This is a genomic window from Myxococcales bacterium (assembly GCA_016712525.1).
In the GTDB taxonomy this organism is placed as follows: domain Bacteria; phylum Myxococcota_A; class Polyangia; order Polyangiales; family Polyangiaceae; genus JAAFHV01.
Window position 1 is genome coordinate 1,603,233 of the sequence record JADJQX010000008.1, and the last position, 57,671, is coordinate 1,660,903.

Genomic DNA, 57,671 nt, shown 5'->3' on the forward strand with positions numbered 1-57,671 from the left:
CTCGCACCTCACGCCCGATGACTTGGAAGGCCGCTTCCCTAAGGTTGCGCCGAGCTACGCCGAGTTGACCGTCTCGCGTCGCCAGCAAGGCAGCGAACGCCGCGATGACGTCACTCTCGCGCACTGGTTCAGCGGACGCCCGCTTGACCCAGGGGCAGACGAGATCTGGGACCGCGCGAACAACCTCTCGACGACCTCGCTGCGCCTCGTGCGCTGGGACACGACCACGGAGCTCGAGGAGCGCCTGCTCGCAACGCTGGTCGAGGAGCTGAAGCTCGCGTCGCGTGACGACCAGAACGGGTTCGAGCAGACCCTCGGCGCAACGCTCTACGAGAAGAACAACGTCACGTACTTCAGCGCGGGCACCGGCGACCGCGTCGGAGCCGCCGCGAAGGCCGAGACCTGGCAGGTGCTGTCACCCGTCCGCGCAGGACTTCCGGGCGTCGATCGCGTGAATCGCATGATCCAAGAGGTGTTCCGCAGCCGCACGCGTGAGTGGGCGGACGCTGAGTTCTTCAGGCGCAAGATCCCGCCGCCGATGGGGCCGCAGGGGCTCCTCTACGGCGACAAGGTGATCAGCATCGTCAACGGCGCTCGGCGCTACTGCTGGCCGAAGCCAGAGGAGAACCCGTATGTCGCGAACGGCGACGTCGGCATCCTAACGGGCGACTACAAGAGCTACGGCAAACAGTTCATTCCGAAGAACCTGGTCGTCGAGTTCGTCACGCACCAGGGGATCGGCATCAAGTACTTCCCGAGTGAGTTCGGTGACGAGAAGGTTCCGCCGCTGGAACTCGCCTACGCGCTTACCGTCCACAAGACGCAGGGCAGCGAGTTCGGCCTGACGTTCGTGATCCTCCCGAACCCGTGCCGCGTGCTCTCCCGCGAGCTGCTGTACACCGCGCTTACTCGGCAGAAGGACAAGATCATCCTGCTGCATCAAGGCGAAGCGCGGGACCTGCTGAAGTTCGCTGACGCAAGCGAGTCTGAGACGGCTCGACGCTGCACGAACCTGTTTGCGGACCCGAATCTCATCGAGGTGGAGAAGCGGTTCCTCGAAGAGCGCCTGATCCACCGCACGGCGCGTGGCGATCGGGTGCGCTCGAAGTCCGAGGTCATTCTCGCGGACAAGCTCCACGAGCGCGGCATCGACTACCAGTACGAGCAGCCGTTCGTCGCCGCCGACGGCGACCACCGGCTGCCGGACTTCACGATCGACGACGCCGCGTCCGGCCTGAAGATCATCTGGGAGCACCTCGGCATGCTCACTGTGCCGGAGTATCGCGATCGCTGGGAGCGCAAGCGGAAGTGGTACGAGGAGCGCGGTGTACTGCCCGGTCCCGACGGCGGACCGAACGGCCGCCTCGTGGTGAGCGAGGATCTCCCCAACGGTGGCATCGACTCCAAGGCACTGGACGATCAGATTCGCGACGTTTTCGACCTCTGACGCGCGCGCTGTCCCCGACGCGCCTCCCGGGCTGCTTTGCCCCCGTGGAGGCAGCGCATGGCAGACGTCATCACGTGCCCTTCGGGGCTCCAGGGCCGCGTCCGCGCCATGAAGGTGCGGGAGGAGCGCGTCCTCGCGGACCGCAAGCTCGCCAAGAGCGGCGGCCAGGTCGACGAGCTGCTCGCAGCCTGCTGGGAGGAGACCCTCGACCCCGGGCCCTACGCGCTCGCCGAGGGTGCCAAGCTCGATCTCGGGGTAACCGTTGAGGAATGGGCGCGCGCGTGCCGCTCGACAGGGCCCCGTGCGGCATGCTTGACGATGCGCCTGCGAGCTACGACGGTTTCCAGCGGTCGGGAAGCAGGTCGTCGACCTTCTGGCGCGGTCGGCCGATGCGCAACAGCACGTCGGTCAGGTACGCGACGGGGTTCTTGCCATTGGCCTCGCACGAAGCGACGAGCGAGTAGAGGCGGTCCGCTTCGGAAGATTCCGTGGCTCCCTGCGCTTCTTCGGCTCCCAGGCATCGAGGCGGCGGACCGAGCGAAGGTCGACGCCGTCCACGAGCATCGCGAGCGAAGGCCCGTCGAGCGTGACGCTGCTCGCTCCGGCCGGCACGCAAGAACTATCTCTTGCAGCGACGGTATCCCGCCCCGAGGAGCTCGGCAACCCTTCCCCTCACCAGAGCGTAAGTAAATCAAGGCACTTTTCAGGGGTGTCGGCTGGGCTCGCGGGGATGGCGTTTCGCGACCTTCCGGGGTCGCGGCGGCCGCGCCGAGGCGGTCTCGGTCCTGGCACGGAGGTTGCCGAACCCCACCAAGCGCCATGCCGGCGCAGCGCGGCCTTCGGGCGCCCCTTGCGCACGTTCTACTCGGCTGCCTCGACGCTACCGGCCTGCGAGCCGTCGCTCAGTGGTCATGCTCGTGATGCAGGTCGGGCGCGTGGTCGTGCTCGTGCTCGAGCGCGACATGGGAATGCACGTGGCTGTGCTCGCCCGTCACCGTTCCCTCGTGCACGTGCTCGTGGTGCCCGTCGTCGTGCACGTGGGCGTGCTCGTGCGTGAGCGGCGCGTGTCGATGCCGGTGCGCGTGGCGCTCGGTCGCGTGCAGGTAGACGCCCAATCCGAAGAGTCCGGCGCCGAGCACCATGAACGGCGTTGGAAGGGTGCGAGCGACGACGCTCGCCAGCGCCGCGCCGATGAACGGAGCGACCGCGAAAATCGAGCCGGTACGACCGGCTCCCATCAAGCGTTGCGCCCGAAGGTAGAGGACCAGGCTCGCTCCGTAGCCGAGCGCGCCGCAACCGATGAGCCCGAGGCTCGCTCCGATGGTCGGCCATCGCGCGCGCGTCCACGCGGCGACCAGCGCGGTGACACACGCGCCCATCGTGGCCTTCCCTCCGACGACGGAGAGCGGTCTCGTGTCGGCGAGAGCCCGGGTGAGCGTGCTGTCGGCTGCCCACGCAAGCGTTGCCAATCCGACGGCAATGACCCCACGCGCATCTACGCCTGCCTCGCCGAACGTTCCGACCGTCAAGCTCATCCCACCGACGAGCATTGCCGCCAGGGCCCAGGCGACGCGCCGTCCTACTGGCTCGCGGTAGACGAACCGCGCGAGCAGCACCGTGAACACGGCCTCCAAGTTCAGCAGCAGCGTGCCCGTGGTCGCGCCCGTGCGGACGATACCCCAAGCGAGCGCGACCGGCGCGACACCCGCGCCGAGGACAGCGACGAGGAACACCCGCGGGAGCTGAGCTCGCCGAAGCGGCGCTTCCTTTCCGTGCTGCGGCGAGAGCAGCGACGCCGCTCCCGCGAAGGCTGCGGCCCCGGCGTAAAGAAGGGTGGCGACCGTGAACGGCGAGCTTCCGGCGCCCAATCGAGACAACATCGGAGCGGTCGCGCCGAACGCGACGGCGGCGAGGAGCGCGAGCGCGGTGCCCGTTCGCGCGGCGCTCACGGTGACGGAACCGATTCGGGGAGCCGAGGCATGACGTGAAGGCAAACCTACCGCTTTTGTGACGGATCGGGCGCACGATAGGCGTCGCGCCGGCCTGGAGGGCGCCGTCGGCGACCGGTTGGCAGTCTCTGCTACTCGAGAAACCGCCGACAGCTTGGGAGTTTTCAAACAGCTGCTACATGATGAGGAAAGTCCCGCTAGCAGCTGCTATATCCCTATCACCTGGCCCAACGGGCGCGAGTCGCGACGCAAGCGCCGGCCGACGAACGCGCGGGCGTCGAAAGGAATTTTTGCCCATGTCCACTAGCCACGACCTCGACCGCCGCGCAGCGCTCACCGCGATCGCCGCCAGCGGCGCCATGTTGCTGACCTCTTGTCGCGCCGAGGCCGAGCCCGCGCGATCTGCTCAGCCTGCCCAGCCTGCTCAGCCTGCTCAGCCTGCCGGGCTACCGCCGTCCGCTACTGCCAAGACATCGGCCCCGCGGCCGCTGTCTGCCCCCCGACCGCACGTCGTCGAGCCGCTCCCCTTCGACCCCACCAAGCTCCGTGGACTCTCCGAGCGCCTCTTGGTCTCCCATCACGACAACAACTACGCGGGCGCGGTGAAGAACCTCAACCGGGTCGAAGAGGAAATCGCGCGCGCGCCGAGAGACGCCCCCCCCTTCGTGGTGGGGGCTCTCCACGAACGCGCGCTCTCGTTCCGTGGCTCGACGACCATGCACGAGCTCTATTTCGCCAATCTGGGAGGAGACGGCGCGACGAGTGCAGCGGTCGACGGCGCGCTCGTGACAGCCTTCGGTTCACGGGCAGTCTGGGAAGAATCCTTCCGCTCTGCGGCGCTCTCCCTCGGCGGCGGAAGCGGGTGGGTCACCCTGTCTCTCGACCTTCATCGCGACGCGCTCGTCGTTGTATGGAGCGGCAACCACACTCAGAACCTCGCCTTCGGCGCGCCGTTGCTGGTCCTCGACATGTACGAGCACGCCTACCAGATGGACTACGGAGCGGGCGCGGCGCGGTACGTCGACGCGTTTTTCGCCAACCTCCGCTGGGACGTGGTTGCCGAGCGCCTGACCCGGGCGCGATACGCCGCGGCGGCGATACGCGGCGAAATCCGATGACCCTTCCCCCTGGTCGGTCCGCGGCCTCGGTGGGCGCGTCGCCCGAGGCCACGGACGGCCCCGCCGAAGGTTGTTCGACGCGAGACCTGACGCTCTACTTCCTGCGTTTGGGTGCCACCGGCTTCGGCGGCCCCGCGGCGCTCGTCGGAAGGATGCACGCGGACCTCGTCGTGCAACGGCGGTGGATTCGCGAGCGCGACTACGAAGAGGGCCTCGCGTTGTCGCAGTTGGCACCGGGGCCGCTCGCCGCTCAGCTCGCCATCTATCTGGGCTGGGTGCGCGCCGGCGTAGCAGGCGCCGCTGCGACGAGCGTCGCGTTCATCGCGCCGTCGTTCGTGATGGTGGTCGCGCTGGCTGCGCTCTACGTACGATTCGGAGGTCTGTCCTGGATGCAGGGCGCGTTCTACGGAGTCGGGGCCTCGGTGATCGGGCTGATGGCGCGCAGCACGGCGGCGCTCGCCGACAAGACCCTCAAGCGAGATCGCCTCCTTTGGGGCGTGATGAGCGTGAACGCGCTGAGCACGGCAGTGTTCGCGAAAGAGTCGATGTTGCTCGTGGTCGCCGGAGGGTTGCTCGTCCTCACGCTACGCGAACGGGAGAGAGCACGAGGACGAGCGCGAGAAGGCACGACACCTCCCTCCACGTTGCTCCCCGTTCCCGCCTTGTTGGTCTCGGGGCTGCATGGGGCCGCTGGGGGAACGACCCTCTTGAAGGTCCTGACCTACTTTTCCACGGCCGGCCTCTTCGTCTTCGGAAGCGGGCTCGCGATTGTTCCGTTCCTGCACGGAGGAGTCGTGGACGAGGCCGGATGGCTGAGCGAGCGGCAATTCATGGACGCGGTCGCCGTCGCCATGTTGACGCCCGGACCGGTGGTCATCACGGTCGGCTTCATCGGTTATCTGGTCGCGGGGCTCGCGGGAGCCACGCTCGCGGCGATCGGCGTGTTCGTGCCTTGCTTTCTGGTCGTGGTGTTGGCGGCGCCTCACTATCGTCGTCTCGTCGCCAGCCCTCGCGTGAAGGCCTTCGTACAAGGCGTTACCTCGGGCGCGGTGGGGGCCGTCGCCGGCTCGGTCTTCGTGCTCGCGCGGCGAGCGCTGGTGGACGTCCCCACCGTGCTCATCGCACTCGCCACCCTGGCCTTGGTGGTCCGCGTCAAGAAGGTCCCCGAGCCCGCGGTCATCGCGCTCGCAGCGGCGCTGGGAATGGCCCTGTCCCACTTCAAGGCGAGCTGAGCCGCTCGCCTCCATCTTCTTCGGTCGCGCAGCTACCTTCCGAGTCGCTCGACCTTGAAGTCGTCGAAGAGCACGCGAGAGTCGGCTTTCGACCAAAGACCGAGGCGACCGCGAAGCGGCGCGTCGAGGCTCTTCTTCAAACGTACGATTCCATCCACGGACACCTCGACCGACGTGCCACGCGAGACGATCGACAGCTCGTGCCACACCTTGCTGGGCGTGGGGACGTCGCGAACCGTGTCGAGGATCGTGCGCCGGCCTCGCACGACCTTTGCCCACAGCAGGTTGTCCTCCAGCGCATTCGCCCGCGCGACGGAGTAGCTTCCGTCCGCCCCCACGCCGAGCGCGATCCCGGCCGCTTGATCGATCGTGCCGCCCAACGGGAAAAAGCGCACCGAGACGCGAACGTCGCCGTCGATCGGCAGGCCCTTCCAGAGGGCGAGCGGGAAGAAAGCGAAGGTCTTCACTCCGTCGAGGAATTCGGCGTACCGATCTCCATAGAGCCGCTTGGCCTGCTCCGAGAGTGTCGCCGACGGTACCCCGTCGCGCCAACGACTCCCGTCTACGAAGAACCCGCGCGCGCCGGCCTGCTCCCCGACCGCCCAATCTCCGACCACCGCCTCGAAGTCGGACGACGGGCCGCCCGCGCGGTCGGCATCGAACGTTGTCCCTTCCGAAGGCGGCCCGGCATCGCTCGCCCGGCTCGATGACTCCGGCCCTTCGATACGTGCAGCGGAAGCGCCCACGGGCACGACGGACGGAGCTGGAGGTGGCTGGAGCGGAGACGTGGAGCGCTCGCAGCCGCCACAGAACAGAGCTGACGCGAGGGTCAGTGATATTCCGAACACGATTTTCATCGACGGTGCCTCCTGCGCGTGATCCAAATCCCCGACAGAACGATGGCGCACGGCAATATCCCGTACGCGAGTAAGAGCGTGGCGGTGCGAGCTCGGCCCTCGACGACGAGCGGGTAGCCAGGGTAGAGCGGAGTCGAGTAGTCGGGTTGCGGCTGTCTGGCCGCATCGAACAGCAACGTGACGAGCTCCTTACGACTCGTGGAGCGCGTCTCGCGGGTGGTTCCGGCCACCGACACTCGAATCGTCCCGTACCTATCCTCCCGGCCAGCCGGGCCGGAAGCCGCGCGCTCGTCGAGTGGAAAGTGAACCTCCAGGTCCGGTCGAGCCAGGCGAAGCTTCGCGAGGACGTCGGCCTCCAGTTGACGCCTTCTCGAGTCGTCCAGATCCATCTCGATCTCGAGCGCGACGGGCCCGTCGAGAGCGCGGAGTCGCCTCACGACATCCGGAGGCAAAGATGACCGTCGCTCCTCGCTCCAATCGTACCCCCGGGAGTGGTCGGAGATGCGAGGCAAGGTCACCGCGCCGACGAAGAGGACGACGAGGGACACGCCGAAGCGCCGCCATGTCGGGAGGTCGAAGCGAGCCCCGGCGATACCGACGCCGACCGCGCAGGCTATGGCCCCGAGCAACCAGCCGGCATGCCCGAGTGGAAGCACTCCCCTCGAGAACGCGAGAACGTGGCGTTCAATCGACCAAGAGGCCGCTCCGCCGACCCACGCGAGAGCTGCGAAGCCGTCCGAGGCATCCAGCGCCCAAGCCGAAACGGAGCACGCGACGCTGGCACCTACGGCTTGCGTCTGGGTACGCGTCCAGGCCGCCGCGGCATTCGAAATGGCGACGACGAGCACCAAATGGAGCACTTCACCGAGAACCGCGACACCGACCTCGATCGGATCGACGTGTCCGCCGACGATCCGAAAGGCGCAGAGCATCACGAGCGGAGCGAGAAGAACCAGGCTCGCCGCAGCGAAGGAGGCGAACCACTTCCGCAGGACCACTCGTTCGATCGAGCCGACGGACAAGCACAATGCGCCGAACGTTCCGCGCTCCTTCTCGATCGACAAGGGCCTCGCGGCCACGAGCGGCACCAAGAGCGCGATGGCCAGATGGAGCCCGCCGAGCGTGGGCCGCACGACCCCGACCAGGGGATCGACCTCCTTCGCCTGGAGGTGCGAGGCGAGCGCTGTCCGGGAAACCTGGGAGTAGAGGTCGAGCGCGAGCAGGAAGCCATGTCCGACGAGCAGCGCGGCCAGTCCGACGACTAGCCAGGTCGAACGCGCACGAAGCGCGATTTCGAGCTCGCGTTTCAACGTGCTTCTCCGCTGGTCGACGAGAGAAGCGCCACGAACGCCTCCTCGAGGGAGCGGGTGCGCTGGTCATCGTCCCGAAGGAACGCGCCGAGGGCGCCCTCGCCGAGGGCTCGTCCGCCGGAAAGGAAGAGCACGCGCTGGGCTACTCGTTCAGCGACGGCGAGATCGTGCACGGTCGCGACGACCGCCGAGCCATGGGCCGCAACGAGACGAACCGCCTCCAGCACGGATCGCAGCGCCAGCGGATCGAATGGGGCAAAGGGCTCGTCGAGAACGACGACGGGCCGCTCCAAGGCGAGGACCGAGAACAGTGCGACACGCTGCCTCTCGCCTCGAGAGAGCGCGGAGCGTAAGTAAATCAAGGCACTTTTCAGGGGTGTCGGCTGGGCTCGCGGGGATGGCGTTTCGCGACCTTCCGGGGTCGCGGCGGCCGCGCCGAGGCGGTCTCGGCCCTGGCACGGAGGTTGCCGAACCCCACCAAGCGCCATGCCGGCGCAGCGCGGCCTTCGGGCGCCCCTTGCGCCCGTTCTACTCGGCTGCCTCGACGCTACCGGCACCTCGACGGAGGACTCGACTTGCCCAGTACGGAGGCCCTCGAGCGGGCGTGCGCTTCGGCACGTCGGTGGGCTCGCCAATGCCCCGCAGGTACCGAGCGACGCTGGTCGGATCGGTGACGAGCGCGAGCAGCTTCATCCTTCCGCTGCAGCACGGGCAGGTCAAAACGTCGAACCCAAAGGTCCGTTTAAGAAGCTCCGCCCACGGACGATAGCCGCCTCGGCGCGGTCTCTCGGGCACGTCCACCGTGGGTATTGAGTAACCGCCGGCTTCGGCGCCAGACGAGCCCGAACCTTACTCGCCGACGCGAGCACCCCCGCATACCGAACGGTGTGCAAGCGCGGCGCGGGTACCGACGCCGCGAGACGGCTGAGCAGCGAGAGTGGATCCATGTCCACCGCCACCGTGCCGTCCGAAAAAGGCTTCTTCAGCGTGATCCGGACGAGGCCGTCAGGCCCTCGGGTCACGCGTTCCTGCGCGACCGCGGGGCGCAACACGTACTTCAGCAGTGCCTCCCGGCCAGCTTCGTCGCGCCCACCGGCCCGCGTCGCCGCGTGGAGGGTGAAACCATCGAGCGCGACACACAGCGGGCGCTCGAACACCATGGGTCGGCACTCGAAGAGCAGCGCGCCTCGGCGCCACTCCGGACCGGCAGGCGGCGTAGTGCCCGAGACCGCCGACGCCGCGAGCACGGCCCTCCCGTCGCCCTCATCCTCGGAATCGCTGTCCTCGACGAGAAGGCCCCGACGACGAAGCCACTTCACCATCCGGTCGCGCGTGCGCTCCAGCACCGCCCCCACGTCCCGCGTCGACAGGTGCCGAGCGGCACGGAAGTCGAGCTCGTCGCCCTTGTCCCGATACGCGCCGTCGAGGAATACCGCGTGCACGTGCGGGTTCAGCTTCAGATCGGAAGACGTGCGCTGAACCGCGACCACCGCTCCGCTCTGTCCGCGTGGAGGTCCACCACCTCGTTCGCGGTAGAAGCCGAGCACGGTCTTCACGAAGATCCGCGTCAGCGCCGACATCAGCCGGCCGTCGTACCCAAGGCGCTTTCGCCACGCAAACGGCACCGTGAGCACCCACTGCCGCAGATCCACGGGTGGCAGCACGTCCTCGATGAGATGCGCCGCGGTGGCGCTCATCTTCCGACCAAGGCACGACGGGCAGAAGCCTCGTCCCTTGCAGCTGAATGCCACGAGCCGCGTCTCGTCGCAGCTCCCGCACGTGAGCCGTGCGAACCCATGGCATAGAAGGCCGCACTCCAGATATCCCTCGAGCTCCTTCTTCACGAACTTGGGCAACGCGATCGCGAGTGCCCCGTCCTCCACCGCGCCATACAGCGTGTTCAAGTTCTCCTGCACCACATGGTAGAGCGTGCTCCTCTCCGGTCTTCGACGCTCGTAGACCCGAGAAGCCACGTCGGCCGCTCAGCAAGCCCAAGGCCCACGCGTCCTCCCTTGGAATCTCGCGGGCTTGCGCTCGCCGCGCCCTGTCCCGGACGTCTTCTCGTGTGTCCCGGACACCTAACCATCAGGCGCGGTGGGAGCGTAAGCGAGTCAGGCCGCTCGTCCTGTGCCTCGATTATCCCGGGTTTCGCGTCGAGGCCACCACGATCACCGACGCGTGGCTGGTGGTGCTCGAGTCCGACAATGGCGTCGCGCGGGTGCGTTGGCGGAGGGCCATCACCGGTGAAGACCGCTACCTCGCGATCGGTCAGGGCCGCACCACACTCGACGTACTCGGCGACCGCGCGCTTCTCACCCAGGACACAGGCCTCCGTACGGATGGAAGGAGGGTGCTCTTTTCTTCGTAAGATCAACGGGTTGGGGGTTCTGCTCGGATTCTGCGTCCCGGGGGGAGCGGCGTGACGCTCGGGGGGCGAGCTCGTCGCCCTTCGGCGCGCTGCACGCGGGGGAGTGGCTCGACCTGGACCTGCTGCGCGAGCGCGCCACGGCGAAGCGGCTCGACGTCACGTTCGCGCCGAAGGTCCACGGAAGCCTACGGGACGCCCCTCGACGGACCAGGTATTTCGTCGAAATCATGGCCGTTTTCGTCGCCCTTCGTGCGCGGCGCGCCCACAGGTGGGAGAGCAGTGCCCGAGGTGAGGCGGTCACGCCGATCCATTTCGTCCAGTTCCTGGACCGCACGCGCTGGACTAACCTAGGGCCTCGAAAGTGAGGTTTCCGACGATGCGCGACCGCTTCCAAGCGATGATCGAACGACTTCGCCACGACCCGAGGGTGGTCTTGGACGAGGCCTACCTGGGCCCACCCGCGCCCCCCGAGACGCTCCTTCGCGCCGACTCGGCCTTCGGGGCGCCCTTGGCGCCGGCGATTCGGGACTTCTACGCCGAGACGAACGGCGTGTGCGTGCGCTGGAGCGTGGCAGGTGTCCCGGGGCCCGAGGCGGATCCCGACGCCTCCACCCCCGACTGGAACGAGCGCGGCCTCGCGAGCCAAGGTGGGGCGATCGTCCTCTGGCCGCTGGAGAAGGTCCTCGACACGGACTGGACCGAGATCCTGCACTTTTCCTGGATGAGCGACGCGGAGGAGGGGCCCACGCTCGACGGGGTACCTTCCAGGCTCGCCTCGCACGCGCGCTCGCTCCGCCCTTTCGATCTCTTCAGCGACGTGCAGAAGGCGGCGTGGGTCCTCTCTCCGGGCTCGGGAGATCCTCCGGTCGTGTTGCTCGAGGACTACTCGAACAGCGGCGACTCGCGGGTGCTCCGCTTCGGTGACTACCTCGAGCTCTTGCTCAAGTACCACGGGCAGTACCCGAGCCGAGCCGCGTTCCTCCTCGACTACCCGAGCCGAGGCACACGCGTCGACGCGCCGCGCTCCTACTGGGAGACGCTCGCGGAGATCGACCTCGCGGCGCGCGCGCTGACGAACGGTGAGGTCGCCGCGACCTTCACGGCACACATGGGCCCCAAGGCCCCGAGGAGGCCCTCGTGAGCGCGACGAGCCGGCACCGCATCACGCTCGCCGTCGCGGGCTTCCGCGCGCTCGCGGAGCGCCTTCGAGGCTCGCCGTGGCTCGTCGCAGCGACGTTCGGCCCACCCGCCGACGAAGCGCGTATCCGCGCAGCGGAGCGGGCCCGAGGCCTGCCGTTCCCCGACGACCTCCGGCACCTCCTCGCGATCTGCGACGGGTTCACGGTGCGAGCCTTCCCGTTCGCCGACTTCGAGGGCGACGACTACCTCGCCGACCTCGACATCTCCGGCGACCACGTCATCCAGCACGAGGTCGTCTCGACCGATCGCCTCGTCGCGATCGGGTCGGGGCTCGGTCCCCATCGCCCGGATCCCGATGCCGAGACGCGCGTCGTGATCGTCGACGTCCCCCAGCCGGAGCTCGTGCTCGGGGTGATCGGGGGTGCCGACGCGCCGACGGTCCACGAGGTGTCCCACGGCCTCCCCGAGGTCGCGCCCGACCTCGGGGCCTACCTCCTCCGCGCGCTGCGGAGGGCCGAAGCGGTCACGGCCCACCTCGCGCCCGAGCTCCGAGCCTCGGGGTCCGAGCCTTTGCGCGGCGAGGCGGTCGTCGCGTCGCCTCCCGCGGACGAGGTCACGTCCGAGGAGCCCGTCTTCGAAGACGCGGAGGTCCTCGCGTTTCCGCCGGGGACGGCGCGCGGAAGCCTGCCCGACGTCGACGACGAGACCTTCGCACTCGTCGTCCGGCGGGTCCCGAAGGAGCTCCACGTGGGCGAGCTCGATCGTCGACCACGCCTCACGAGCCTCGCGCTGCGTCTGGACGTCGGCATCGCGGTGGCCGACGCCCTCGACGACGTGGCGCGCCGGACGTTCGAGCGGATCACCCACCTCGAGATCGAGGCCGACACCATCGAGGAGCTCGACTTCTTGCGGGCGTTCCCCGGCCTCGAGAGCCTCTTGCTCCGTGCGCGCGGAGACGCGCCGCTCGCGGGCGATTTCACCGGATGCGCCGCAAAGCAGATCACCCTCGACGGGCCGTTCCCCGCCGAGCTCGTGTTGCCCGCCGGGCGGCGCGTGGCCCTCGAGCTGCGAGGGCGGGGCCCCTTCGCGCTGCCCCGCCTGGTCAACCCGCAGGACCTCTTCCGACTCGACCTCCCGCCGTGCCCGCTCCGCGACGGGGCGACGCTCGACCTCGCCCCTATGACGAGGCTGTCCGTCCTCGTCGCCACCGGAGTCCCGCTCGCCGCGCACCCGAGGCTCGAGTCGACGTCGCTCACGACCCTCTACGCCGAGGGCACGGGCCTGCGATCGTTCGACGCGTCTCGTCTGCCGGCGCTCGAGCGCGTCTTCCTCGGGGACAACCCGTTCACGGCCTTCGACTGGATCGCGTCGGTGCCCGAAGACTGCCAAGTCTCCCTGGATCTCCCCGCCAACGAACGGAAGAAGCTCGCGAAGCGCTTCCGCGGGGTACGGATCGAAGGTACGCCGTCCGCAGGGGGGTGACAGCCGGTCGAGCGTTCGGCACGAGCCCTTCGACGTCCGCGCCGGTCGCCGAGACACGAGCCGAGGAGCGCGCAGAGAACCCCACGGGCTGCTAGCGGGCTCGGCGCCCGTACGCCGCGGGGGTGGTCCCGTGGAACGCGCGGAACGCGCGATGGAAGTGGGGCTCGTCGTCGAACCCGACGAGCTCCGCGATCGCGGCGACCGAGAGGTCGGGCCTCGCCCACGTGAGCCGAGCCGCCTCGTTGAGGCGGAGCGCGCGGCGGTACGCGACGGGCGTAATACCGAACCGTTTCGCGAACTTGCGAGAGAAGCTCACCCCGGAGGAGAGGCCGGCCACCTCGGCCAAGTGCTTCACGTAGAGAGCGCTCGCGAAGGTCTTGTCGATCGTTCGTTTCGCCCGGACGAGCGGACACACCGGCGAGACCGTCACGTTGGCGGTCACGAAGCGGAGCACCTCGGCACGCGCCTCTTCGGGGCGAGCCTCGGAGGCCGCGAAGGCTCGGCAGAGCGCGACGAGCGCGGGGGTGGGAGCCGGAGCCCTTACGAACGCGACGTCCTCGTCCTCACCGACGAGCGCGACCTCGTCCGGGTAGACGATGAAGCCGACCTGGAGCCCGCTCTGCGGGTCCGGCGCGCGAAAGGCGAGATCGTACGACTCGGCGGGGCTGATGACGTGGAGGCTCCCGGGCTCGTAGAGGCGACGGCCCGCGCGGCTCCCCGACTGCTCCCACGCGCCACGGAGCTGCAGGCCGAGCTCGAGACCCGTCGCGAGCCCCGACTTGGTCTTGGGTGCGCGGTTCCGATACTCGTAGACCCAGGCGATGGCGCCCGGGCCGAGGGTGGTGCGGTCGTAGCGTGTCTCTTCTTGGCCCACGCGCTCTCGTACGGGGGGGTCGCGCGAGACCTCCCCGCGCCGGCCGTGGGACCTCCCCCTTTCGCGGCGGAGCCGCGAATTTGGGGGAGGTGTCGGGCGCGCAGCCCGGAGGGCGAGCACCCGACGGTGGGGGCATCCCTGCTTCGGTCCGGGTCAGCCCTCGGCGGGCTTCGGGGTCTTGGGGGTGCTCGCGGGGAGCGCGGGCTTGTCGACCTTGGGGGCCTCGCCGGTGAGGGCCTTGAGGAACGTGACGATCGAGGCGACGTCCGCGTCGTTCAGGTCTTTGCCGAGCTGGTAGGTGCCCATGAGCTTGACCACCTCGGGGAGCGTGGCGATCGAGCCGTCGTGGAGGTAGGGGCCGGTCTTCTCGACGTTGCGGAGGCTCGGCACCTTGAAGACGTGTTTGTCGGCCTCTTGTTTGGTCACGTCGAAGCGGCCGTTGTCTTTGACGTCGGGGTAGGGCTTGGCGAAGCCGAGCTTCTTGTACTCGGTGCCGCCGAAGGTGGGGCCGCCGTGGCAGGTGTTGCAGCCGACGGAGAGGAACTTCTGGAAGCCGGCTTTCTCTTCTTCGGTGAGGGCCTTCGTGTCGCCCTTGATGAACGCGTCGACCTTGGAGGGGCTCGTGAGGGTGCGCTCGAACGCGCCGATCGCCTTGGCGACGTTGGCGGTGGTGATCGCGTCCTTGTCGGTCGGGAAGGCCTTCTTGAAGGCTTCGGCGTACTCGGGCATCGAGGCGAGGACGGTGACGATGGTGCCCTCGTTCGCGAGCGCCATCTCGATGGGGTTCGTGATGGGCTTCAGCGCCTGCTCTTCGACGTCGGCGGCGCGGCCGTCCCAGAATTGGGCGATGTGGCCCGCGGCGTTGAACGAGGGCGGCGAGTTGCGGCCGCCGCGCTGGCCTTTGTGGCCGGGCGAGGTCTTCTCGCCGTCGGTGCCGTATTTGGCGAGATCGTGGCACGAGGCGCACGAGATCTTCTGGTTCTTCGAGAGGCGCGTCTCGAAGTAGAGCATCTTGCCGAGGGCGATCTTCTCGGGCGTGATCGGGTTCTTCGGGCTCTCGAAGCGCGAGGGGTACCCGGCGAACGCCGTGAGCAGCGCAGGATCGATCGTGATGCCCGCGGGGGCGGCCGAAGCGACGACGCCGGTGCTCTTCGGCGCGGGCGGCGGATCCGTGCGTTTGTTGCTGTCCTCGCACGCGGCGAGAACGAGAGCCATGCCCAATCCGAGAACCAGGTTCGATGCGCGCATAGAACGCTTCGTACCTGAATACGGGCCCCCGAGGCAATGCTCGGACAGCCGAGATCGACCGCTAAAAATGCGCGTTGCCCCCCACGGACGAGCCATGAGGGGCAACCGAGACGAGCTTTGGACCGAAGGGCCGAGCTCAGTACGCGCCGAGCGCGGGGCCCGTGCGGTTCTTCGCACGGATGACGCCGCCCTCACCGCCCTCGCCTTCGATGGCTTTGGCGAGGTTGTCGATGTTGATGTTGGCCCCGAGGTAGACGCGCATGTCTTGGTTGCGGTCGAAGAAGGGGTTCCCGTAGGTGCCGTCGGCGCGGAGGATGTTGCGGCTCATGAAGTAGCCGACCTCGGCCGTGAGCCAGTGCGTGGCCTCGTAGTCGAGCCAGAACGAGAAGTAGGTGGCGGTACGCACCGTGGACGGGTCGGACAGGCGACCGGCCGTGTAGGTGGCCGAGCCCGGGCCCTGGATGGTGTCCTTGTCGAACGTGTAGACGAACTGGTGCGACATGTTGAACCACGCCGCCGGGCTGAAGGGCCCGAACGAGGTGGCGATGATCGCCGACCAAGAGAGAATGTCAGACGCGTTCGCGACGCCGGTGAGTTGATCACCGCAACCGAACCCGCCGCCGCACTGGCGCTGGTAGGGGGCGTCGCCGCGGATGCCCGACGTGGTGTTCGTGTAGAACGGGTGCGAGTAGGCACCAAACGCGAGGATGTCGAGCTCGCCGTCCTTCGTGATGAAGTGCTCGAAGGCCTTGGCGAGCTGGAGCGTGAGGGCCGGCGTCACGATCATCGTGCGGGCGCGCGACTCGGGCGAGGTGGGCGCCGTGAGCCCGATGGCGATCTGCGGCTTGATGCCCGCGAAGGCCGGAATGCCACGGTAGAAGAGCTGGAGGCCCGTGTCGCCGAAGCGGATCTCGTTCCGGGTCTGCGTGCTGTCCGAGTTCGTCCACTCGTAGTTGATGGTAGTACGGCCGCGGAGCTGCCAGTCTTTGTTGATGGTGTAACGCGGGAGGATGAACGCCGCCGTCTCGAACGTCGGGTTTCGGTACTGGTTCTGGTCTTGGACGACCGTCGCCGTGTTCAGGCTGTTCATCAAGAAGACCTGCGTGCCGGCGAACGGGCGCGGCTTCGGCTTCTTCTCGGGCTCCTTCTTGGCCTCGGCGGGGGCGTCTTTCTTGGGGGCGCCGGTGCCGAGCGAGATGCCTCCCGAGGCCGAAGCAGGGGCCGCGTTGTCGGCCGGGGGCTGCTGCGCGTCGGGGGCGGTCGTGGGCGCGGCGCCCGAGGCGGCCGGAGGCGTCGTGGGGGAAGCGGGCTGCGTGTCCTGGGCGAACGCGTTGCTGGATGCGGCCGACAGGGCGACCACGAGACCCAACGCGCCAAACTTCGTTCCTCTCTTCATCGCTCCCACTTCCCTCTGCTGAACCCGCCGCACGAGACGACCGAAACCGTCGGTCTTCGCACGAGCCCGAAAGCCACTGCAAGCCTCGTGCTCACCCACCAGAACTTGCAACCAACCGAAACCACTAAGTATTTTGGAAGAGGCCCGGGCACGGTCAGTTCGTTAACGATCGACCCGTGCGCGAGAGGACCAGGCTTCTAGCGCCGGGCGCGGAGGGCCGCAAGGAAACATTCCGTCGGGAGACGGGGGCTCGGGGCCCCTGTGGTATCGGTCGTTTCGTGGGCCGCCGAGGGAGGTCGTGGGCATGTGCTGCGCTCGTGGCCGCGCTCGGGTGTTTCTCCCGGGTCGCGTCGGCCGGAGGCCCGCTCGGTCCCCAGGGGTCGGCCATCACGACGAGCGACTACACGGTGGACCTCTTCCAGGGGCCGCTCACGGCGTCGAACCGCGTGACGGGGCTCGCGGGGGCCGTCGCGCCGCTCGCCGAGGGCATCGACATGCACGCCTTCAACGCGGCAGCCCCGGCCGTGCGGGCGCTGCACTCGTCGAGCGTGACCGAATTCGACGTGAGCGCGGGCCTCACCTTCCCGGGTGCGCTGAAGGGGCTCGACTTCGACAACAACGGGAAGCGAGGCTTCACGTACGAAAACTTCTTCTTCCTGACGCTCGCCGGGCAGGTCCAAGAGGGGCCGTTCGGCTTCGGCGCCACGGTGGACCTCCAGCAGTACGACCTCGGAGGCACGACGGGCGCCGAGAACGTGGCGAGCGTGGCCTTTCGCATGATCCAAGCGAGGCTCATCGGCGCGTGGCACGTGACCGACGCGCTCACGATCGGCGGGGGCATTCGAGGGGTGCTCTTCAGCCTGAGGGACGCGGCCCTGTCGCGCATCGGGATCGAGAGCTTCACCGACCTGCGCGGGGTGCTCGGCATGGCGGGCGTGGGGCCGGAGGTGGGGGCGATGTACGCGCCGCTCGGGCTGCCGCTCCGCCTCGGGGTCTCGGCGCGCGCTCCGGTCACGGGGCGCATCATCCCGGGCGAAACGGCGGCGATCGACGCGAGCGGTGACCGGAAGCTCGGGCTCCTCTACCTGCCGAACCGCGTCGACATGCCGTGGCAGCTCGAGTGGGGCGTGGCGTTCCAGCTCGGGCCGCGCCCGTTGAACGCGCGGTGGCTCGACTCGACACGCGAGCCACGGGAGAACATCGAGGCGCAGCGGCGGTCGCCGGACGAGGCGCGCTCGACGCTCGTGAACCGGCTCGCGCGGCAGAGGAACGCGCGTTTGGCCCGCGAGAAGCTGCTCGTGTCGGTGTCGTTCACGGTGACGGGCCCGGCCGATCGTGCGGTGGGGCTCGAGTCGTTCTTGGCGGGTGTCGTCGAGCGCTCGGGGGAGAAGGTGTCGTTCACGCCGCGCGTCGGCGTGGAGGCCGAGCCCTTCCCCATGCGGCTCCAGTTTCGCGCGGGGGCGTACCTCGAGCCCACGCGGTTCCGGACGGGCGCGCCGCGTATGCACGGGACGCTCGGCATGGACCTCCGGACGATCACGTGGGACGTCTTCGGCATCTTCGACGAGCCGATGCCGTTCAAGGTGGGTGGCTCGCTCGACATCGCGAGGGAGTACTTCGGTTGGGGCGTGACCGCCGGGATCTGGCGCTGAAGGGCGGGCGGCGGGAGGGGCTCAGGGGAGCTTCGGGACCTCGAGCTTCGTGAGGGAGCGCGGCTCGCGCGTGAGGAGCGTGAGGCCCCCGTGCTCGAGCACCGCCCCGTCGAAGCCAGGGAACGTGAGCGCCCGAAGGACGGGGCTGGAGAACGGGATGGCCTCGGAGGAGCCTTCCTCGAGGTCGAGCACGTCGACGAACCCCTGAGAGGCGCCGAACACATGGCGGCCGTCGCCCCCCACGCCGAGCGCGCGCGTGGGGCGTGCGAGGGGGAGACGTTTCACCGTGCGCGCGGGGACATCGACGGCGCTCGCCTCGCGAATCCCAAGGAAAACCGAGGACTTGCCCCCTTCGTTGCCCACGTGATCGAACACGTCGTCGGAGAGGGGGGCGAAGGACTGAGCGAGCGTGCGTGGGTCGGTGAAGGCGACGTGGAAGCGAACGGGGCTCGCGAGGACCTCGGCGGGGAGCGGGGCGGCGTCGGGGCTCGCGCCGTAGCGATCGGCCAGCGCGACGATGCTGCCTCCGATCGCGCGGGGCAACACGCCGCCCTGAAGCAGGCTCTCGACACGGCACGACGCGGGCTCGACGACGGTGAGGTGCGCCGTGAGACCGGGAGACGCGACGCCGACGAAGGCTCGCCCATTCGCGACGGCGACGGAGGTAGCTACGAGCTCCGAGGGAGGTGTCGGACCGCGACGCGCGAGGGCGCACTCGACCGAGCCGTCGGTCCCGTCGAGGACGAGGATCCGCGTCGCGGTGACCACGACGAGCCTTCCCGAAGGTGGCACCTCGACGACGGCCTGGATGCGCTCCGCGGGCGACGCGAAGCGCCCGGCCCACGCGCCTGTCGCGCCGTCGACGAGGGCCACCTCGAAGGACGTCTTCACGACCACGCGCGACGCCGTGCGAAAGACCTCGGGCGGGCGACCGTCGGAGCGCGTGCTCACGTCGCGGCGAAACACGACCCGCGAGGCCGCGAGGTCGTAGGCGACCAGGGTGGAGATCTCCGTGCCGCCGACGATGACCGACAGGGCGTCGAGACCGAGGCCCGAGCCGGCCGGCCAGAACGTGGCGGCGTGAGGCTCGGGGATCGCGTCGATCGCCTTGATTTCACGGGTCGCGAGCTCGACGAGGGCGAGCGTATGGAGCGCGGCGGAGGCCTCGGGGGAGGTGGCGAAACGCCCGGTCGCGTCGGACGAGGACGAGGCGAGCACCGTGGTCGAGGGCCCCGGTGGGCGTTCGGGGGTCGTGACCTTCTTGGGCTCTTCCTCCTTCACGGCGGGGCACGCCGTGAGCAGCGCTGCCAAGAGAGGAACGAGGAGCGCCCTCACGAGCCGTCTCCCGCGTCGGCGTCGATGGATGCGTCGAGGCCCGCGTCGGACGGGGGCTCGGCGTCCAGGCCCGCATCGGGCGGGACCTCGGCGTCGGGCGCGACCCCGGCCTCGGGTCGATCGCGGTCGCACGTGAAGGGGACGAGGGTCGCGCCGACCGCACGGTACACGCGTCCGTCGGTCGGATACCGGACCACACCGATACCTCCGGAGAGCCCCCCCGAGCCTCCCGAGGCGCCCGCCCCTCCTGAGCCATCGGTCCACCCCGAGCCGGGGACACGCTGTGCGCCCGGTGATCGTGCATAGAGGAGCACCGCAGGGAGATCGTCGTCGGCCGAGACGAGGGCGACGTGAACGCCATCGGGGGACGCGGTCGTGCCGAGCGGGGCGGCCTCGCCCGGCGCGAGCGTGACGAGGAACGGGTCGTTGAATGCGGCGAGCGAGAGATCGCAGGGGAGGCTCGCCGGCGAGACGGCGCCCGAGGGCAGCGGCGCGCGCAGGGTGCGAACACGAACGGTGACCGGGGTGGTGCCGGGGTTGAAGACGAACGTGGGCGAATCGAAGCCTTGGACGCATCCGCTCTCGGCGGCCGCGTCGTCGGCGCAGACCACGTTCGGGGCGCTGGTCGCGAGGCAGAAGGGCACGGCCGTGACGAGAGCGAGCGCCTCGGCCACACGGCGGGACGAAGGTTCTCGCCCCTCGGGCTCGTGCATGGCCCGGCCGAAGACCACGTACCCGACCGGGAGGACGAGGAGCGCGACGAGGTCGGTCGGGTCGACCATGTTCGTGGCGTGGGCGAAGGCGAGGAGACGCTCGTACAGGGCCGAAGCCCACGGGCTCGTCTTGATGGCGGCGAACACCACGCCCAAGACGAGCGACACACGCGCGAGGCCGCCACGCGAGCGCGCGCGCACGAGCACCGCGAGCACCACCTGCGCGACGAGGAGACCGGCGAAATCACTCGCCTTGCCGGTGACGAGCTCGGGGAGGAGCCCCGCGCCCTTGGCCACGTGGTCGTTGACGACCAAGACGACCAGGGCCGAGAGCCACAGCGGATGAAGGAGGGCGCGCGAGGGGCGGAGCATGGGGCCGTGCGGAGGTAGCAACTCTGGGGCCAGCCGAAAAACCTCGCGGGCGCGACAGTGGCGCCCCGAGGGAGGTGCGACAAGCGAGACACGTTGGAGCGCCGCTCGCCCGGCCGGGGCGCGACGCGAGGCCCCTCGCCGCGAGGACCGTACCGCCCCGTACCGGGGCGCTGTACCGGTACACCCCGGGGGGACCAAACGACGCGACATTTGTGAATGATTTCAAGGCAATGAGCTCTGGCACGAGGCGCGCAATGGGGGTCTCCCATGAAGACGCTGCACACCGCTCTCCTCGCTCTCTCGTTCACCACTCTCTCCGCCGTCGTCGGGTGCTCGGCCCCGACCGACGCGACCTCCTCGGACGTGGGCCCGGCCCCCGTCGTGACGAAGACCAAGCGCCACACCGTCGTCGTCGGCGAGGATCACGAGATCGTTGCCCGCCGCGAGTCGCTCCGCGTGAAGAAGGCGTTCGGCGTGAAGGCGCTCGGGTCGGAGACGCCCGCGGGCCCGGCCACGTTCGTCCGCTCGAGCGGCACGGTGGTCGCGAACCCGCGCGTCGACGGCGCGCTCACGATCGCCTTGGCTCGCGGCGTCGGCGGCGCTCCTGCGGCGGTGGCGGCGGGCGGTGTGGTCTCGTCGGATCCGAGCGTCGCGACGGCGACGGTCTCGGGCGCGGAGCTCTCGGTCTCGCTCACGGGAAAGCTCGGGAACACGTACCTCACGACGTTCGATGCGGCGGGCAACGCGACGGCGAAGGTCATGATCCTCTCGGCCGTCGCTCAGCCTGGCACGGCCATCGTCGACGACGAGGCGCTCGAGCCCGAGGCGCTCCAGGTCGGCGACTACGGTGTCCCCGAGCAGCTCGCGACCGACTTCGGCGCCCGCACGAACGACCAGGCGCTCGCCGCCCTCTACGCCGCCACGCCGGGATCGAACCAGCGCGTCGGCGCGATGACCTTCGCCTCGCAGGACGCGTACCGGGCCTTTGCGAAGGCCGCCATCGACGCGGTCGGCATGGGCCCGAGCGGCGTGCGCGCCATCTACTTCCCCAAGAAAGACCTGCTCGTCACGACGGTGCACGGCGACATGACCGGCACGGGCACGCCCGGTGGCTCGTACGAGGTCTCGATCGGCGCGGCGGTGTCGCAGGCGGACTTCGCGAGCTACGTCGACTTCGGTGGCGTGCTCACCTCGAGCCCGCTCCACGACGCGAACGCGGTCGAGACGGGCGCGCTGTCGTTCACGTCGGGGGGCGCGAGCCTCGGCGCGACCGCCCCCGTCACGTTGGGTGTCGTGCTCGCCGACGGGCGCCGCGTGATGGCCTCGGAGGCGGCGTTCGGCGAGGCCCAAAAGAAGGCCGTGCGGCACATCGTCGCCTATCCGCAGCCCGGCGAGCCCCTCGGCGAGGCGCTCACCTGCGAGACGTCGAAGTCGGCCGGCGCGATCGACTGGAGCGCGCTCTACTCGACGGCCGAGACCAAGCTCGTGGCCGACGCGAAGTGGAACGGCGGCAAGCCCAGCATCGCGCTCGACCTCACCCCGCAGGTGCGCGTGGGTGGCCAGATCGGGTTCGCCGGGAGCTTCGAAGGGACGTGCGAGAAGACGATGTTCGAGGTCCCCGTCGCCGAGTGGGGCATCCCGCTCTTCGGCAACGTGGCGGTGAACGCGCCGGTGAAGGTCGAATTCAAGGTGAAGGCCGACGGCTCGGTGACCGTGATGACGCCGCGGGTGGAGCTCGGGAGCGCCGCCGACACCTCGAAGCCTGGAAAAATCGGCTTCTCGTACGCGGTGGGGGGAAAGTTCACGGTCGACCGGGACCTCGCGATGAAGACCTCGTACACGTCGCTCGGGGCGGTCGAGGGCTCGGCGCAGGGCAACGCGCATGTCGAGGTGGAGGCAGGCATCGCCGCGGCGTTGGGGCTCGAGGCGCAGGTGAAGGCCTGGATTTTCAAGGCGAGCGTGCGGGCGGACCTGGGCGACGTGACCTTCGGCGTGAAGGACGAGGCCGACCTCACCGTGTACCCCGCGAGCATGACGTACGACGCGTCGAACACGTTCGAGCTGGGCCTCTTCCCTCGCCTCGCGCCGACGCTGCACGTGGACACCTCGTTCTTCCACAAGTCGTTCAACCTGTTCTCGGTCGACCTGGGAGACATCTCCTTCTACGACGAGCGCTCGACGCCGAAGGGCCAGAAGCTCTTTTCCAAGGAGACCGTGACCCAGACGAAGACGCAGGACGGCACGCCCGTCGCCTACGTGCAGGCGAGCGACCACATCGAGATCCGAGACATGGGAGACATCGCGAGCGTCGAGTCGGTCGTGACGAGCATCATGGGCGGTGAGTACCGGCGGTTCGTCGACCCGCAGATCACGGCGGGCATCTCGGGGGCGCGGATCAACATGACCGGCATCGACACGAACAAGCTGGCGCGAGCCTACCAGGCCAATGGCCAAGGGACCTTGCTCGGGGAGTCGGACCTGGACGTCCACATGACGAACGGGAAGACCGTGCGGGTGTTCCTGGGCACGGGGATGTGAGCGAGGGGCGGGAGGGAGGGGAGCGTCGAGGGCGTCGCGGGAGCACCGCGGCGCCCTCCGCCGTTTCGAAGGGCCGTCCGGCCTTCGGGTGGTCTCGCGGGAGAGCCGACCGACGTTCGCGCTAAGTCCTTGATATCGCTCGGACGGGCCGGGAAGTCCCTGACGGGGAAGAGCCGACCGACGTTCGCGCTAAGTCCTTGATATCGCTCGGGCGGGCCGGGAAGAGTCGACCGACGTTCGCGCTAAGTCTCTGAAATCGCTCGATTGTGATCGCTCGTCGGCTCAGGCCCGGCGGACCGCCTGGATGACCACGTGCTCGAGGGGCGCGTCCTTCGAGAAGGGGCCGCTCGCGCCGGTGGGCACGGCGACGATCGCGTCGACCACGCCCATGCCGTCGGTGACCTCGCCGAAGACGGCGTACCCGTAGCCGGCTTGGGTCTTGGCGGTGTGATCGAGGAACGCGTTGTCGGCGACGTTGACGAAGAACTGGGCCGTGGCCGAGTGCGGATCGCTCGTGCGGGCCATGGCCACGGTGCCGCGGAGGTTCTTGCGGCCGTTGTGGGCCTCGTTCTCGACGGGGGCGCGCACGGGCTTCTTCTCGAGGGCCGTGTCGTAGCCGCCGCCCTGCGCCATGAACCCCGGGATCACGCGGTGGAACACGGTGCCCGTGTAGTGGCCCGCGTCGACGTACGCGAGGAAGCTCGCGACCGTGGCCGGGGCCTTCGCGGGGTCGAGGAGGAGGGTGAAGCTGCCGAGGCTCGTGTCGACGACGACGGTGGTCATGGGACTACGTTACCCCGGTTCGAGCTGCAGCGAGCGGAGAGCCACGCGACGACGTCGGCCTCGACCCGGGCGTGCTCGGGCTCGTGCAGCAGGTCGTGGACATAGCCGGGGTAGAGCGTGAGGGTCTTGTCGGTCGAGAGGGCCGAAGCGTGGAGGCGCTTCGATCCTCCGGGCTCGGTGACCTCGTCGGCCGTTCCGTGCATGACGAGCAAGGGGACGCGCAGGTGTGCGCCGGCGTCGCGGAGATCGGCGATGGCCGAGACGAGCTCGGACGCCGTACGAGCGGGCGCAGGGCTCGTGTAGACGAGAGGGTCGGCCTTGCACGCGGCGACGACACGTGGGTCTCGCGAGAACTTGTCGAGGTCGAGCGAGAAGACCCCGGCTTCGGGGAAGAGCGCCGCGGTGAGGTGCGTGGAGCCCTTGAGCACGAGCCCGGTGCGCTCGGTCGACAGGGCAGGTGCGCTGAGCACGAGGCCCGCGATGCCGCGGCGCCCCGATCGAGCGACCTCGGGGAGCCGAAACGCCGCGTAGGTGGTGACGATCGCGCCCCCCATGCTGTGGCCGAAGAGAAAGACTCGCCTGTCGGCCTCGCGCGCGTGCACGGCGTCGACGAACGCTTCGGTGTCGTCCACGTAGTCGCCGAAGGCGTGGGCGTACGCGCGCATTCCGGCCGATCGGCCATGTCCGCGGAGGTCGACCGCGTGGACGGAGAAGCCTGCCTCGGCGGCGCGCCTGGCGAGCGCGTCGTAGCGCTCGCCGTGATCGAGGAGGCCGTGGACGAGCGCGAGGGCGCCCCGTGGCGTCGACCGGGGACGCCAGACGCGCACGAAGAGGGGCGTGCCGTCTTTCGCCTCGATGAAGTACGTGTCGGTGACGACCGTGGCCGAGTCTTGGAGGTGGGGGGCGGCACGCAGGGGGAGCGTGGGCGGGCCGCAGCCAACGAGGGCGAGCGCAGCGACGAGACCCGCGAGCACGAGGATTCGGGGCGTCATGCTCCGAGGCTATCGACCTTCCGCCCCATTGGCATGGGTCGAACGCCCCACGGAGGTGCTGCCCCTGACAGGCCTGTCGCGCCGGTGTGACGGCCTCGCTGCACCTGGGGCAAAAAACGCCGAGGAGCGAGGGCTCGCGGGCTGGCCCGGGGCGTGCTTAGACGGTCGCCATGACTTTCTCTTCAAACGTACGGCGCGCTTGGCTCGCCGCGGTCGCGGTGGGGCTCGGCTCCGCGGCTACGGCCTGTTACGAGGACCCCGGGGTGGTCTACGGCGAGATCAGCCGGAGCAACCAGTTCCGGTACGTGTGCGACGGATCCGCGGCCGTGGGCGACTGCACGACCACCGCCATCGAGTTCCCGAGGGCGATCGCGCAGGGCGGCCTCTTCCGGCTCGCGATCGACGGGTCGAGCTCGAACGAAGTGACGTCGCTCCGGCCCATCTCGGACGAGGTCGTGGGCTCGCGGCCGAACGGTCAGTGGGTGTGCGGGACCGAAGGCACGGCGGGTTTCGTGGCGTTCGACCGCGACGGCGATGTGGTCGACTACGTGCACATTCCGGTCGAGGCGCCGACGAGCTTGGGTGTCGAGGAGTATACGTCGGCGACCGGCTCTTCGACGTCGCGGGGGAAGGGCGTACCGGTGCAGCGGGTGTCGGTGCCCGAGGGGAAAGAGCTCGTCGTGGCCGTGGTGCCGACGGGCAAGAGCGGGTTGCCCCTCGCGGGCGCGCTCACGTACGCCTGGACGACCGGGGCCGAGGGCGTCGCGACGGTGACGGCGCTGGGGAGCCCGGCGAACCCGAGCGCCTTCGTGCGCATCGCGGGGCAGAAACAGGGCACGACTCGCCTGCGCGTCGAGGGCGCGGGCCTCACCACCGAGATCGAAGTGAGGGTTCCATGAAGAAGCGCATTTTTGCAGCCTTGGGTGTTGCCGCGCTGTCGCTCCTCGCGTGTGCGCCGTCGTACTCGCACCTCGAGGAGGTGGGCGACAACGAGTACAACGCGCGAAGGTTCGACGGGTCACAGCCGCTCCAGGTCGGCGTGGGTTGGTCGGCGCGGCTCCGCGCGCTCGACACGAGCGACGAGCCGCATCGGTTCGACATCCGCGCGACCGACGAGAGCCGCCTCGTGGTCGCGCCGGTCTCGACGACGAAGGACACGGACTACGAGGCCGAGGGGGGTGTGAGGTTCGCGTTCTTGCCGCGGAAGGTGGGCCGGGCGGATATCGAGGTGGTGGTCGATGGGCAGGTGGCCGAGGTGATTTCGCTCACGGTGTCGCCGCAGCGATAGGGGGCGGCGGGGGCGGCGAGAGATCCGACCGACGTTGGCGCTAAGTGAAAAGATCCAACCGACGTTGGCGCTAAGTCGTTGAAAATACATTGACCCCGACCTCTTGAGCCAAGCGCCACGTCCCCAACGGAAAGAACACGTCTCGCACACCGCTCCGTAGCGCGCGAAACGCCTCGCGATACGCCCCCAAGAACGCGGCCCGCACCTTCGCCGCCATGGTCGCCATCTCGACGTTTCCGCCCGCCGCGAATGACGGGTTCCGCGCCCCGACCTTCTCGAACGACGACGCACGCGTCGTGTGCGGCACCGCGAAAATCCACTCCATCGAGCGCACGAACTTCCCGGCTTTTCGTGCGATGCGCCGCGCCTCGTCGACCGCCGCTTCCACCGCCGCTACGATTCGTGCACGCGCGCCCTCGTGCCCCGCGTTCGCTTCGAGCGAGCGCGGCACCGTGATCGCTATCTCCGCCGACGCCGGCCACCGCTTGTTTTCCGCGTCGAAGTACACCGCGGGCCGCTCGACGCGGATGGTCCGCGTGCCGATGTCGGTCGCGGCGAGCGTCACACCGGGCCAATCCTCCGGCCGCGCGACAAGCCCCGCGGCCACCGCGTTCGAGAGGGTGTAGCCGATCTTCTGCAGCACGGCGTCGTCGCCGTAGAGCGCTACGACGCTGGCACCTTCGCGCGAGAAGACCTCCTCCGGCCATCCGCGCAGCACCTTGATCGCGTTCGCCATGAGGCGATTTCGCTGAGACAGAAATTTTGGGAGCTCGCCGCGGGTGTCGGTGAGCACCTCGTGCATGTGATTCGAGAGGACCTGAACCGCGTGGATCTCGATGCCAAATTCGGCCGCGAGCAGGGCGGTGGCGTACCAGTAGACTGCGAGCAAGACGCGCCGCTTGTCGGGGTTCATGAGGAAGTGGCGGCGCGTGGTCCTGCGCGTGACGAGGTAGGTGGTGCCGGGGGCGATGCGTCGAGGGGTAGACATGGCGTCCCCCCTTGCAGTCCTCGCGCCAATGCGAAGCAGTTGAAATCATTGATAGAGAACGCCGTTGGACCTGGCCCGGGCCACTTTTCGGGGTGGCCTGGCCACTCACGCAGCTCATGCGTTGCACCGGGCTGCGTTCCCAATCTAGAGTCGCTGTCAGTCGAAGTCGTTTCGCAGACTTAGCGCCAACGTCGGTCGGGTCTCCTACGGTCGGGTCTCCTAGGCGGGTCTCAACGTCGGTCGGGTCTCCTGGGCGGGTCTCATCTCGTCGGTCGGGTCGCGGGGTGGTCGGGTCTCCAGTCTCGTCGCAGACTTAGCGCCAACGTCGGTCGGATCCGACCCGGCGAGTCCGACCGACGACTCGGGGCGGAAGACTCGGCGAGGGCGGCGCGCGAGGCGGTCATCCGGGCGGAGATCTCGCCCCGGCCAGTCTCATCGCACACTTAACTTAGCGCCGAGCCCCCCTCAGCCTCTTGTCGACCTCGGCCACCGACGCGTCGAGCCAGGACTCGCGCGTCGCGAACGTCTCGGGAGCCTGCCAATCGAGCCGAATGGGCGCTCCCTCGAGCGGAGGCTTGCCCTTGAACCCTTCGTGCGAGAGCGCGAGCCGAAAGAGCCCGAGCACACGACCGTCGGGCCCGCGCATGGGGAATTCGTGCCTTACGGAGGTGAAGCCATGCATAGGCTGTTTGCCGACGATAGGCCCCATTCCGTACTCCGCCCAGATCACCGAGAGGGCGTCGCAACTGGACGTGCACTCGGGCCCCGTGACGAGACCGACGGGCGCCTCGGTCACGCGCTCGGCGGGACGGGGCCCGCGCAGCCCTTCGCAGCCCTCTCCGGTGCACAAGAACGGATACGTGAGCCACCCGTCGCCCCGCTTCGCGGCCTCGAGGTAGCGCTTCGTGAGCGGGCCGTCGCCGTAGAGGAACTGGCGAGCCTCGTCTTCTGCGAAGTCCGCCGAGACCCGCACGGTCACGAGCTCGTGTTGCCACGGCCGCTTCGCGAACCAGCTCAAGAACACGAAGGGGTTATTGCCCCCATGGTTCTCGTGCACGTCGAGCACGACGCGCTTGGCCCCCGCGAGATCGCGCACGAGGCCGTCGTGGTCGACACGCACCCAGCGGAGCTGCGCGGACGAGTCGCGTGCAGGATACATAAACGAGACGAAGCGCACGATGCGTGTGCCTTGCGCAGCGCGGTTCTCGGCTTTGGGGCGGTACGTGCAATAGTTCACCCCGAGGGACGCGAGCTCGTACCCGGCATACGGGACCTTCACGTCTTGTGTGCAGCCGATGCTGCCCATGGCCGGGCTGTCGTCGATCCCGGGGAGGCTCTCCTCGCGCTCGTACCGAAAGGGCCGCCGGAAGGGGAGCGTGAGCTCACCCGCGTTGGCGAAGACGAGCTTGCGCGTGTCCCCCTCTTTCACCGTCGTCCAAGGCGCGATCTGCATGACGATGGCGTGCGCCGTCTCCGAGAGCCGCGCGTCGGGGTTCAAGGCATTCGTTTCGAACGGGTGATCGGTGAGCCATGCCTCGACGGGCGCGCCGTCAACCGTGACGAGCTCGTCGCCGACGTGGACCTTGGCCTCCAGGGCAGGGTCCTTCACCTCCTCGACGCGCACGCGCACCCGACCCGAAGCCTCGCGCTCGGTGTGGAGGGCGAGCCCGAGCCCGAGGCGAGAGGGTCGTACATCGCTCGGGGGTGACAGGTTGCAGTGGCGATCCCCGAGCGCTTTCTGGAGATGCGTGAGCGCGACCATGGCCTCGGCCTCGGTCTCCGCGGTAGCGGCCTCCGAACGAAGACGATCGAGAGAACGCTCGAAGGCAGCCCCCTGCCCTTCGGCGAACACGTGGTACCGACGAACCTTGCCGACGAGCGCGTCGAAGAGGGGGAGGTAGGCCCCCTTCCCTCGGAGGACATCTGGTCCTTCGGAGGGTTTCGTCGACGCCCCGGACGTGGCAAGCCCAGCGGGTCGTGGCCCCTTGGGGGCTCGCGCGGACGCAGGACCACCGGAGCCGGGCGCGCAAGAGGCCAGGACGACCAACGACGAGAGGAGGGAGAGGGCGATCGTTCGCATCGTTTTCCTGCCTTTCACGACCGGGAGACGCGAAGGTTCCGCGGGTCGTTGCGAATCCCACGTGGCCGAGCCACATCGCGGGCTGACCTGGCCACCGGCACCGGATTTCCAACACTTGGCGCCAACGTCGGTCGGTTCTCCGGGTTTCCAAGTGGCCGAGCCACATCGCGCGCTGACCTGGCCACCGGCACCGGATTTCCAACACTTGGCGCCAACGTCGGTCGGCTCTCCGGGGGTTCTCTCACCACCTTTCGCGTACTTGCGGTCAACGTCGGTCGGTTCTCCCCGCGCGGTCGGTTCTCCCCGCGGCACCTGGTACGGTGCGGCCATGAGCGAACGAGCCTACCGTGCGGCACGATCCTGGGTCCTCATGGTCGCCGGGGTCCTCGCCCTGCACGCATGCTCCCGCGCGCCGATCGAGGTTCCCCACGTCGAGCCCCCGAGGGACGCGAGCGTCGCCCCCGACGAGGCGCGGCCCGCCCTGACCGCCGACGCCAGCGCCGATCGCGAGGTCCCTCGAGCGCCCCACATCCCCGCCGTGCTCCCCAAGGGAGTCGCCGCGTGGACCGAGCCCGCCGCGATCGCCCTCCTCGCGACGGACTGCCGCGCAGAGACTTCTCCGCGCGGAGATGGCGCGAGCGCCGATCCCCTCTCGTGCACCCTGCCCTTCGACCAGTCGTGCTCGTACGACCCGTGTTTCTCGAAGGGGGAAGACTGCCGGGCCGAGTGCGGCCGATCCTGCCAAACCTGCGACCAGGCCTGCGTGACGGACTGCGGCGGCTGCAAAGCCAACTGCAAAGACGATGCGTGCATCAAGGCGTGCGCCGCGAAGACGGGCGCGTGCCGCCAAGCGTGCCTGCTCACGCGTGACACGTGCTCGAGCGCCGGCTGCACCGAGAAGGAAAAGGCCTGCGACGCCCTCGAGAAGCGCAAGTGGCGCGCCCGCGGCTGCTCGTGCAAAGCCATTCACCCTTGCATCCAGGCGTGCTTCGAGGCGAAGTCGCGCTGCCAAGATCGGTGCTCGAAGAGCAAAGACGACTCGTGCTGGGAGAAGTGCGAGAGCCCCAAGTGCAAAGAGGCGTGCTCGGCGCGCTTCGGTGGGTGCGACGTCGACTACTGCGCGACGAGCCCCCTCGAGCCGTTCCAAGACGCGCGGTAGGCCGTGGGCTCCGGCCGTTTGCGGAGCCACGACTTCGACATCACCAACTCCAGACGCCTGGAGCGCCAACTCCAGGCACCGACTCCAGGCACCCGCCGCCGACCGTGTGGATCCGCGGGCGCGCGCCGACGTTCGGGGCTCGACAGCACCGAGCTCTGCCGAAGGAGCTGGTTGACGAGCATGATTTTATTGTGGTTTCCCTGGCCTCATGAAGACCACCGTCGCGATCGCGCTCGCCCTCGTGCTCCCTCTCACGTCGGGCTGCAAGCTCCTCAAGAAGCGCGCGCCGGACGATGGTGCGGGGAGCGGCGAAGAGTCGAGCGGCGAGGCGAAGACGAAGGCGAAGCCCAAGAGCGGGTGCGCGCTCCCGGAGGGCGGGCGGGTGACGTCGGCGGTGACGATCACGAAGGGGTGCACGGTCGCGGTGGAGGACCACATCACCGTGGACGATGGCGGCACGCTCACGATCGAAGCGGGCGCGAAGCTCGAGATGGCGACGCACACGTACATCTCCGTCGAGAAGGGCAAGCTCGTCGTGCGCGGGACCGAGAAGGAGCCCGTGGTGCTGACGTCGGCGAACGGCACGAAAGCCCCCGGCGATTGGACGGGGATCTTCTTGAGCGCCGACATCGCCGCGGGCACGGAGATCACCAACGCGCGCATCGAGTACGCGGGCGCGAAGGAGAACTTCGGGCTCGGCGCCATATCCATCGCGGGCCAGAAGGCGCCGAAGCGCGTCTCGATCAGCGGCACCACCTTCGACAAGAACCTCCAGTCGGCGATCCACGTGGCCGACGGCGAGGCGCCGTTCGCGAAGCTCGAGAAGAACGTCATGCGGGGCAGCACACGCTCCCTCTCGGCGCCTCCTTCGGCGCTCGGCGGCGTCGGCGCGGGCAACACGTTCTCGGACCCGCTCGAGACCGGGGGCAAGCTGCTCGAGAGCACGAGCTGGCCCGCGTTCGGGGCGCCGGTCTTCGTGAAGGAGCACCTCGACGTCGGCAAAGACAGCGCCGAGGTCGTGCTCACACTGGCGCCCGGCTCGGTCCTCAAGTTCGCGCAGAGCACGTACCTCTCCGTGGGTGAGCACAGCGCGGCGAGCCTCGTCGCGCCCGGGGTGCGCTTCACGAGCGCGAGCACCTCTCCCCGCGCGGGGGACTGGCCCGGCATCTTCCTCTACAAGACGACGAAGTCCGTCGACCTCACGGGCGCGACGATCGAGTTCGCAGGCCAGAACGAGCACTTCGCCACGGCGGCGATCACCTATTATTCCGCCAACGGAAAAGACATTCGAGGCCTCAAGGCGAGCGGGCTCGTCATCAAAGATTGTCTGCAGGCCGGGATGTCGACCGCCGACCACGACTGCGGGCCCTACGCCGCGCAGCTCAAAGTGACCGGCGTGCCCGCCTGCCGCAAGGAGTGACCCTCTCCGGCGCGCCGCCCGATTCGACCTCGTTCAAAAGCTCCCCGATCGCACGCCTCCTCGGCCTCGGTAGTCGAAGCTCGCTTCGTCTTCGTTCGCGACGCCCGCGAGCTTCCAGAGCGCGGCGAGGTCGTCGGAGCGGTCGCTCGGCGGGGAGAGGGTCTCGAGCTCGTGTTTGTGCGCCTCGAGCGCGCGCGTCGCCATGACGCCGGCGAGCGTGGCCGTGTCGGGTGTGGGGCGCGAGGCGAGGAGCGCGGCGGTCCCTTTTTGCACGATCGGGTCGGGGTGGGCGAGGAGCTTCACCAGGGCCGGTACGTTCTCGTCGGCGCGGCTATTGGCGACCACGTTGAGCAGGGGCGCGTACTGCCCATCGAAGAGGCGGCGCTGGTTCCACTCGGTCGAGAGGAGCTCCGTCGGGGCGACCACGTAGAGGACCGAAGCCACCACGAGCGCGTCGAGCTTTCGGTGCAAAAGCCACCCGATGGTGCGCTTTTTCCGAATCATGACGACCACGAGGCCAAAGCCCGTCGCCACCAGGGTCGTCCCCAAGATTCCCAAGATGCGCAGCGAGGTGAGCCCGGAGAGGTCGATGTAGAGCTGGATACGGCGGAACGTCCCGAGCGCCAACATCACGTTCTGGGCGGCCCACACGTAAGCGAGGGTGCGCACCGTCTTGCCCCGCGGATCGAAGTGGAACGCGCCGCGGAAGATGGCCCCGAGCAGCGCGGTCGAGAGGACGAGCGCGAACGTGAGCCACGCCGTCCCACGGTGGGCGTACTCGGTATACCCGAGCCCCGCCGGCGGCCGACCCACCCACAAGGAGAGGGCATCGACGGCGTTCTCGAGTAAGAAGATGGCATTGACGGCCACGAGGGTGTTCCGCGCGAGGCCCAGGGCGTTGTCGCTCACGAGGCTCGTGTCGTCGACCGCCGCATGCGACCTTCGCCCGAGCGTCGACTGCCACGCCCTGCGGAGCGCCGGCCGGAGCGTGACGGCCCCGCACGCCGCCGCCACGAGCCAGAAGAGCGGACGCACCGGCGAGGGGAGCGAGATGCTGCCGAGCGCGCGGACGGCCCACGCCTCGAGCACCGGATTGGCAAATACGAAGACGGACGCAAAGACGAGGAACGCGGCGACCGGCAAGACGACAGTGCTCCAGGCGAAGGGCGCGCGGGCCGCCCCTTCACGTGACGGAGCGGAGAGGCGCATCCCTCCCCGCGCGACGGAGGCGACCCGCCCCGGCATGGCCCACACCGAAGCCGCCATGGACGCCACCGCATCGGCGACGGTCGCGTGCCTCATGCGCACGAGCACGGCGAGCGCACCGACGAGCGCGGCGGCGAGCACCGAGCCAAGACCCCCGCCCGACCACGCGAGGTGCCCTGCGACCAGGGCCAAGAGACCGAGCACCACGGCGATCCGCGGCGAGATTCGGCGCTCGCGAGCCGACGCGACCACGAGCGCGCCCGCGAGCCCGAAGAACGCGGCCTGCGAGAGGCCCAGACCTCCGAACGTGTAGAGCAGCAGGTCGGCCCCCACGACGAAGGCGACGAGCGCCAGGAGCTCACGAGGCCGCGCGGGGGCCGTAGGGCGAGGCGCACGCGGCGCAGGGATCTCACCGCGGTAGGCCGTGCGCTGCCACACGACGGCATCGGGAGCGACCCCCACCCCGCGAGGAGCGCTCGCCGAGCCGAGCAGAGACGGCTCGAGAGGACGGGGCTCACGCATCGTATCGGCGCCCTCGGCCGCACCCTTGGCCGAGACCGTGGTGGCGAAGGGCGAGCCCGGAGGAAACGGCGCGTACCTGGGAGACGAGGGAGGAGCGTTCATGCTCCCTCTTGGACACCCGAGGGAGCGATCTTCTGCGACCGCTCACCCCCGTGCCGCGACCGTTCGCCCCCGAATCGGCGCCCGAGACCGAGCGGCGCCGCCAACTCCAGGCGCCTGGAACGCCAACTCCAGGCACCGACTCCAGGCAGTGACCGCCCGACTAGTTGCAACTCCAGGCACCGACTCCAGGCACGCGCCCCCTGGTTTTTGTGCCTCCTCGTGCGACAGGGCGGGGCGAGCTGCGTACCCCAGGCGATGAACTTTCCTCGGCAGGGCGCTGAGGCTCGGAGCAACTCTTGCGCATGCGGGCCCACGAAACGCACACCGGCGCTCCGGGCGGCGCTCACGATCGACCTGCACGACACGGACCGCCCCGAGGACATCTTTGCGTGCGTCACCTGGCTCGAGGCGCGCGGGCTGCGCGCGACGTTCTTCGTGCCGACGCGCATGCTCGAGGAGGCGCGCTTCACTCGGGCGATCGACGCGATCGACGGTGGCCCTCACGAGCTCGGCACGCACGCGCACCGTCGCGATCTGACCGAGGTCTGTGCCCTCGGCGCGCCGCGCCCTACGCCCTCGCAGCTCGACTTCCTCGACCGTGGCGTCGCCCTCTACGAAGCCAGGTTCCGGCGCTCTCCCCGCGCGTTCCGATCGCCGGCGTGGTGCTACGTGAGCGACGCCGCGGCCAGCCGCCTCTCGCGCCTCGGGTACACGGTCGACTCGAGCGCCACGCCCCAACGCGCCGGCATCCTGAGCTCGCAGCCCTTCCGAAGCCCGTGGCTCTTCACGCCACGCTCCCCGCACCCGAGGACGCCAACCCTCTTCGAAGTGCCTACGTCGTGCCTCCTCTTCCCGCTGAGCCGAACGGCGCTCTACCTCCTGCGCACGTGGGGGATCTTGGCTTTCATGGAGCTCTTCGTACGCGAGGCCGAGCTGTTCCCCGAGCGACCCGTCGTGCTCCAGCTCCACCCGAACGACCTCTCCCCGAACGCGCCGGACGAGCCCATCCACTTCGCGTGGACGGACGTGCTCCCCCTGCCCCAGCGCGGCTTTCACGCGCGCTACTGGCTCATGGACACCGATCGCGAGCGCGCCGTCGCGAGGGCCGCGCGGGTGCTCGAGGAGCTCACGTCCCGCGGGTTCGTGTGGCACACGCTCTCGGAGATCCGCGGGCTCTGCCTCGACGGGTCGCGGGCCACGTAGGCGGGGTCGATGCGGCCTCGCCACGGCTGCACACGCTGCGCGCCCGGGCCGACGAACGGGACGATTCGCGCGCGCCCGCGTGGGCACGGCCGAGCTTGGGTGAGGGTACGACGGCCGCCGCGATCATGATGCGTGTACCACCACGGAGCACGGGCACTAAGCCATCGGCGCACTCGGTCGTTGACGTGCACGTGCGGCTTGTTGTCTGCTCAGGCACGACGATGGGCGTCTCTCGGCTCGCACGGAGCGGGCGAGCGCCCGCGCGGGAGGGTGCTCGTGGGCAGGAGAACGGGGACGGAGACGGCGATCGCGCTCTTGACGTGTTTCACGGAGCGGCCCACGTGGAAGCAGGCCGACCTCGCGCGGCGGCTCGTGCTCACGCCAGGCGCGGTGCGGAGGCGGCTCGTGGAGCTGCAAGAGGCGGGCATTCCTCTCGAGCGCGAGGACGATCCGCCGCACGTGTACTGGAGCGTGCCGAAGAAGGGCTTTTTGCCGGGTACGGTGAGGCTCGAGCCGAGCGACGCCCACGACCTCGTGAGGCTCCTCGCGCGCCTCCCGCGGAGCGCCATGCGCGCGCGACTCATGCAGCGTGTGCTCGACGGTTATGTCGGTCTGCGCCCCGCCCCGAAAGACAGCGTGGTGGTGCCGCTCGACGTGGGCCTCGCCGACGAGACGTGGCTCGCCTTGGTGGAAGATGCGGCGGCGCGCGGGGAGGTGCTCGAGATGCGGTACCTCTCGGCGAGCCGCGGGGTGATGGAGACGCGGCAGGTCTCTCCGCAGCGCGTGGTGGTCGACGCGCACACGAGGTTCATGGCTGTGTGCCACAAGAGCGGCACGCTCAAGTGGTTCCGCGTCGATCGCATCACGAACGCGAAGCTCCTCGGGCCGACCGGGGCGCGCGCGGCCGATCCGGCCCAGGTAGACGCGGCCATCGCCACGAGCGTGAACGGCTTTCGCACCGGAGAGGACGCGACCGACGTGGCCTTCTTCGTACGTGATCCCGAGGCCCGCTGGGTGATTGGCAATTTGCCGAGCCCGCTCGTGGCCGAGGCCACCGTGGGAGGCATTCGTGTGACGGGCCGCACGGCCGCGGTGGTGCAGGTCGCGCGCTTCGTGGTGGGGCTCGGCGGCGCGGCGAGCTGCGAGTCTCACGAGCTCCGCGCGGTGGTGCGCGATCTGGCCGAGGGAGCGCTCGCGGCGGCTCTGGGAGGCACTGAACGTGTGTCGAGCCGCACGAATAGGAGCGTCGCGCAGGTTACGAAGTGACGGGTCCGAGGGCGCCACGAGACGCCCTCGCCGAGAGGGAGAGCCCATGAGCCTGTGGAGCGCATCGATCGATACCCTGCCCTTGCCCACGCGCATGGCCAACGTGGCCGCGCGCATGGGGCTCACCACGGTAGGAGATTTGGCGAGGCAACACCCCGCCGCGCTCTTGCTCGAGAAGAACCTCGGGCGCACCACCGTGGCCGACACACGCGCCGTGCTCGAGCGCGCTCTCGGCATGCGCTGGGAAGATGCCGCCGGCGAGCTCGCCTCCCCGGACGACGACGACACCCCCGCGTCGGTGAGCTTGGACCCGGCCATGCTCGGGTGGGAGGGGCTCGCGGTGCTCTTGCCGGCGGACTTGCAGGCACGCGCACCGAACGAGGCTCCCCTGCCCCCGCGTTTGATCTCGTTCGCCGAGGCGCGTGGGATTCGCACGGTGGGCGAGCTCGTGCGGGTGCCGCGCGCCGAGCTCTTGGCCGCGCCGAACCTCGGGCGGCGCACCGTGACCGACGCGACGGCCGGTTTGATTCGCCTTCGCGAGGCGTACACCGAGACGGGCGCGGTGATCGACACGGAGTGGAAGCGTCTGCTCGTCGCGGCCATCGGCAAGCTCGCCCTCCGAGAGCGCATGGTGCTCACGCAGCGTGCGGGCCTCGTCGGTCCCGTGCCGACGCTCGCGGAGCTCGGGGAGAGCCTCGGGGTCTCGCGAGAGCGTGTGCGGCAGCTCGAGGCGAGCGCGATCACCGAGCTGCGCGCGCACGCCCCGTGGACGACGCGCCTCGCCGCGGCGATCGCGGAGCGCCTCCCGGGGCTGCTCCTTCGGCTCGACGCCCCAGGTGAGCAAGGGGCGCCGCTCGTGGCCGACATCGAGGCCGATCTGGCGCCGTTTCGGTTCTTGCTCGAGCACGTGCTCGGGGATTCGGCAGGCTACGTGGTCGACCTCTTCGGGGCTCCGTGCCTCTCGCGCGTGGGCGCGGCCGAGCTCGAGGCGAAGGTCGCGCGGCTCGAGCGTGTGTGCCAGGCGCTGGTGTTTCCCCTCGAGCGGCGCGACCTCGAGGTGCGCCTCGCGGCGGCGGCGGACCTGACGGAGGAAGACGTGGGCGCGCTGCTCGGCTTCGTACGAGGGGAGCTGCGTATGGAAGGCGAGCGCGTCACGGGATACGTGGAGCGCAAAGCAGACGCCGTGGTCGCGTTTCTGCGCGCCGCGCGCGGGCCGCAGCGTGTGGCGGACGTGGCGGCCGCGTGCGGACGGGGAAATTGGCCCGAGGACCTCGTCTGGATCGATCGCGGGCTCGTGACATTGCCCGAGCTCGTCCCCGACTTCTACGTGTGGAGGAGGCGCCTCGGCCCCCTCACCGCGCGTCTCATGGCCGAGCACGGGAGCGCGCGCCAGTGGACGACGACAGAGCTCCTCCCCCACCTCGCGCTCGTGGCCGACCTGCCCGAGTGGATGAGCCCGTACGCGCTCGGCTCGCTGCTGCGCGACACGAAGGAGGTGCGCTACCTCGGGCGGAACGTGGTGTCGCTGGCCGAGAACGAGGCCATCTCGCGAGAGCACATCGACGAGACCATCGAGGACGAGCTCACGAAGGCCGGGGCCCCTCTCGCCGAAAGCGAGCTCCGCGCCCGGGTGAGCGCGCGCCGCGGGGTAAACGACCTCGCGTGGAACATGATGCGCACGCGCGCGCCGTTCGTGCTCCTAGAAGACGGGCGCATGGGCCTCGCGCCCCGCGACGTGCCCGGAGGAGAGGCCGCGATCGCACAGGCGACGCAGGCCATCGCCACATGGCTCGAGCAGCGCGACGAGGGCGCGGGGGTGGCCGACACGAAGCTCTTCATGGCCTCGCTCGGCGAGCCCATCGCCTCGTGGGACGCGCGCCTCGTACGCTCGGTGCTGCGCCACGACGGGCGTTTCAGGCTCGCGCAGGGAGGTGGCCTCGGGCTCTCGGCGTGGGGCGAGACGCGCACGAAGACGCAGCGCGAGGTGCTCGCCGAGCTGCTCGAGGCGGGGGGAGGCCGGGTGCGAGTCGCCGACGTGATCGCGGCTCTCCCGACGGCGAGCGGCGAGCCCCCGACGCGCGTCAAGGTAGGCATGCTGGCGAACCAGCTCCGCGCGCGCCTCGCGGGGGACTACGTGCTTCGCTGGGACGACGAGGCCGCGGGCGTCCCCAGCCTGCGCGCCGTGCCCGAGGGGGTGCGCACGTGGGTGGAGCGAGTGCCCGAGAAGGCGGCGGGGCTCTTCGTGAAGCTCCTCGTCGCGCCCCGCCCCTGCGCCGCGCTGCTGCCCGAGGTCGACGCGTGGGAGCACGCGATGCGAGCGCACGAGGGCGACGCGGTGGACCAGGCGCAGGTGACGCGCCTCGCCGCGAGGGCCCGCGAGCTCCTCGCCGTCGCGCAGGAGGAAGAGGGCACCCCGTGGGCGACGGCGGCGCGAGCCGGCGTGGAGTACCTCGTGTGCGTCGAGGACGGCGAGAGCGACGTGGTGGTCGGCGGCCTCGACGACGACGAGGGGGTGCTGGAGGTCTTGTGGGGTGGGCGATGAGAGCGCATCGCCGAGGGCAAGGGCTCAACTTCAGGCGCCTGAAGTTGCAGCTTCAGGCGCCTGAAGTTGGGGCACGCGGGCTTGGATGGAAGCGAGCGAATTCGATGGAGGTGCGAGGATGAAGAGCTACGGCACTTGGTTCGAGGCGGTCTCCGGAACGCCGCCCTACGCCTGGCAGGCTACGTTGGCCCAGGCCGAGGCTCCAGCCGATCGGCTTCTCCGTATTCCCACTGGCTTTGGCAAGACCGCGGGAACGGCTCTCGCGTGGCTTTTCCATCGATGCGTTCGCAACGATGACCGCTGGCCCCGCCGCCTGGTGTTCTGCCTGCCGATGCGTGTGCTCGTCGAACAGACGGAGACGACGCTCAAGGCTTGGGTGAAGGCCGCAGGCCTCGATGTGAACGTCGTCGTGCTGATCGGCGGGCGCGAGATCGCGAGCTGGCTCGACGACCTCGACAAGCCCACCATTCTCATCGGCACGCAGGACATGCTGCTCTCGCGCGCGATGAACCGAGGGTACGCCTCCGCCCGGGCCCTGTGGCCCATGGAGCTTGGTGCGCTGCACTCCGACGCCCTCTGGGTCATCGACGAGGTCCAGCTCATGGACACTGGGCTCGCCACGACCACGCAGCTCGCGGCATTTCGCCGTGCCGATGCCGAAAGCGGCCGCCCCGTACATCGGCCCACGTTCACCTGGTGGATGAGCGCGACGCTTCAACCAAGCTGGCTCGGAACGGTCGACTTTCGTACCCACGTCGCGAGCTTGCCGCAGACGCGCATCGCGGCGGAAGAGAGGTCGGGGGGGCTCTGGGAGGTCGCAAAGGCTGTCGAACATCGGAGTGACGTCACCGATCCGGCCGAGATCGCGAAGCTTGCCCTCGAGAAGCACACCCCACGCACAATGACGCTCGTGATCGTCAACACGGTCGATCGGGCGGGCAAGGTGGTTGCCGCACTCTCACCCGGCAAAAAGGGGAAGAAGGTCGGGCCGGAGCCCGAGGTCAAGCTCGTACACTCCAGGTTTCGCGGACACGAGCGCCGCGGATGGGACTTTCTGACGAAGGCAGCCAACAGCGCAGCAGCGCTCCCAGAAGAGGGGCGAATCATCGTGGCGACCCAGGTCGTCGAAGCCGGGGTCGACATGTCGGCCAAGCTGCTCGTGACCGAGCTGGCACCGTGGTCATCCCTCGTTCAGCGTTTTGGTAGGTGTGCGCGGTACGCTGGCGAACACGGGAACGTGATCGTCGTCGGGGCGGTGCCCGCGAAGGAGGCGGAAGCGCGCCCGTACGACATCGCCGCGCTCCGAGGCTCGGCGGATTCTCTCGCGTCGATCGGCAAGGGAACAAAGGACGTTGGCCCTCGGGCGCTCGAGACCTACGAAGAAGCGCTCGAGGCCGACAGGCTCGCGGCACTCTACCCGTACACTCCCGAGCATGTCCTCCGCCGGAAAGACTTCGACGAGCTCTTCGATACCTCGCCGGATCTTTCGGGCGCCGATCTCGACGTGGGCCGCTACATTCGCTCCGGTGAGGACCGCGACGCTTCGGTCTTCTGGCGAAGGCTCGAGGACGATCCCAAAGATCTACGAGACACGCCGTGGCCGACGCGCGACGAGCTCTGCCCCGTCCCGGCCCACCAGCTCCAAGAGTTTCTGAAGAAGTCGGAAGCGGAGTCCTACACCTTCGACTTCGTCCAAAGTTGCTGGAAGAAGCGGCCAAAGAACCAGCGTGTCGTGCCCGGGACGACGATCCTCCTGCGAACGAGCGCCGGCGGATACCACGCGACCCGCGGCTGGGACGAAAGCGCCAAGGCGCCGGTCGAGCCGGTGGAACGCGCGCGACCCGCGAACACGACGGAGGCGCGCCAAGAGCGGATGGTCGAGGCGAGCCTCGCTGGGGACGACGACCCCCTCGCCGAGCTCGATGGTTTCAAGACGATTCGCCTTCACGGCCACGAGGCGCGGGCCGAAGTCGACAAGCTCGCGCGCGCCTTTGCCCTCGACGAGCGGCTTACGAGAGCGCTCTCGCTAGCGGCGCGTTGGCACGACGCCGGGAAGGCCCACCCGACGTTTCAGAGCGCCATTCGCGAGACGGCGCGAAGCGCGACGCCGGCCTTCGGCAGGCGAGGCGACCTCGCCAAAGCGCCGAAGGGAGCGTTCGCGCACTACGCGAGGCCCGGGTTCAGGCATGAGCTCGCGAGCGGCCTCATGCTCTTCGAGGTACTTCGGCGGAGAGCGCCCGACCACGCCGCCCTTCTCGGCCCCCACCGGGACGTGCTCGAGTTGCTAGGTACGCCGAGCGAGCCGGTTGTGGCCGAGGACGCGCTCGACACGCATCCGCTCGCAGACGAGCTCGCCGGGCTTAGCGCTGACGAGATCGACCTCGTCGCCTACCTTGTGGTGTCGCACCACGGCAAGGTGCGCGGACGATGGGCGAGCACACCTCGCGACATCGAGGACGGGGAGGATCGCATTCATGGCGTGGCGGACGGAGACGCCATCCCTGCCGTAGATCTCCCGGATGACACCGGCGCTGGCGTCGCGCTGCCGCGCCTAACCCTTTCGCTCGCAATGGCCGGTCTCGGCCTCGGCCCGAGGTACGGGGCGTCGTGGACGGACAGGGTCGAACGGTTGCTCGCGTCCCGAGGCCCATTCTCCCTCGCGTTCTTGGAGGCCATCTTGCGCGTCGCCGACTGGCGCGCGTCGGCCCTGCCAGCAGAGGTGCTCCCATGACCCAGAAGTACGTTCACGCCCTCCACGGCTGCGCCCCGACGCCGCTCGCCCACTACCTCAAGGCTCTCGGAGTACTTCGGCTGGTGGCCGAACAGGCGGACCCCGAGGTACGCGGAGCTTGGGTAGACGATGGCTTCCGGCTCGTGACGAAGCTCACGAGGGAGGAGCTCATCACGTTCTTCGCGGAGAAGTACGAACCGACCCCCTTGCTGAGCCCATGGAACGGCGGCAGCGGCTTCTACCCCGGGGATAACCAAGACGGATTCGGGCGCCTCAAGAACGCTCAGGCTCCGCGATTTCAGAAGTACCGCGAAGCGATCGCGCAAGCCCAGCAAACAGTGGGAGACCGGAAAGAGAAGCCGGGCGGGGACGAGAAGGCAGCGCTCCTGCGCGCGTGTGTCTCCTCGTGGGATGGCCCGGCCTACGGCTGGTTGCGTTCGTCGTTCACCATCGGTGGGGATGGGACGCCGAGCTTCCCGGCCCTGCTCGGCACGGGCGGGAACGACGGTCGCCTCGACTTCACCAACAACTACATGCAGAGGCTCGTCGGTCTCATCGACCCCGAAACCGGCGTAGTCGGTAGCGACGACATCGGGTTGCTCGCCCTTTCGCTCTTCCGCGATACGGTGCCCGGCCTGGCGGACAACGCCATCGGCCAGTTCTATCCGGGAGCCGCTGGCGGCGCGAACGCGAGCGCGGGATTCGACGGCAACGCGCTCATCAACCCGTGGGACTTCGTGCTCATGCTCGAAGGCTCTCTTGTGCTGAGGGTTGCCTCCCTGCGACGGCTCGACACGGCCGAGCTCACGAACGCCGCGGCACCGTTTGCGTTGCGCTGCCAAGGCGTAGGCTACGGAAGCGCATCGCCTGCGGATGCGTCCGCGCGGGGAGAGCAGTGGATGCCACTCTGGTCAGGGGCGGCCACGCTCGGCGAGATCGAGAGGCTGTTCGAAGAGGGACGGCTCCACGGCGGGAAGCGCCCCGTTCGAGGGACGATCGACGCTGCCCGTTCGGTGGCCAAGCTGGGCGTCTCACGGGGTGTGAAGCAGTTCGTTCGCTATGGATATTTCGAACGGAACGGCCTTTCGAACCTCGCGATCCCTATCGGACGGATCACGGTCGCACACGACAGACACGTCGCCTTGCTCGATGAGATCGACGGGTTTGCGCGCATCCTGGAGCGCGCGGCGGGGCAGAAGACGGCGCCTGCCTCTTTGGAGCGAGCGCAGCGCAAGCTCGAGGCAGCCATGCTTCAAGCCGCGATCCCCAACGCCAGTGGCACGACCTGGGAGGCCTTGCTTGGTGTGCTGGGAGAGGTCGAGGACTTGTACCTTGCTTCTCCTCGCTCGAGCGCGAGCAGCAACGTCGAGCCCATCCCCCTGCTCAGCGCGTCCTGGCTCGAACGGCTCCCCGACGAGACGGAGGTCCGGCTCGCGATCGCGATCGCGTCGCAGACCAGCGAAAAGCTCGGTCCTATCCGGACGAATGTGGTGCCCTACGAGGGAGAGCGGTACCCCAAGTTTCGAAAGAGCGCCGATGCGCTGGTTTCGGACCCTCAGGTGGTGTGGTCGGGGGGCGACCTCATCAGCAACCTGGTCGCCATCGCGAATCGACGGGCCATCGATGGGACCCGGGAGCGCAGCGCGGGCTTTCCCCTCGAGGGACGACGGTTCGCCACGCTCGCCGACATCGGCGACTTCTTGCGCGGGGCAACCGACGACGCGCGCATCGCGAGGCTTCTGCGCGGTCTCCTGTCGATTTCGTGGAGTGAAGCGAAGCTCCCGGAACGGACGAGCTTCGGCGAACCGAGCGCATTGCACGCGCTGGTCCGCCTCGCCTTTCTTCCCGGCAAGCTCGAACCGAGCAAGGTCGCGTCGCGACGAGAGGATCGCCACCTGCCTCCGCTCCGTCCCGTTCTCGACGGAACGATTCTGCGATTGCTCGAGGCCGGCCGCGCCAACGACGCAGTCGATCGCATTCTCACGCGACTCGTCGCGAGTGGAGCTCGGCCGATCCTTCGAACCGTCGCCGCTTCCCCCACTCTTGCGCGAAGGCTCGCTGCAGCCGTCGCCATCCCCGTGTCCCCGGCCGATCAGGTTCGCCTGCTCCGCGCCGTATGCAAACCGTTCTCCGATTCCAAGAAAGACGAGGCCCAGTCATGAGCGTGAATGTCGACAAGCTCCTCAAGGACACCACCACCACCCGCGTCCTCTTCGAGGTCGAGCTGAAGCCCGTACAAGGCACGCGCTTTCAACCGACAGGCTTCCCAGACCTTGGCGCCGCCGTTTTTCAGACGGCCCAAGGGTCTCGGTTGCTCGTCGAGAGCGCACAGAGCATGGCCAACCGCTTGGAGACCGTCTGCTGGGACACCGGAGAGCAGAAGCTGGCAAGCGAGCTCGAGGGGCTCTCGTACGTGAGGGTCGAGCAGAAGGGGGCCTACCTGACGAGCTCCATCACCGAGGCGCATCGACTCAACTCGCCCTACATCCTCGAGAGCAAGGACAAGAGCTTCTTCGACAAGCTCCAGAAGGAGACGAAGGAGCTCGAGAACGGAGCGATCTCTCGGCCCCGGCTCGCGAGCATCCTCTTTCGGTATGACGCCAACGCGCTCATCCACGGGGTCTTCCTTGCCAAGAAGGACCTGGTCGGAGGCCGACTCCGGCTCGAGCGCGCGTTGTCGGCTTTCATCGAGGCCGAAGATGTGAGCGTCGCCGCATCGGGCGGCGTGAAGAACGACCACGTCAACCCGAGTGGGGAGGCGAAAGAGGGCTTCGGCAACGTGCCCTTCCAGCGAGACGAGTACACGGCCAAGCGGATCGTCGCGTACTTTAACCTAGACATCGAGGAGATTCGCGGGTTCGGCCTGGGAGACGATGCAAGCCGGCTCCTCGTCCTCTTGGCGCTCTACAAGATTCGTAAGCTGCTCGACGGACGGCTTCGGCTCCGGACGGCTTGCGACCTCGAGCCGGTCGCGCCGAACGCGATCACGGCTCAGCGGCCGGGTGGGTTCGAGCTCCCAAGCCTTACGGCGCTAAAGGAGGCTCTTCCCGGCGCCATCAAGGCCTGCGCTCCGCTCTTCGCGGAGAAGAACGGGATCACCACCGTGGAGTTCAAGGCGTGAGCATCCTTGCTGGGGAGCGAGCCGAGGAGACCATCCTCGCGTTCGAGCTCGTCGGGAAGAGGTACCACGCGACACCGTGGGGCAGCCATGTGAACGAGGGGTTGGTCGAATGGCCTCCTAGCCCATGGCGCCTCCTCCGAGCCCTCGTGGCCACGGGGTTCGGGCGGCTTGGCTGGTCTGCCCTCGAGGGCAGCGCGAGGGAGCTCCTGGAGCTTCTTGGCAGGGTGGTCCCTTCGTACTGCCTGCCAGAGGCATCGTCAGCGCATACCCGGCACTACATGCCCATCGCGGGCGGCAAGACGACGAAAGTCCTTGATACGTTCGTTCATCTACCGGACGGCGACACGACCATTTGGGTCAAGTACCCCACTGGCCTCCCCACCGCGAGCCGTGAGCTCTTGAGAAAGCTCGTTTCATCGGTCGGATACCTTGGCCGGGCCGAGTCGTGGGCCGTGGGTCGTCTCGTGGAGGACGTCGCAGAGGCTCCCAAAGACGAGTGGATCGAGCCCGGAGCACGTCCGCCAGCCGAGGGATACGAACGCGTGGAGGCGCTCGCGCTCGACCAACCCGAGGACTACGCGGCGTGGCGACAGGGCTACATCGCGCGTGCCAAGGAGGCGCTCGAGAAGACCGAGCGCGCCAAGGCCGAAGCCAAGGGGAAGGCGTTCAAGGCCCTCGCCAAGAAGGACATCGAGAAACTCGAACAGTCCGTGCCTCTGGATACGGTCAGCGCTTTGCTCCAGGACACGGGCAACCTCCGCCGTGAGGGATGGAGCCAACCGCCTGGCACCAGGTTCGTCTCGTACTACCGGAGAGCCGATGCGCTGGTGCCTCGCATCGCGCCGAGGGTTCGAGCCGTTCGCGAGACGCCCCCGACCGCCGTGCTCCTGGCGATCGCCTCCGACACCAAGAACGCCGACCTTTTGCCCAGTATCAAGAACGTCGCGCGCTTCATGGATCGCATCCACGAGACGTTGGCCCGCAAGGTCGACGACCTGGGCCTTGCCGAGACGGACTGGCTCACCGGCAAGCACAAGGGCGAGCCGGTCGTCGGGCATCGGCACCTGGCACTTCAGCCCGTGAGAAAGCGCGGGCCCGAGCGGTTCCGAGACGACATGGGCTCGGCGAAGTTCGACCACGTCCTCGCCGTGTGCCCGATGGGCTTCTCACGCGGAGCCTTGGCCGCTCTCCACGCGGCGAAACGCACCTACTCGAAGGACCTCCCGACACTGTACCTGACCGTAGTGGGCGAGGGAGAGCCGGAGCTCTTCGACGGCGGGGTGCCGATCACCCGCGAGAGTCGGAGCTTTCGGAGTGTGACGCCGTTCGTCCCCTCCTGGCACCTGAAACCTCGAGGGACGGGCTCACTGCTCTCGCAGATCCAACGGGAGCTGTCGAATCGCGGGCTGCCTGCCGCCGCGACGGTGGAAATCGAGACACGCGGAAGTCATGGCTTTCAACCCGTGGAGTCGGTGGTGCTCGGGCGGTACGCGGGCGACCTTCGTGTCCTCGTCGGGAGTGAGCTGGAGGAGCTCACCCTCCGGTTCCGCCATGTTCGCCGGGAACGGGGGGACCGGCGCGCACCCATGAACGTGGGGCTGTCACTGCGCCTTACGTTCGAGCAGCCCGTGCGTGGACCAATCGCTCTGGGGTTCGGTAGTCACTTCGGGCTCGGGCTCTTCGAACCCGAGGGAGCATGAGCGCGCCGAAGGTCGACGAGGCTCCCGAGGTTCGGCGGGCGAAGCATCTTCCTCTCGTGGGGAAGATGCCGCTTCCGGACCTCGTGCCGGCTCGGATGGTGAACGAAGTGCTCTTCTGTGAGCGCCTGCTCTACCTCGAGTGGGCGCAGGGAGAGTGGGCGGACAACGCGTTCACGCTCGATGGGCGCGCGGTGCACGGGCGGACCGACGAGAAACGTGGTGACCTTCCTGCGCCCGCGAATGGCCAAGACGACGACGCCGTGGAGGAGCCCGAGGGTCCTCCGTACAAGGCGACGAGCGTCGAGCTTTCGTCGTCGCGCCTCGGTGTGATCGCCAAGATCGACCTCGTCGAGGAAGGGGAGAACGGCGAGGTCATCCCCGTCGAGTACAAACGGGGGCGCGCGCCCGAGGTGGACGAGGGCGCCTACTTGCCCGAGCGGGCGCAGGTGGCCGCGCAGGTCATGCTGCTTCGTGAGCACGGCTACCGCGTGCCGTACGGCTCGCTCTACTTCGCCAAGTCGAAGCGGCGCGTACGCATCGAGGTCACGCCGGATCTCGAGGCCATCGTGCTCGGCGCGGTGGCGCGCGCGCGGGAGCTCGTCGACAAGGGAGAGATGCCCCCTCCCCTCACCTCGAGCCCGAAGTGCGGAGGATGCTCGCTCTCTGGCATATGCCTTCCCGACGAGACGCGCCTCCTCCGCGACCTGCTCGACGACGGCGAGGAGCGCGTGCGAAGGCTCGTCCCCGCGCGAGACGACACCCTCCCGTTGCACGTGCAGGCACAAGGCGGGCGCATCGGAGTCGTGGGTGACGAGCTCGAGATCGCGACGAAAGACGAGAAGGTGCGGGCGCGCGTCGCCAACACGTCTTCGGTCTCGGTGTACGGGAACGTGCAGGTGTCGACGCAGGCCGTGCGGACGCTGCTCGAGGCCGAGGTGCCGCTCGCGTTCTTCAGCTACGGAGGGTACTTCTGCGGGCTTCTCGGCGGCCTCGGGACGAAGAACATCGAGCTACGTATCGCCCAACACGACAAGCTCCGCGACCCGGCGTTCTGTCTCGGCGTGGCGAAGGGGCTCGTGGCCTCCAAGATCCGAAACTGCCGGACGCTCCTGCGCCGCAACGCCGAGGGGCTCGAGGGGAGCACGCTCGGCGAGCTCGAGATCTTGGCGAAGAAGGCAGAAGCGTGCGACGCGGCCGAGTCCTTGCTCGGCATCGAGGGCTCGGCGGCGCGCGTGTACTTTCAAGCGTTCCCCAAGATGGTGAAGGGGTCAAAGGCATTCGTCGACGCGTTCGACGCCGAGGGCCGGAACCGCCGCCCCCCGAAAGACCCTATCAACGCATTACTATCGTTCGTGTACTCCCTCCTCACGAAGGAGCTCACGGTCGCCGTGGCCAAAGCGGGGCTCGAGCCGTTGCTCGGCGTGTACCACAGGCCTCGTTTCGGCCGAGCCGCGCTGGCCCTCGACTTGATGGAAGAGTTTCGGCCGCTCATCGCCGACTCGACCGTGGTGAACGTACTGAACACGCAGGTCGTCGGAGAAGGAGACTTCGTCGTGCGGAGGGACGGGTGCTCGCTCTCGCCTTCGGGGCGAAAGAAGCTCCTCTACGCGTACGAGCGCCGCATGGACCAGCTCGTCACGCACCCGACGTTCGACTATCGCATCAGCTACCGCCGGGTGCTCGAGGTTCAGGCCCGTGTGTTCGGGCGGCTATTGCTCGGCGAAGCTACGGAGTACCCCGCGTTCAGAACGAGGTGAGCCATGCGGCAGGCGTTCATCGTGAGCTACGACGTCTCTCACCCGAAGCGGTTGCGAAAGGTGTTCCGCGTCCTGCGTGGGTTCGGCGATCACGTGCAGCTCTCCGTGTTCCGCTGCGAGCTGTCGGCCCGCGAGCTCGTGGAGCTACGTGCGCGGCTCGCGGCCGAAATCGATCACCGCGAGGACCAGGTGCTCTTCGTCGACGTGGGGCCGGTCGAGGGGCGCGGCTCCACCTCGATCACGGCCCTCGGCAAGGCGTACACGGTGCCCGAACGGTGCGCGATCGTGGTGTAGCCACAGCTGCCAAGGGGGAGCCATCGTGGACGATTTGATTTCCGACCCTCGACGATTTGCATTTTCGGTGGTCACGGCGGCATGACGCGCGACGTCGAGCGGGAGGGAGCTGGCCGATCGCTGGCGGGGCTTGAATTTCCCTGCGGCGAGAGAAAACGTGTGGCATGATCGCCTTCGTCGACGAGGCCTCCGAGGGGGTGACCGAGCCAACTTCAGGCGCCTGAAGTTGCAACTTCAGGCGCCTGAAGTTGGGCCGTCGACGAGGGGAGACAGACGATGGCAGCAGCGAAGAAGGCGACGGCGACGAAGGCCCTGGCCACGGTGAAGAAGACGGTGCTCGCAGGCGTGAAGAAGAGCGCTGCCGCCCAGAAGCGGCTCGCCTCGCTCCTCGAAACGATCGAGAGGCGCAAGGCCCGCATCGTCGAAGACTTTTACGACATCGGCGTCGCCCTCAAAGAGATCGTCGACAAGAAGCTGTACCTCCAGGCCGGTTATGCCTCGTTCGGCGACCTCATCGACGGGCGCAAGATCATGGGAAAGACACAAGCCTTCAAGCTCGTGTCGATCGCGCGCGCGGTACCCCGAGAGAAGGCGATCGAAGTGGGCTCCGAGAAGGCGTACGAGCTCGTGCGCCTGACCGAGCAGACTCCCGAGCCCGACACGGTAGAAGACGTGCTCACCACCGGAGTGCGCGGCCCGAAGGGCAAGGGTACGATCGACGTGAAGAAGCTCTCTTCGCGGGAGATTGCGCAGAAGCGGCGCGAGCTCGCCAAAGCGAACGAGAAGCCGAACGACGACGAGATCGCCGCGAAGCGCGAAGCACGCCTCGCCCAAGCCGAGATGCGAAAAGCCGGCCTGAAGGTCACGGTCGAAGCGCGCAAAGAGGGCAAGGTGTGGACGGCGATCGTCTCCCTGCCGCTCACTCGGCTCGCGACCCTCAGTAAAGCTGCGGCGCGAGCGGCGAAGTGACGACGATTTCCCGGCCCCCGCTCGCGGGGCCTTCGTTCTTTGAAATGATAGGAGTTTTTGGAATCGTGACTGTGACTCGCGGGGGAGACCTCGTGCCCCGCGAGCAGGCGCTCGCAACCCGTGGCGTAGGTGGTTGGAACTGCTACGGGTTTGGGAGCGCCCATCTCCGGCGTCTCGCACGCCGGCCTCGTTGAAGCGTCGGCGACGGAAGCCTTCCATCTCCGGCGTCTCGCACGCCGGCCTGTGAAGGGGCGGCACTCCGGCGTCTCGCACGCCGGCCTCGTGAAAGGGCTGCAACGCATCCGGCGAAGCCGAGGGACGTAGCGCCCAAACGCGCTCGAGCATCTCCGGCGTCTCGCACGCCGGCCTCGTTGAAGCAAGTATCCATCAAAACGAACAGGTGATGCTTCGATCATCTCCGGCGTCTCGCACGCCGGCCTCGTTGAAGCAGCAAGATTTTTGACCAGGAGACTAAATGACTCACCCATCTCCGGCGTCTCGCACGCCGGCCTCGTTGAAGCTCCTGCCGAGGGCCCAAGATTGCCATTGGGGCTCCCATCTCCGGCGTCTCGCACGCCGGCCTCGTTGAAGCCACTCTTCCCAGGTTGTGAGGTTCAAGGAGGATAGGCATCTCCGGCGTCTCGCACGCCGGCCTCGTTGAAGCGACGATGCGGTGAGCGGCGATGGCGGCGGTACCGCGCATCTCCGGCGTCTCGCACGCCGGCCTCGTTGAAGCCTGTCGGCATACTGCGCGAGTAGTGCCAGTTTTCCACATCTCCGGCGTCTCGCACGCCGGCCTCGTTGAAGCACGCTGACTCAGGCGAGGACTACCGGCGAGACCAGCATCTCCGGCGTCTCGCACGCCGGCCTCGTTGAAGCACGAAGCGTCCCTTGCTATCGCGCATCGCGCACCTCCATCTCCGGCGTCTCGCACGCCGGCCTCGTTGAAGCGACGTCGGAAAGTCGACCGGCACCGACGCCAACGTCGTGCATCTCCGGCGTCTCGCACGCCGGCCTCGTTGAAGCGTCACGATCTCAAGGCGGATCGTGAACGTCGTGGGGCCATCTCCGGCGTCTCGCACGCCGGCCTCGTTGAAGCGCGAGCGCTTCGTGATTCGCCGGCACCGGCGTCACGCCATCTCCGGCGTCTCGCACGCCGGCCTCGTTGAAGCAACCTCACGGTCCTCTCGCAGTAAGCGGGACGAAGAACATCTCCGGCGTCTCGCACGCCGGCCTCGTTGAAGCAGCCTCAAGCTCTTCGATTCTGGCGCGCTGGTCCGCATCTCCGGCGTCTCGCACGCCGGCCTCGTTGAAGCGCGGGTGCGCGTGACGTCAAGCTCTTCGAGAACGGCATCTCCGGCGTCTCGCACGCCGGCCTCGTTGAAGCGTTGTGACGGTCGACGTCGCCTCAGAGGAGGACGACATCTCCGGCGTCTCGCACGCCGGCCTCGTTGAAGCGCCCTCGGGCTTGCACTCGGCCTCTTCGGCCTGAGCCCATCTCCGGCGTCTCGCACGCCGGCCTCGTTGAAGCCGGGCACGCTGCGCGACGATGCGGGCGCCGCGATCGCATCTCCGGCGTCTCGCACGCCGGCCTCGTTGAAGCGGGACGTACGCGAGGTTGATCACGTTCCCGCCCGAGCATCTCCGGCGTCTCGCACGCCGGCCTCGTTGAAGCGCGGCGAGCCGCTCCTCGCGCTCTTTGAGAAGCTCGCATCTCCGGCGTCTCGCACGCCGGCCTCGTTGAAGCGCGGACGCCGCGATGCTCTGCGCGGCGAGGTACGTGCATCTCCGGCGTCTCGCACGCCGGCCTCGTTGAAGCATCAAGGGCGAGTCGAAGGTGCTCATCATGTCGCTCCATCTCCGGCGTCTCGCACGCCGGCCTCGTTGAAGCCAGCAGATCCGAGACCTTGTCCGTGCGCCCGTAGAGCATCTCCGGCGTCTCGCACGCCGGCCTCGTTGAAGCCGGAGCATGCCCTGCTTGTTGAAGACGTCGACGCCCGCATCTCCGGCGTCTCGCACGCCGGCCTCGTTGAAGCATCACCCGCCATCACACACCTCCTGTTCCCCCGGGCATCTCCGGCGTCTCGCACGCCGGCCTCGTTGAGGCACGGTCCACTTGTCGAACGGGCTCGCGGCTCCTTCACCATCTCCGGCGTCTCGCACGCCGGCCTCGTTGAAGCGCGAGCACCGACTGCGTCGAGAAATCCGGGGCGATCCATCTCCGGCGTCTCGCACGCCGGCCTCGTTGAAGCGATCGTCCCATCGCCGCGGCGCTCTTCGTGGGCGGCCATCTCCGGCGTCTCGCACGCCGGCCTCGTTGAAGCGAGCCAGAGGTCGACGGGTGGATGAGCCCCCGAGGACATCTCCGGCGTCTCGCACGCCGGCCTCGTTGAAGCTCGAGCTCGAGGGTCGAGGTCGCGAAGGTCGCATCCATCTCCGGCGTCTCGCACGCCGGCCTCGTTGAAGCTTCGCGTGGGCTCACCTGCCGCCCGCGCTCGCCGGGCATCTCCGGCGTCTCGCACGCCGGCCTCGTTGAAGCAGGAAGATCTTGATGTCCGGGACCTCGTACTCGTCCGCATCTCCGGCGTCTCGCACGCCGGCCTCGTTGAAGCGAGGGTCCGACGCCTTGCGAGGACGCGATCCGAGCCCATCTCCGGCGTCTCGCACGCCGGCCTCGTTGAAGCCCTTCTGCCCGCCACCGACGTCGTCGAGGCTCGGGCATCTCCGGCGTCTCGCACGCCGGCCTCGTTGAAGCAACGCAACGGGGCAGAGCTACGAGAAGATCCGATGGCATCTCCGGCGTCTCGCACGCCGGCCTCGTTGAAGCGTGAACCAGGACATGAGCCCCGCCGACATCGACGACCATCTCCGGCGTCTCGCACGCCGGCCTCGTTGAAGCGCGCGCTGGCCAACATGCTTGGGCGGATGCGCGGGCATCTCCGGCGTCTCGCACGCCGGCCTCGTTGAAGCGCACCTCCCTCGCCGCGGGCGCGGTGCACCTCGTCCATCTCCGGCGTCTCGCACGCCGGCCTCGTTGAAGCTCCTCGAGGCGCTCGCGCACGTCGGCGTCCTCGGCCTCATCTCCGGCGTCTCGCACGCCGGCCTCGTTGAAGCCTATCGAACGTCAGAGGGTGAGGAAGTGCGCCCGAGCGCATCTCCGGCGTCTCGCACGCCGGCCTCGTTGAAGCCTGCGACGAGGACGACGAGCCGCCCCACCCGAAGTACCATCTCCGGCGTCTCGCACGCCGGCCTCGTTGAAGCATCGCGGTCCAGACGTCGAGGAGCCCCGTCTTCAGCATCTCCGGCGTCTCGCACGCCGGCCTCGTTGAAGCCGATCCGCCGATCGCGAGCCGCGGAGGTTCGTGCCAGCATCTCCGGCGTCTCGCACGCCGGCCTCGTTGAAGCCGCAGGAGCAAGTGGCCGAGAGGCGCCTCGGCATCGGCATCTCCGGCGTCTCGCACGCCGGCCTCGTTGAAGCGCGGAGTGGGCCGCGCTCGTGCCGTCGGCCATCGTCCATCTCCGGCGTCTCGCACGCCGGCCTCGTTGAAGCCTAACGTGGTGCTCTCGAGCCCTGCGGCGGACGTCGCCATCTCCGGCGTCTCGCACGCCGGCCTCGTTGAAGCTGCAAGGCAGCGTCGGCATCGGCGGGCGCGGCCTCCATCTCCGGCGTCTCGCACGCCGGCCTCGTTGAAGCGAGCGCCACACACCGTGGAGCGCCTCGTCCGTCGGCCATCTCCGGCGTCTCGCACGCCGGCCTCGTTGAAGCGGCGTTGGAGCGCGCGCACTGGCTCCTCACTTGTTCCATCTCCGGCGTCTCGCACGCCGGCCTCGTTGAAGCGTGGTGGTGGTGCTCTCGTACGCTCATGCTGAGGGCATCTCCGGCGTCTCGCACGCCGGCCTCGTTGAAGCCAGCGACTGAACGGCACTCTCCGCGCTCTGGCCGACATCTCCGGCGTCTCGCACGCCGGCCTCGTTGAAGCAACAGCCCAGCGCCCGTCGGCCGCGGCGAGCCCTGGCATCTCCGGCGTCTCGCACGCCGGCCTCGTTGAAGCCACGAGGTGCGGCGCATGGCTCGCACGTGGCCCGAGCATCTCCGGCGTCTCGCACGCCGGCCTCGTTGAAGCCGCGCTCTCGACGACGAGGGCCAAACCATCGAGGGCCATCTCCGGCGTCTCGCACGCCGGCCTCGTTGAAGCCCGTAGTCCCACGGCCGTTGGTCGATCGCTCCCTTGCATCTCCGGCGTCTCGCACGCCGGCCTCGTTGAAGCATCCGTGATGCCCTCGCCGCACGCCAAAGCGATCGCCCATCTCCGGCGTCTCGCACGCCGGCCTCGTTGAAGCGCGTAGAGGCGGCCCCCGGGGTCCGTGACGAGGCGGCATCTCCGGCGTCTCGCACGCCGGCCTCGTTGAAGCACCTTCAGCCAGCGCACGGCGTCTCCTCGTCGTCTTCATCTCCGGCGTCTCGCACGCCGGCCTCGTTGAAGCACGGACTTGTGCGGGCCGCGTAAGGTCTCAACTCCAACATCTCCGGCGTCTCGCACGCCGGCCTCGTTGAAGCATCACGAGCCCGCCGAGCGTCGCCGCGGCGCCGCCGCATCTCCGGCGTCTCGCACGCCGGCCTCGTTGAAGCGCGCGAAGCTCGTCTTTCGCGATCTTGACGTCGGCGCATCTCCGGCGTCTCGCACGCCGGCCTCGTTGAAGCCAAGAGACCTTCGGCGACTCGACGCTCCTCGGGAACACATCTCCGGCGTCTCGCACGCCGGCCTCGTTGAAGCCTCCGCCCCAAGGCTTCGGCCCTGCAATGCGGTAGCCATCTCCGGCGTCTCGCACGCCGGCCTCGTTGAAGCCACTCTCTGAGACCTAGGGTAGTCATTTAGAGAGTACATCTCCGGCGTCTCGCACGCCGGCCTCGTTGAAGCGTGCCTTCCGTGCTCGCGCTCACTCGCCGATGGTCGCATCTCCGGCGTCTCGCACGCCGGCCTCGTTGAAGCTTCGTCGTGTTTTCGGTTGCGTTTTGCATGGGGTACATCTCCGGCGTCTCGCACGCCGGCCTCGTTGAAGCTTGGAGCCCTTCGGCCGGCCTCGCTTCTTCGGGGGCTCATCTCCGGCGTCTCGCACGCCGGCCTCGTTGAAGCGACGCGACGTCCTCGACGCGCAGGCCCATCTTGGCGCATCTCCGGCGTCTCGCACGCCGGCCTCGTTGAAGCACGTACATGAACAAGCCCGACGACGCGAACGTGTTCCATCTCCGGCGTCTCGCACGCCGGCCTCGTTGAAGCGGCCTCCCGACGGTGCTACGCCCTACCCATGGCGCACATCTCCGGCGTCTCGCACGCCGGCCTCGTTGAAGCCCACGGGTGTCTCACGGATCCGCCCTATGGGCTGTCATCTCCGGCGTCTCGCACGCCGGCCTCGTTGAAGCCCGCGCATCCAGTGGGTCATCATCGGAGGCGAGAGCATCTCCGGCGTCTCGCACGCCGGCCTCGTTGAAGCCGAAAGCCACGAGGCTAGGGCCACATGCGCGCATTCCATCTCCGGCGTCTCGCACGCCGGCCTCGTTGAAGCGTCGCGTACACCTTTCACGTGAAAGGGGAGCTACAGCATCTCCGGCGTCTCGCACGCCGGCCTCGTTGAAGCGATTCCGAGGGCGGGCACGGGGACCAGCGGGTTTCGCATCTCCGGCCTCTCGCACGCCGGCCTCGTTGAAGCTTACGGTCACGTTGCGGTGGTCCCGCACGCTCTCGACATCTCCGGCGTCTCGCACGCCGGCCTCGTTGAAGCGGCGAGGCGATGACCACGGCGCTCGTGGAGAAAGGCCATCTCCGGCGTCTCGCACGCCGGCCTCGTTGAAGCTTGTGACGGAAACTTCCGAGTAGGTGTGCGTTTCCTCATCTCCGGCGTCTCGCACGCCGGCCTCGTTGAAGCCGGATGACGTCGTAGAGCATGCCCTCCGGCGTGCCGCATCTCCGGCGTCTCGCACGCCGGCCTCGTTGAAGCACCGAGCAGCTCGGGGCCGTGTTCGCCGAGCGCGACCATCTCCGGCGTCTCGCACGCCGGCCTCGTTGAAGCTACCTTCCATTCGGGCGAGCCGAAAATGCCGCCCTCCATCTCCGGCGTCTCGCACGCCGGCCTCGTTGAAGCGAGGCGACTCAGGATCTCGTACGTGTGCCGCTGCTTCATCTCCGGCGTCTCGCACGCCGGCCTCGTTGAAGCGGACCTCGATCCCGATCGAGATCCCGCGGCCGTCGACATCTCCGGCGTCTCGCACGCCGGCCTCGTTGAAGCGGGAATCTCGGTGCGGACCCGGAGCTTCGGATGTCGCATCTCCGGCGTCTCGCACGCCGGCCTCGTTGAAGCTCGCGCCGTGGTGAACGCGGAGCTCCTTGATGAAGGACATCTCCGGCGTCTCGCACGCCGGCCTCGTTGAAGCTGGCCTACCGTCAACCCAAGAAATAGGATCCCCACATCATCTCCGGCGTCTCGCACGCCGGCCTCGTTGAAGCGCCTCGACGAGATGCGGCGGCACCGCGTCGATGGCGTCCATCTCCGGCGTCTCGCACGCCGGCCTCGTTGAAGCCACCATGGCCCGCGTCTCCACCGAGCTGCACGCGGCCATCTCCGGCGTCTCGCACGCCGGCCTCGTTGAAGCCACGCCGGGTGCGATGCGCTCCTCGGGCAGCACTACCATCTCCGGCGTCTCGCACGCCGGCCTCGTTGAAGCTCGACCATGGCGACCTGCGCGACGGTGGCATCGCTGCATCTCCGGCGTCTCGCACGCCGGCCTCGTTGAAGCTGGTTCGACGGCCGGATCAAGGTCACGGCGAACGCGCCATCTCCGGCGTCTCGCACGCCGGCCTCGTTGAAGCCGCACAATCTACGTGATGCGCGTTGACAACACTGTCATCTCCGGCGTCTCGCACGCCGGCCTCGTTGAAGCGGCCTGGTCGCTGTCACTCACCATGCCCATGGGACACATCTCCGGCGTCTCGCACGCCGGCCTCGTTGAAGCACGACGGGGCTCACGGCACGCACCGCCCGGTGAACGCATCTCCGGCGTCTCGCACGCCGGCCTCGTTGAAGCCGCACGAGATCGTGGGCGACCTCCGAAAGCTTGTGGTCATCTCCGGCGTCTCGCACGCCGGCCTCGTTGAAGCGACGTCAGGACAGTCCCTGCGGTCACCGCATCGCCCGGCATCTCCGGCGTCTCGCACGCCGGCCTCGTTGAAGCGCGAACATCAAGCGGTTCTGCATGGCCGCGAGCGGCCATCTCCGGCGTCTCGCACGCCGGCCTCGTTGAAGCGCGACGTTCCGAGACCACACGCGCGCCCTGGCGAACATCTCCGGCGTCTCGCACGCCGGCCTCGTTGAAGCCGCGTCGATTCGTCGTGGCTAGAGTGTAGCGGACTGGCATCTCCGGCGTCTCGCACGCCGGCCTCGTTGAAGCACCAACAGGAATATCAGTTTTAGCAAGAACTGAGAGCATCTCCGGCGTCTCGCACGCCGGCCTCGTTGAAGCCGGATGATGAGATCCGAAGATGTCTTGCACGCGTCCCATCTCCGGCGTCTCGCACGCCGGCCTCGTTGAAGCAGCTCGGATGGCAAGACTTCCTCTCTTGGGTCCAGCCATCTCCGGCGTCTCGCACGCCGGCCTCGTTGAAGCGTGTCTGGAAAAAAACGAGAGAGTGAAGAGGCGGCACCATCTCCGGCGTCTCGCACGCCGGCCTCGTTGAAGCGGAGACTCGGTGACCGACGCCCTGCGCACGCGCCCCGGCATCTCCGGCGTCTCGCACGCCGGCCTCGTTGAAGCGAGAACCGGGCCGGCATGACCTCCACGCGGATCGGCCATCTCCGGCGTCTCGCACGCCGGCCTCGTTGAAGCACCAGCCAGACGCTTTCCATCGCGTTCGCCGTCGAGCATCTCCGGCGTCTCGCACGCCGGCCTCGTTGAAGCACTACTGTTGCGTTAGCGATGCGGCGAAGAAGGGCCCATCTCCGGCGTCTCGCACGCCGGCCTCGTTGAAGCGTGACCTTGGAGGTGCTCTTATTCCGGTAGGCCTTGACCATCTCCGGCGTCTCGCACGCCGGCCTCGTTGAAGAGTGACATCTCCAATGGCGATGTCGCAGTGGTGCGCCGCATCTCCGGCGTCTCGCACGCCGGCCTCGTTGAAGCCGGTCATCTTCGCTTCGGCGAAAGAACCTGAACCGCATCTCCGGCGTCTCGCACGCCGGCCTCGTTGAAGCTACCGCGTGCGCATGGACCACGCAGCGGCACGGGCCCATCTCCGGCGTCTCGCACGCCGGCCTCGTTGAAGCATGTGCGAGGCGGGCCTCGTGTCGGCCGAGGAGCTCCCTATCTCCGGCGTCTCGCACGCCGGCCTCGTTGAAGCCTCGAGCTTGCATCCATTGCGCGAGGAGGCCGGGGCATCTCCGGCGTCTCGCACGCCGGCCTCGTTGAAGCGCGCGCGGATTGCCACGCGCAACGCGAGCCGATAGTCATCTCCGGCGTCTCGCACGCCG

At 68.6% G+C, this 57,671-nt stretch carries 36 protein-coding genes, 2 pseudogenes and 1 CRISPR repeat array (2 of these 39 cut by a window edge); of the genes and pseudogenes, 22 read left to right on the forward strand and 16 right to left on the reverse strand.

The features are described from left to right. Window positions 1-1,447 carry the final stretch of an AAA family ATPase gene (locus tag IPK71_36405; protein MBK8219241.1) on the forward strand. 2,348 nt of this gene lie to the left of the window's left edge, so 1,447 of the gene's 3,795 nt are visible here — the last part of the coding sequence; its start codon lies off the left edge, out of view; its stop codon occupies window positions 1,445-1,447. Window positions 1,448-1,778: 331 nt separating this feature from the next. Here IPK71_36405 and IPK71_36410 read toward each other — a convergent pair whose 3' ends face one another. Then, the gene (locus IPK71_36410) at window positions 1,779-2,063 is read right to left on the reverse strand and encodes a transposase domain-containing protein (GenBank protein MBK8219242.1); all 285 of its coding nucleotides are present in this window, start codon (window positions 2,061-2,063) and stop codon (window positions 1,779-1,781) included. 286 nt (window positions 2,064-2,349) lie between these two features. Further along, a pseudogene (locus IPK71_36415) lies at window positions 2,350-3,369 on the reverse strand (EamA family transporter). Between the two features lie 386 nt (window positions 3,370-3,755). On the opposite strand from IPK71_36415, the gene IPK71_36420 reads away from it, so the two are divergent. Together IPK71_36420 and chrA are read left to right on the forward strand one after the other, a co-directional pair. Further along, entirely contained in the window at window positions 3,756-4,514 is a 759-nt protein-coding gene (locus tag IPK71_36420) for a superoxide dismutase (GenBank protein MBK8219243.1), read from the forward strand. Then, the gene (gene chrA, locus IPK71_36425) at window positions 4,511-5,746 is read left to right on the forward strand and encodes a chromate efflux transporter (GenBank protein ID MBK8219244.1); all 1,236 of its coding nucleotides are present in this window, start codon (window positions 4,511-4,513) and stop codon (window positions 5,744-5,746) included. Before IPK71_36420 ends, chrA begins: the two co-directional genes overlap by 4 nt. Before the next feature lie 32 nt (window positions 5,747-5,778). Here the strand turns inward: chrA and IPK71_36430 are convergent, their stop codons facing one another. Beyond that, complete coding sequence (locus IPK71_36430; protein MBK8219245.1) at window positions 5,779-6,213, reverse strand: hypothetical protein; 435 nt, start codon at window positions 6,211-6,213, stop codon at window positions 5,779-5,781. Window positions 6,214-6,599: 386 nt separating this feature from the next. Continuing rightward, window positions 6,600-7,454, reverse strand: a complete 855-nt coding sequence (locus IPK71_36435) for a hypothetical protein (GenBank protein ID MBK8219246.1) — start codon at window positions 7,452-7,454, stop codon at window positions 6,600-6,602. Between IPK71_36435 and IPK71_36440 the strand changes: the two genes are divergently transcribed. Continuing rightward, complete coding sequence (locus IPK71_36440; GenBank protein ID MBK8219247.1) at window positions 7,455-7,868, forward strand: hypothetical protein; 414 nt, start codon at window positions 7,455-7,457, stop codon at window positions 7,866-7,868. A gap of 41 nt (window positions 7,869-7,909) precedes the next feature. Here IPK71_36440 and IPK71_36445 read toward each other — a convergent pair whose 3' ends face one another. Further along, window positions 7,910-8,206, reverse strand: coding sequence for a hypothetical protein (locus IPK71_36445; GenBank protein MBK8219248.1), 297 nt, complete (start codon window positions 8,204-8,206; stop codon window positions 7,910-7,912). A gap of 423 nt (window positions 8,207-8,629) precedes the next feature. Beyond that, window positions 8,630-9,886 (reverse strand): transposase, encoded by a 1,257-nt coding sequence (locus IPK71_36450; protein ID MBK8219249.1) that lies wholly within the window; start codon window positions 9,884-9,886, stop codon window positions 8,630-8,632. A gap of 771 nt (window positions 9,887-10,657) precedes the next feature. Here IPK71_36450 and IPK71_36455 point away from each other — a divergent pair. Continuing rightward, on the forward strand, window positions 10,658-11,422 hold the full coding sequence (locus tag IPK71_36455) for a hypothetical protein (GenBank protein ID MBK8219250.1): 765 nt from the start codon (window positions 10,658-10,660) through the stop codon (window positions 11,420-11,422). Further along, window positions 11,419-12,903: a hypothetical protein gene (locus IPK71_36460; GenBank protein MBK8219251.1), complete on the forward strand. Its 1,485-nt coding sequence runs from the start codon at window positions 11,419-11,421 to the stop codon at window positions 12,901-12,903. Before IPK71_36455 ends, IPK71_36460 begins: the two co-directional genes overlap by 4 nt. Before the next feature lie 91 nt (window positions 12,904-12,994). Here IPK71_36460 and IPK71_36465 read toward each other — a convergent pair whose 3' ends face one another. The 3 genes from IPK71_36465 to IPK71_36475 all read right to left on the reverse strand — a co-directional run bounded on the left by IPK71_36465 (window position 12,995) and on the right by IPK71_36475 (window position 16,421). Then, window positions 12,995-13,777, reverse strand: coding sequence for an AraC family transcriptional regulator (locus tag IPK71_36465; GenBank protein ID MBK8219252.1), 783 nt, complete (start codon window positions 13,775-13,777; stop codon window positions 12,995-12,997). A 153-nt stretch (window positions 13,778-13,930) separates the two neighbouring features. Next, window positions 13,931-14,992, reverse strand: coding sequence for a cytochrome-c peroxidase (locus IPK71_36470; GenBank protein ID MBK8219253.1), 1,062 nt, complete (start codon window positions 14,990-14,992; stop codon window positions 13,931-13,933). Window positions 14,993-15,161: 169 nt separating this feature from the next. Continuing rightward, on the reverse strand, window positions 15,162-16,421 hold the full coding sequence (locus IPK71_36475; protein MBK8219254.1) for a hypothetical protein: 1,260 nt from the start codon (window positions 16,419-16,421) through the stop codon (window positions 15,162-15,164). Between the two features lie 278 nt (window positions 16,422-16,699). Here IPK71_36475 and IPK71_36480 point away from each other — a divergent pair, with 278 nt between their 5' ends. Continuing rightward, a complete protein-coding gene (locus tag IPK71_36480; GenBank protein ID MBK8219255.1) occupies window positions 16,700-18,073 on the forward strand; it encodes a hypothetical protein in 1,374 nt (457 codons plus the stop codon). Between the two features lie 21 nt (window positions 18,074-18,094). Here the strand turns inward: IPK71_36480 and IPK71_36485 are convergent, their stop codons facing one another. Together IPK71_36485 and IPK71_36490 are read right to left on the reverse strand one after the other, a co-directional pair. Next, window positions 18,095-19,408, reverse strand: a complete 1,314-nt coding sequence (locus IPK71_36485) for a hypothetical protein (protein ID MBK8219256.1) — start codon at window positions 19,406-19,408, stop codon at window positions 18,095-18,097. Beyond that, on the reverse strand, window positions 19,405-20,493 hold the full coding sequence (locus tag IPK71_36490; GenBank protein ID MBK8219257.1) for a hypothetical protein: 1,089 nt from the start codon (window positions 20,491-20,493) through the stop codon (window positions 19,405-19,407). The genes IPK71_36485 and IPK71_36490 overlap by 4 nt, the downstream gene beginning before the upstream one ends. A 267-nt stretch (window positions 20,494-20,760) precedes the next feature. Here IPK71_36490 and IPK71_36495 point away from each other — a divergent pair, with 267 nt between their 5' ends. Further along, entirely contained in the window at window positions 20,761-23,031 is a 2,271-nt protein-coding gene (locus IPK71_36495) for a hypothetical protein (protein MBK8219258.1), read from the forward strand. Between the two features lie 282 nt (window positions 23,032-23,313). Here IPK71_36495 and IPK71_36500 read toward each other — a convergent pair whose 3' ends face one another. Continuing rightward, the gene (locus tag IPK71_36500) at window positions 23,314-23,814 is read right to left on the reverse strand and encodes a peptidylprolyl isomerase (GenBank protein ID MBK8219259.1); all 501 of its coding nucleotides are present in this window, start codon (window positions 23,812-23,814) and stop codon (window positions 23,314-23,316) included. Next, window positions 23,811-24,806, reverse strand: a complete 996-nt coding sequence (locus tag IPK71_36505) for an alpha/beta hydrolase (GenBank protein ID MBK8219260.1) — start codon at window positions 24,804-24,806, stop codon at window positions 23,811-23,813. Before IPK71_36505 ends, IPK71_36500 begins: the two co-directional genes overlap by 4 nt. Before the next feature lie 170 nt (window positions 24,807-24,976). On the opposite strand from IPK71_36505, the gene IPK71_36510 reads away from it, so the two are divergent. Continuing rightward, window positions 24,977-25,705 carry a hypothetical protein gene (locus tag IPK71_36510; protein ID MBK8219261.1) on the forward strand — a complete coding sequence of 243 codons (729 nt, stop codon included), beginning with the start codon at window positions 24,977-24,979 and terminating at the stop codon, window positions 25,703-25,705. Continuing rightward, window positions 25,702-26,094, forward strand: coding sequence for a hypothetical protein (locus tag IPK71_36515; protein MBK8219262.1), 393 nt, complete (start codon window positions 25,702-25,704; stop codon window positions 26,092-26,094). The genes IPK71_36510 and IPK71_36515 overlap by 4 nt, the downstream gene beginning before the upstream one ends. Before the next feature lie 70 nt (window positions 26,095-26,164). Here the strand turns inward: IPK71_36515 and IPK71_36520 are convergent, their stop codons facing one another. Both IPK71_36520 and IPK71_36525 read right to left on the reverse strand, forming a co-directional pair. Beyond that, entirely contained in the window at window positions 26,165-27,082 is a 918-nt protein-coding gene (locus tag IPK71_36520) for a transposase (GenBank protein ID MBK8219263.1), read from the reverse strand. A gap of 448 nt (window positions 27,083-27,530) precedes the next feature. Next, window positions 27,531-29,162: a hypothetical protein gene (locus tag IPK71_36525; GenBank protein MBK8219264.1), complete on the reverse strand. Its 1,632-nt coding sequence runs from the start codon at window positions 29,160-29,162 to the stop codon at window positions 27,531-27,533. A gap of 328 nt (window positions 29,163-29,490) precedes the next feature. Here IPK71_36525 and IPK71_36530 point away from each other — a divergent pair, with 328 nt between their 5' ends. Together IPK71_36530 and IPK71_36535 are read left to right on the forward strand one after the other, a co-directional pair. Beyond that, window positions 29,491-30,321, forward strand: coding sequence for a hypothetical protein (locus tag IPK71_36530; GenBank protein MBK8219265.1), 831 nt, complete (start codon window positions 29,491-29,493; stop codon window positions 30,319-30,321). A gap of 208 nt (window positions 30,322-30,529) precedes the next feature. Continuing rightward, a complete protein-coding gene (locus tag IPK71_36535) occupies window positions 30,530-31,741 on the forward strand; it encodes a hypothetical protein (GenBank protein MBK8219266.1) in 1,212 nt (403 codons plus the stop codon). Window positions 31,742-31,774: 33 nt separating this feature from the next. On the opposite strand, the gene IPK71_36540 is transcribed toward IPK71_36535, so the two are convergent. Continuing rightward, window positions 31,775-33,571, reverse strand: a complete 1,797-nt coding sequence (locus IPK71_36540) for a DUF4173 domain-containing protein (GenBank protein ID MBK8219267.1) — start codon at window positions 33,569-33,571, stop codon at window positions 31,775-31,777. A 255-nt stretch (window positions 33,572-33,826) separates the two neighbouring features. Here IPK71_36540 and IPK71_36545 point away from each other — a divergent pair, with 255 nt between their 5' ends. The 10 genes and pseudogenes from IPK71_36545 to IPK71_36590 all read left to right on the forward strand — a co-directional run bounded on the left by IPK71_36545 (window position 33,827) and on the right by IPK71_36590 (window position 49,154). After that, on the forward strand, window positions 33,827-34,774 hold the full coding sequence (locus IPK71_36545; GenBank protein ID MBK8219268.1) for a polysaccharide deacetylase family protein: 948 nt from the start codon (window positions 33,827-33,829) through the stop codon (window positions 34,772-34,774). Window positions 34,775-35,050: 276 nt separating this feature from the next. Next, on the forward strand, window positions 35,051-36,040 hold the full coding sequence (locus IPK71_36550; protein ID MBK8219269.1) for a WYL domain-containing transcriptional regulator: 990 nt from the start codon (window positions 35,051-35,053) through the stop codon (window positions 36,038-36,040). Between the two features lie 115 nt (window positions 36,041-36,155). Continuing rightward, a pseudogene (locus IPK71_36555) lies at window positions 36,156-36,803 on the forward strand (hypothetical protein). 1,897 nt (window positions 36,804-38,700) lie between these two features. Continuing rightward, complete coding sequence (locus IPK71_36560; protein MBK8219270.1) at window positions 38,701-41,313, forward strand: DEAD/DEAH box helicase; 2,613 nt, start codon at window positions 38,701-38,703, stop codon at window positions 41,311-41,313. After that, window positions 41,310-43,475, forward strand: coding sequence for a type I-U CRISPR-associated protein Csx17 (gene csx17, locus IPK71_36565; GenBank protein ID MBK8219271.1), 2,166 nt, complete (start codon window positions 41,310-41,312; stop codon window positions 43,473-43,475). The genes IPK71_36560 and csx17 overlap by 4 nt, the downstream gene beginning before the upstream one ends. After that, complete coding sequence (gene cas7u, locus IPK71_36570) at window positions 43,472-44,434, forward strand: type I-U CRISPR-associated protein Cas7 (GenBank protein ID MBK8219272.1); 963 nt, start codon at window positions 43,472-43,474, stop codon at window positions 44,432-44,434. Before csx17 ends, cas7u begins: the two co-directional genes overlap by 4 nt. Continuing rightward, window positions 44,431-46,134, forward strand: coding sequence for a type I-U CRISPR-associated protein Cas5/Cas6 (gene cas5u6u, locus IPK71_36575; GenBank protein ID MBK8219273.1), 1,704 nt, complete (start codon window positions 44,431-44,433; stop codon window positions 46,132-46,134). The genes cas7u and cas5u6u overlap by 4 nt, the downstream gene beginning before the upstream one ends. A 65-nt stretch (window positions 46,135-46,199) precedes the next feature. Further along, window positions 46,200-47,891, forward strand: coding sequence for a CRISPR-associated endonuclease Cas1 (gene cas1, locus IPK71_36580; protein ID MBK8219274.1), 1,692 nt, complete (start codon window positions 46,200-46,202; stop codon window positions 47,889-47,891). Window positions 47,892-47,894: 3 nt separating this feature from the next. Further along, window positions 47,895-48,185 carry a CRISPR-associated endonuclease Cas2 gene (gene cas2 / locus IPK71_36585; GenBank protein MBK8219275.1) on the forward strand — a complete coding sequence of 97 codons (291 nt, stop codon included), beginning with the start codon at window positions 47,895-47,897 and terminating at the stop codon, window positions 48,183-48,185. A 276-nt stretch (window positions 48,186-48,461) separates the two neighbouring features. Further along, a complete protein-coding gene (locus IPK71_36590) occupies window positions 48,462-49,154 on the forward strand; it encodes a hypothetical protein (GenBank protein ID MBK8219276.1) in 693 nt (230 codons plus the stop codon). 161 nt (window positions 49,155-49,315) lie between these two features. Next, a CRISPR array of direct repeats spans window positions 49,316-57,671; the repeat unit is 36 nt; unit sequence CATCTCCGGCGTCTCGCACGCCGGCCTCGTTGAAGC; it runs 3,844 nt beyond the window's last position.

Bases quoted from the DNA above. Each gene is read 5' to 3' on its own strand.
- chrA (MBK8219244.1), top strand. From the start codon at position 4,511: ATGACCCTTCCCCCTGGTCGGTCCGCGGCCTCGGTGGGCGCGTCGCCC.
- cas2 (MBK8219275.1), top strand. From the start codon at position 47,895: ATGCGGCAGGCGTTCATCGTGAGCTACGACGTCTCTCACCCGAAGCGG.
- IPK71_36475 (MBK8219254.1), bottom strand. From the start codon at position 16,421: ATGAAGAGAGGAACGAAGTTTGGCGCGTTGGGTCTCGTGGTCGCCCTG.
- IPK71_36490 (MBK8219257.1), bottom strand. From the start codon at position 20,493: ATGCTCCGCCCCTCGCGCGCCCTCCTTCATCCGCTGTGGCTCTCGGCC.
- IPK71_36590 (MBK8219276.1), top strand. From the start codon at position 48,462: ATGGCAGCAGCGAAGAAGGCGACGGCGACGAAGGCCCTGGCCACGGTG.
- IPK71_36530 (MBK8219265.1), top strand. From the start codon at position 29,491: ATGAGCGAACGAGCCTACCGTGCGGCACGATCCTGGGTCCTCATGGTC.
- IPK71_36470 (MBK8219253.1), bottom strand. From the start codon at position 14,992: ATGGCTCTCGTTCTCGCCGCGTGCGAGGACAGCAACAAACGCACGGAT.
- cas1 (MBK8219274.1), top strand. From the start codon at position 46,200: ATGCCGCTTCCGGACCTCGTGCCGGCTCGGATGGTGAACGAAGTGCTC.
- IPK71_36560 (MBK8219270.1), top strand. From the start codon at position 38,701: ATGAAGAGCTACGGCACTTGGTTCGAGGCGGTCTCCGGAACGCCGCCC.
- IPK71_36455 (MBK8219250.1), top strand. From the start codon at position 10,658: ATGCGCGACCGCTTCCAAGCGATGATCGAACGACTTCGCCACGACCCG.
- IPK71_36440 (MBK8219247.1), top strand. From the start codon at position 7,455: ATGGAGCACTTCACCGAGAACCGCGACACCGACCTCGATCGGATCGAC.
- IPK71_36505 (MBK8219260.1), bottom strand. From the start codon at position 24,806: ATGACGCCCCGAATCCTCGTGCTCGCGGGTCTCGTCGCTGCGCTCGCC.
- IPK71_36495 (MBK8219258.1), top strand. From the start codon at position 20,761: ATGAAGACGCTGCACACCGCTCTCCTCGCTCTCTCGTTCACCACTCTC.
- IPK71_36525 (MBK8219264.1), bottom strand. From the start codon at position 29,162: ATGCGAACGATCGCCCTCTCCCTCCTCTCGTCGTTGGTCGTCCTGGCC.
- IPK71_36535 (MBK8219266.1), top strand. From the start codon at position 30,530: ATGAAGACCACCGTCGCGATCGCGCTCGCCCTCGTGCTCCCTCTCACG.
- IPK71_36420 (MBK8219243.1), top strand. From the start codon at position 3,756: ATGTTGCTGACCTCTTGTCGCGCCGAGGCCGAGCCCGCGCGATCTGCT.
- IPK71_36540 (MBK8219267.1), bottom strand. From the start codon at position 33,571: ATGAACGCTCCTCCCTCGTCTCCCAGGTACGCGCCGTTTCCTCCGGGC.
- cas7u (MBK8219272.1), top strand. From the start codon at position 43,472: ATGAGCGTGAATGTCGACAAGCTCCTCAAGGACACCACCACCACCCGC.
- IPK71_36520 (MBK8219263.1), bottom strand. From the start codon at position 27,082: ATGTCTACCCCTCGACGCATCGCCCCCGGCACCACCTACCTCGTCACG.
- IPK71_36510 (MBK8219261.1), top strand. From the start codon at position 24,977: ATGACTTTCTCTTCAAACGTACGGCGCGCTTGGCTCGCCGCGGTCGCG.
- csx17 (MBK8219271.1), top strand. From the start codon at position 41,310: ATGACCCAGAAGTACGTTCACGCCCTCCACGGCTGCGCCCCGACGCCG.
- IPK71_36515 (MBK8219262.1), top strand. From the start codon at position 25,702: ATGAAGAAGCGCATTTTTGCAGCCTTGGGTGTTGCCGCGCTGTCGCTC.
- IPK71_36500 (MBK8219259.1), bottom strand. From the start codon at position 23,814: ATGACCACCGTCGTCGTCGACACGAGCCTCGGCAGCTTCACCCTCCTC.
- IPK71_36545 (MBK8219268.1), top strand. From the start codon at position 33,827: ATGAACTTTCCTCGGCAGGGCGCTGAGGCTCGGAGCAACTCTTGCGCA.